General features: G+C 71.3%; 45 protein-coding genes and 1 pseudogene (1 of these 46 running past the window's edge). 24 read left to right on the top strand and 22 right to left on the bottom strand.

Going from position 1 to position 57,671, the window contains the following annotated elements; all coding sequences use genetic code 11:
- The 3 genes from ABZ714_RS12890 to ABZ714_RS12880 form a co-directional block, all read left to right on the top strand.
- On the top strand, window positions 1–78 hold the end of the coding sequence (locus ABZ714_RS12890; RefSeq protein WP_358825229.1) for a Scr1 family TA system antitoxin-like transcriptional regulator. Its footprint begins 810 nt before the window's first position; the window shows 78 of its 888 coding nt (coding positions 811–888); its start codon lies beyond the left edge, outside the window; the stop codon is at window positions 76–78.
- On the top strand, window positions 75–281 hold the full coding sequence (locus ABZ714_RS12885; protein WP_358825228.1) for a DUF397 domain-containing protein: 207 nt from the start codon (window positions 75–77) through the stop codon (window positions 279–281). Before ABZ714_RS12890 ends, ABZ714_RS12885 begins: the two co-directional genes overlap by 4 nt.
- Before the next feature lie 466 nt (window positions 282–747).
- Entirely contained in the window at window positions 748–2,031 is a 1,284-nt protein-coding gene (locus ABZ714_RS12880) for an SEFIR domain-containing protein (RefSeq protein ID WP_358825227.1), read from the top strand.
- Between the two features lie 9 nt (window positions 2,032–2,040).
- Here ABZ714_RS12880 and ABZ714_RS12875 read toward each other — a convergent pair whose 3' ends face one another.
- Genes ABZ714_RS12875 through ABZ714_RS12860 form a run of 4 tightly spaced genes read right to left on the bottom strand, consistent with a single transcriptional unit; the run spans window position 2,041 to window position 10,328 of the window.
- The gene (locus ABZ714_RS12875) at window positions 2,041–4,560 is read right to left on the bottom strand and encodes an RNaseH domain-containing protein (protein WP_358825226.1); all 2,520 of its coding nucleotides are present in this window, start codon (window positions 4,558–4,560) and stop codon (window positions 2,041–2,043) included.
- A complete protein-coding gene (locus ABZ714_RS12870) occupies window positions 4,554–7,802 on the bottom strand; it encodes a hypothetical protein (protein ID WP_358825225.1) in 3,249 nt (1,082 codons plus the stop codon). The genes ABZ714_RS12875 and ABZ714_RS12870 overlap by 7 nt, the downstream gene beginning before the upstream one ends.
- Window positions 7,795–8,976 (bottom strand): hypothetical protein, encoded by a 1,182-nt coding sequence (locus tag ABZ714_RS12865; RefSeq protein WP_358825224.1) that lies wholly within the window; start codon window positions 8,974–8,976, stop codon window positions 7,795–7,797. The genes ABZ714_RS12870 and ABZ714_RS12865 overlap by 8 nt, the downstream gene beginning before the upstream one ends.
- The gene (locus ABZ714_RS12860; RefSeq protein WP_358825223.1) at window positions 8,973–10,328 is read right to left on the bottom strand and encodes a PD-(D/E)XK nuclease family protein; all 1,356 of its coding nucleotides are present in this window, start codon (window positions 10,326–10,328) and stop codon (window positions 8,973–8,975) included. The genes ABZ714_RS12865 and ABZ714_RS12860 overlap by 4 nt, the downstream gene beginning before the upstream one ends.
- 453 nt (window positions 10,329–10,781) lie before the next feature.
- On the opposite strand from ABZ714_RS12860, the gene ABZ714_RS12855 reads away from it, so the two are divergent.
- Entirely contained in the window at window positions 10,782–13,889 is a 3,108-nt protein-coding gene (locus tag ABZ714_RS12855) for a DEAD/DEAH box helicase (RefSeq protein ID WP_358825222.1), read from the top strand.
- A gap of 24 nt (window positions 13,890–13,913) precedes the next feature.
- On the opposite strand, the gene ABZ714_RS12850 is transcribed toward ABZ714_RS12855, so the two are convergent.
- Both ABZ714_RS12850 and ABZ714_RS12845 read right to left on the bottom strand, forming a co-directional pair.
- The gene (locus ABZ714_RS12850; RefSeq protein ID WP_358825221.1) at window positions 13,914–14,876 is read right to left on the bottom strand and encodes a hypothetical protein; all 963 of its coding nucleotides are present in this window, start codon (window positions 14,874–14,876) and stop codon (window positions 13,914–13,916) included.
- Window positions 14,873–17,152: a tetratricopeptide repeat protein gene (locus tag ABZ714_RS12845; RefSeq protein ID WP_358825220.1), complete on the bottom strand. Its 2,280-nt coding sequence runs from the start codon at window positions 17,150–17,152 to the stop codon at window positions 14,873–14,875. The genes ABZ714_RS12850 and ABZ714_RS12845 overlap by 4 nt, the downstream gene beginning before the upstream one ends.
- Before the next feature lie 359 nt (window positions 17,153–17,511).
- On the opposite strand from ABZ714_RS12845, the gene ABZ714_RS12840 reads away from it, so the two are divergent.
- A complete protein-coding gene (locus tag ABZ714_RS12840; protein WP_358825219.1) occupies window positions 17,512–18,429 on the top strand; it encodes a pseudouridine synthase in 918 nt (305 codons plus the stop codon).
- On the opposite strand, the gene ABZ714_RS12835 is transcribed toward ABZ714_RS12840, so the two are convergent.
- From ABZ714_RS12835 to ABZ714_RS12820, 4 genes are all read right to left on the bottom strand, one after another.
- Window positions 18,414–19,061, bottom strand: coding sequence for an MBL fold metallo-hydrolase (locus ABZ714_RS12835; RefSeq protein WP_358825218.1), 648 nt, complete (start codon window positions 19,059–19,061; stop codon window positions 18,414–18,416). The genes ABZ714_RS12840 and ABZ714_RS12835 overlap by 16 nt on opposite strands.
- A complete protein-coding gene (locus ABZ714_RS12830; RefSeq protein WP_358825217.1) occupies window positions 19,058–20,143 on the bottom strand; it encodes an S-(hydroxymethyl)mycothiol dehydrogenase in 1,086 nt (361 codons plus the stop codon). Before ABZ714_RS12830 ends, ABZ714_RS12835 begins: the two co-directional genes overlap by 4 nt.
- A gap of 142 nt (window positions 20,144–20,285) precedes the next feature.
- Entirely contained in the window at window positions 20,286–21,761 is a 1,476-nt protein-coding gene (locus ABZ714_RS12825; protein WP_358825216.1) for an amino acid permease, read from the bottom strand.
- A 213-nt stretch (window positions 21,762–21,974) separates the two neighbouring features.
- Window positions 21,975–22,730, bottom strand: a complete 756-nt coding sequence (locus ABZ714_RS12820) for an FCD domain-containing protein (RefSeq protein WP_358825215.1) — start codon at window positions 22,728–22,730, stop codon at window positions 21,975–21,977.
- 144 nt (window positions 22,731–22,874) lie between these two features.
- Between ABZ714_RS12820 and ABZ714_RS12815 the strand changes: the two genes are divergently transcribed.
- Both ABZ714_RS12815 and ABZ714_RS12810 read left to right on the top strand, forming a co-directional pair.
- Window positions 22,875–23,426: a gluconokinase gene (locus tag ABZ714_RS12815; RefSeq protein WP_358825214.1), complete on the top strand. Its 552-nt coding sequence runs from the start codon at window positions 22,875–22,877 to the stop codon at window positions 23,424–23,426.
- 121 nt (window positions 23,427–23,547) lie between these two features.
- The gene (locus ABZ714_RS12810; protein ID WP_358825213.1) at window positions 23,548–24,942 is read left to right on the top strand and encodes a gluconate:H+ symporter; all 1,395 of its coding nucleotides are present in this window, start codon (window positions 23,548–23,550) and stop codon (window positions 24,940–24,942) included.
- A 193-nt stretch (window positions 24,943–25,135) separates the two neighbouring features.
- On the opposite strand, the gene ABZ714_RS12805 is transcribed toward ABZ714_RS12810, so the two are convergent.
- Window positions 25,136–26,797, bottom strand: a complete 1,662-nt coding sequence (locus ABZ714_RS12805; RefSeq protein WP_358825212.1) for an FAD-binding dehydrogenase — start codon at window positions 26,795–26,797, stop codon at window positions 25,136–25,138.
- A gap of 137 nt (window positions 26,798–26,934) precedes the next feature.
- On the opposite strand from ABZ714_RS12805, the gene ABZ714_RS12800 reads away from it, so the two are divergent.
- From ABZ714_RS12800 to ABZ714_RS12780, 5 genes are all read left to right on the top strand, one after another.
- Window positions 26,935–27,492: an NUDIX domain-containing protein gene (locus tag ABZ714_RS12800; protein WP_358825211.1), complete on the top strand. Its 558-nt coding sequence runs from the start codon at window positions 26,935–26,937 to the stop codon at window positions 27,490–27,492.
- 66 nt (window positions 27,493–27,558) lie between these two features.
- Entirely contained in the window at window positions 27,559–27,957 is a 399-nt protein-coding gene (locus tag ABZ714_RS12795; RefSeq protein WP_358825210.1) for a DUF202 domain-containing protein, read from the top strand.
- Entirely contained in the window at window positions 27,954–28,325 is a 372-nt protein-coding gene (locus ABZ714_RS12790; protein WP_358825209.1) for a DUF202 domain-containing protein, read from the top strand. Before ABZ714_RS12795 ends, ABZ714_RS12790 begins: the two co-directional genes overlap by 4 nt.
- Window positions 28,326–28,633: 308 nt before the next feature.
- Window positions 28,634–29,668: a phosphotransferase family protein gene (locus tag ABZ714_RS12785; protein WP_358825208.1), complete on the top strand. Its 1,035-nt coding sequence runs from the start codon at window positions 28,634–28,636 to the stop codon at window positions 29,666–29,668.
- 5 nt (window positions 29,669–29,673) lie between these two features.
- Entirely contained in the window at window positions 29,674–30,888 is a 1,215-nt protein-coding gene (locus tag ABZ714_RS12780; RefSeq protein WP_358825207.1) for an acyl-CoA dehydrogenase family protein, read from the top strand.
- A 34-nt stretch (window positions 30,889–30,922) separates the two neighbouring features.
- Here ABZ714_RS12780 and ABZ714_RS12775 read toward each other — a convergent pair whose 3' ends face one another.
- Together ABZ714_RS12775 and ABZ714_RS12770 are read right to left on the bottom strand one after the other, a co-directional pair.
- Window positions 30,923–31,516: a TetR/AcrR family transcriptional regulator gene (locus tag ABZ714_RS12775; RefSeq protein ID WP_358825206.1), complete on the bottom strand. Its 594-nt coding sequence runs from the start codon at window positions 31,514–31,516 to the stop codon at window positions 30,923–30,925.
- A 155-nt stretch (window positions 31,517–31,671) separates the two neighbouring features.
- Window positions 31,672–32,436 (bottom strand): SDR family oxidoreductase, encoded by a 765-nt coding sequence (locus tag ABZ714_RS12770; RefSeq protein ID WP_358825205.1) that lies wholly within the window; start codon window positions 32,434–32,436, stop codon window positions 31,672–31,674.
- A 212-nt stretch (window positions 32,437–32,648) separates the two neighbouring features.
- Here ABZ714_RS12770 and ABZ714_RS12765 point away from each other — a divergent pair, with 212 nt between their 5' ends.
- The 4 genes from ABZ714_RS12765 (at window position 32,649) to ABZ714_RS12750 (ending at window position 37,834) form a co-directional block, all read left to right on the top strand.
- On the top strand, window positions 32,649–33,932 hold the full coding sequence (locus ABZ714_RS12765) for a DUF1343 domain-containing protein (RefSeq protein ID WP_358825204.1): 1,284 nt from the start codon (window positions 32,649–32,651) through the stop codon (window positions 33,930–33,932).
- Window positions 33,933–34,036: 104 nt separating this feature from the next.
- Complete coding sequence (locus ABZ714_RS12760; protein ID WP_358825203.1) at window positions 34,037–35,413, top strand: erythromycin esterase family protein; 1,377 nt, start codon at window positions 34,037–34,039, stop codon at window positions 35,411–35,413.
- Between the two features lie 99 nt (window positions 35,414–35,512).
- Window positions 35,513–36,910 (top strand): serine-threonine protein kinase, encoded by a 1,398-nt coding sequence (locus ABZ714_RS12755; protein WP_358825202.1) that lies wholly within the window; start codon window positions 35,513–35,515, stop codon window positions 36,908–36,910.
- A 309-nt stretch (window positions 36,911–37,219) separates the two neighbouring features.
- A complete protein-coding gene (locus tag ABZ714_RS12750; RefSeq protein ID WP_358825333.1) occupies window positions 37,220–37,834 on the top strand; it encodes a hypothetical protein in 615 nt (204 codons plus the stop codon).
- 355 nt (window positions 37,835–38,189) lie between these two features.
- On the opposite strand, the gene soxR is transcribed toward ABZ714_RS12750, so the two are convergent.
- Window positions 38,190–38,798, bottom strand: coding sequence for a redox-sensitive transcriptional activator SoxR (gene soxR, locus ABZ714_RS12745; RefSeq protein WP_358825201.1), 609 nt, complete (start codon window positions 38,796–38,798; stop codon window positions 38,190–38,192).
- A gap of 125 nt (window positions 38,799–38,923) precedes the next feature.
- Here soxR and ABZ714_RS12740 point away from each other — a divergent pair, with 125 nt between their 5' ends.
- Window positions 38,924–39,385: a MaoC family dehydratase gene (locus ABZ714_RS12740; protein WP_358825200.1), complete on the top strand. Its 462-nt coding sequence runs from the start codon at window positions 38,924–38,926 to the stop codon at window positions 39,383–39,385.
- 63 nt (window positions 39,386–39,448) lie between these two features.
- On the opposite strand, the gene ABZ714_RS12735 is transcribed toward ABZ714_RS12740, so the two are convergent.
- Window positions 39,449–40,159: a TetR/AcrR family transcriptional regulator gene (locus tag ABZ714_RS12735; RefSeq protein ID WP_358825199.1), complete on the bottom strand. Its 711-nt coding sequence runs from the start codon at window positions 40,157–40,159 to the stop codon at window positions 39,449–39,451.
- Window positions 40,160–40,446: 287 nt separating this feature from the next.
- Window positions 40,447–40,599: pseudogene (locus tag ABZ714_RS12730) on the bottom strand (acyl-CoA dehydrogenase family protein); the annotation flags it as partial.
- A 70-nt stretch (window positions 40,600–40,669) separates the two neighbouring features.
- Between ABZ714_RS12730 and ABZ714_RS12725 the strand changes: the two are divergent.
- A complete protein-coding gene (locus ABZ714_RS12725) occupies window positions 40,670–41,314 on the top strand; it encodes a TetR/AcrR family transcriptional regulator (protein ID WP_358825198.1) in 645 nt (214 codons plus the stop codon).
- 114 nt (window positions 41,315–41,428) lie between these two features.
- Here ABZ714_RS12725 and ABZ714_RS12720 read toward each other — a convergent pair whose 3' ends face one another.
- The 4 genes from ABZ714_RS12720 to ABZ714_RS12705 form a co-directional block, all read right to left on the bottom strand.
- Window positions 41,429–42,820 (bottom strand): ABC transporter ATP-binding protein, encoded by a 1,392-nt coding sequence (locus tag ABZ714_RS12720; protein ID WP_358825197.1) that lies wholly within the window; start codon window positions 42,818–42,820, stop codon window positions 41,429–41,431.
- Window positions 42,821–43,188: 368 nt separating this feature from the next.
- Window positions 43,189–44,709 (bottom strand): citrate:proton symporter, encoded by a 1,521-nt coding sequence (locus tag ABZ714_RS12715; RefSeq protein WP_358825196.1) that lies wholly within the window; start codon window positions 44,707–44,709, stop codon window positions 43,189–43,191.
- 178 nt (window positions 44,710–44,887) lie between these two features.
- Complete coding sequence (locus tag ABZ714_RS12710) at window positions 44,888–47,089, bottom strand: molybdopterin oxidoreductase family protein (RefSeq protein ID WP_358825195.1); 2,202 nt, start codon at window positions 47,087–47,089, stop codon at window positions 44,888–44,890.
- Window positions 47,090–47,869: 780 nt separating this feature from the next.
- Window positions 47,870–48,487, bottom strand: a complete 618-nt coding sequence (locus ABZ714_RS12705) for a TetR/AcrR family transcriptional regulator (protein ID WP_358825194.1) — start codon at window positions 48,485–48,487, stop codon at window positions 47,870–47,872.
- A gap of 169 nt (window positions 48,488–48,656) precedes the next feature.
- On the opposite strand from ABZ714_RS12705, the gene hmgA reads away from it, so the two are divergent.
- From hmgA to ABZ714_RS12690, 3 genes are all read left to right on the top strand, one after another.
- Window positions 48,657–50,015: a homogentisate 1,2-dioxygenase gene (gene hmgA / locus ABZ714_RS12700; protein WP_358825193.1), complete on the top strand. Its 1,359-nt coding sequence runs from the start codon at window positions 48,657–48,659 to the stop codon at window positions 50,013–50,015.
- 49 nt (window positions 50,016–50,064) lie between these two features.
- Complete coding sequence (locus ABZ714_RS12695) at window positions 50,065–50,817, top strand: GntR family transcriptional regulator (protein WP_358825192.1); 753 nt, start codon at window positions 50,065–50,067, stop codon at window positions 50,815–50,817.
- Between the two features lie 76 nt (window positions 50,818–50,893).
- On the top strand, window positions 50,894–52,093 hold the full coding sequence (locus ABZ714_RS12690) for a type ISP restriction/modification enzyme (protein ID WP_358825191.1): 1,200 nt from the start codon (window positions 50,894–50,896) through the stop codon (window positions 52,091–52,093).
- A gap of 315 nt (window positions 52,094–52,408) precedes the next feature.
- On the opposite strand, the gene ABZ714_RS12685 is transcribed toward ABZ714_RS12690, so the two are convergent.
- The gene (locus ABZ714_RS12685) at window positions 52,409–52,675 is read right to left on the bottom strand and encodes a hypothetical protein (protein WP_358825190.1); all 267 of its coding nucleotides are present in this window, start codon (window positions 52,673–52,675) and stop codon (window positions 52,409–52,411) included.
- Window positions 52,676–53,118: 443 nt separating this feature from the next.
- Between ABZ714_RS12685 and ABZ714_RS12680 the strand changes: the two genes are divergently transcribed.
- Window positions 53,119–54,789 carry a serine/threonine-protein kinase gene (locus ABZ714_RS12680; protein ID WP_358825189.1) on the top strand — a complete coding sequence of 557 codons (1,671 nt, stop codon included), beginning with the start codon at window positions 53,119–53,121 and terminating at the stop codon, window positions 54,787–54,789.
- 92 nt (window positions 54,790–54,881) lie between these two features.
- Here the strand turns inward: ABZ714_RS12680 and ABZ714_RS12675 are convergent, their stop codons facing one another.
- On the bottom strand, window positions 54,882–55,691 hold the full coding sequence (locus ABZ714_RS12675; protein ID WP_358825188.1) for an SGNH/GDSL hydrolase family protein: 810 nt from the start codon (window positions 55,689–55,691) through the stop codon (window positions 54,882–54,884).
- A 164-nt stretch (window positions 55,692–55,855) separates the two neighbouring features.
- Between ABZ714_RS12675 and ABZ714_RS12670 the strand changes: the two genes are divergently transcribed.
- Both ABZ714_RS12670 and ABZ714_RS12665 read left to right on the top strand, forming a co-directional pair.
- A complete protein-coding gene (locus ABZ714_RS12670) occupies window positions 55,856–56,254 on the top strand; it encodes a hypothetical protein (RefSeq protein ID WP_358825187.1) in 399 nt (132 codons plus the stop codon).
- 416 nt (window positions 56,255–56,670) lie between these two features.
- Window positions 56,671–57,570, top strand: a complete 900-nt coding sequence (locus ABZ714_RS12665; protein WP_358825186.1) for a glycosyltransferase family 2 protein — start codon at window positions 56,671–56,673, stop codon at window positions 57,568–57,570.
- The last annotated feature ends 101 nt before the right edge of the window (window positions 57,571–57,671 follow it).

Here is a 57,671-nt window from a genome sequence, read left to right as displayed (position 1 = left end):
TCGCTGACCCTGATTCACAAGGTCATGGAGGAGATAGAGCAGACCATGAAGCAAGAAGAGGGAGAAGGAAGCAGATGAGCACCCCCCGACCCACCTCCACCCAGGGGCCCTGGCGGAAGAGTTCCTACAGCGGTGCCAACGGTGACTGCGTCGAGGTCGCCCTCGCCCGTGGCGGGATGGCCGTCCGGGACAGCAAAGACCCCGACGCCGGCCAGCAGGCCCACAGCACCGCGCCGTGGACCACCTTCATCCACGCAGTGAGGAGCGGCACGCTCGGCTAGTCAAGGAAGCTTTCGACCTGAATAGACGCTCGCTCCCCCCGGTCTTGGCGGGAGCAGACTTGTATCAGCCGATTGCTGAGCCCGTCGTGGGTCACATGACCCGCGCGTGACCCGCAGCGGCCGGAAACGGGCAGAAACGCTGGCAACGCATAACCCATGGAGCCTGTCAAACTTCTGGGCGTGTTGCCAGCGTTTCCGCAGGTGAGGGGCTTAGACTGCTGGTGCCGAAGGGAAGAGTTCAAGTCCCCCCTCGGACACCAGCAAAAACCCCAGTTGATCTGGGGTTTTTTGGTTTTTCGGAGTGTGCCCGCTCTCACTGTGGCTCGCGATCCCGCGCGGAGACCAAGGCGCAGACGAGTCACCGGGAAATATGACAGCTCTCTGACGATCGTCAGGACCGGCTCCAGGTCGTGCGGACTCCCACCTAAGGTGGCGTCTCCGGAACCAGGAAACCGAAGGAAACGTGATGGAATCGCGCACCGGGGCCAGTGTCGAGCTGACCCTCTTGGATCTTGGCAGCAAGTGGATCGATACAGCACCCAGGTCCGTCCGGGTGGGCCATGTCCGCCTCCATGGCTGGCAGGTCGACCGTGTCGTGACACCGCCGAGCTTCCACGCCGATGTGGACTCCTATCTGATCAAGGTCAACTTCGAACTCGACCTCTCCGGGGACATGCTCCCGATGAACTGGTTCGAGGTGGGGTTCACTTTCCGTGACACCGATCAGGAGAAGGACGGCGGAACCGGGGAAGTGACCGTCGTCGATGCCATTCCCCATCCCGGGCCTCGTCCAGGTATCGCCACGGCGTACACCCTGAACCAGTACCTTCATCTCCTGCCAGCCGCGGACAGTACGGACACTAACGCCTATCTGCCCGCCGCCCGGGACAACGTCGACGTCTTTGGCATCGGCAGCAACCAGGTCCGTTGGCGCCATACCTCCCCCGAGGACGGCGCCATTCGCCCGGGTTCGTATCCCGCGTGGGTCGTGCTCGTGGTGCCAGCAGGCCAGCCTGAGCAGGACGTCACACTGGCAGTGCGCTTCGACCTCGATCCACAGGGCTCCGTGGATTACGGACTGACCAGCACCCCGGACTCCTTCCGGCTGGCCCTCACCGCCCCGGATGCGACCTCCGTCGTCCACACCGCGCAGGTGGTCGACGTCAACACGGAGCGGACCGGCCTCTACACGGGCTCGTATCCCACACTGTTCATCTCGTACGCCCATGACAACGACCGGCACAAGGCATCCGTCCGCGATTTCGCCAACCTGCTGCAGGAGAACGGCATCTACACCCATCTCGACCAGTGGTCGGACGATTCCCGCAAGGACTGGGGCACATGGGCGAGTCAGCAGATCGGATCGGCCGACTTCATCGCCGTCATCGCCTCCCCCATGTGCCGAAAGGTCGGTGACGGAGCCATGGAACCCCGTCAGCACCGGGGCCTGCAGAACGAGCTCGGCATCGTTCGCAACCATTTGGCGGCCGAGCCCGACGAGTGGGGGCGCAAGGTCCTGCCCGTCGTACTGCCGGGCGGCTCCGTGGAGGACATCCCTCTGACCCTGCGGCCCCACAACATGGACCACTACATCGTGAAGGAACTCAACGAGGCGGGAATCGACGACCTGCTCAGGGCGATGGCGGGCACACCGTCCTTCCCCAGGCCGCCGCTGGGCCCTCCGGCGGCCCGGTTGAAGGAGGCAACGGCGCGAAAGCCGCCGTCCCCTCCCGGGGCTGCCCGCCACTGAGCCCAGGACTCACCCCGTCTCGTCGTCCGCGCCCCCGGACGCCCGGAAGTCGGGGTGGTCCCGGTCGGCGCTCATCGCCAAATGCAGCGGTACCGGTGCGGCCGTGCGGTCGTCCCATGAGATCGACTGCTCGCAGAGCCGAGCGGTGAGCGCTGCCAGCCGACGGGGTTCCCAGGAGCCCGGCCGCACCACAAGGATCTCCTTGCCGGTATAGGCGTGCCAGGGAACCCCCCGTTGTTCGGACTCGTGGGCGTGGGGCAGGGTCCACCGGGTGAACCGTGCCCCACGGTCCCCTCCTTTGGACTTCAAGGTGACCGAGCGTCCCGCGAGGTACCAGGAGTCGAGACTGCTCTCCGAAAGCCGGTACACCTTGCGCTCCGGCGCGGCGGGCTGTAGGGGATCGGCAGGCATGTTGGCCTTCTCCACCCGGCTGACGGGCCGACCGATCTCACCGTTGTCGCTGTTCAGACGAACGACCGCTACATCGACCCCGGCGGCACGCAGCGTGTCCCCCGGCAACGGTTCAGTACCGAGTGACCTGTCCGAGAGCCCCTTCCACAGCGTTCTGGTCGCGGTGGACTCCACGAACAACACCACGGGTGTCCTGCTGCCCGTATGTGCCACCAGGTCGCGGAGTCTGCGTTCGATCTCGTCACTCGCCTGATCGCCCTTCGCCCCGGACCGACCTCCACGCGTCGCGCCGATAGGGCCCGCATGGAAGTCCGTGAGCCCCTCGGACGCCCGGAGCCACATATGCGTCCGCTCGCTGTACATGAGCGCGCGCCAGGCACCGATACCAGCGGGGTCCGTGTGGAGCGCGTACAACGTCGTGACGAGCAGGGACCCGTCATCAGCCGTCTGCTGCCTCCGAACATGGATGCCGATCAGGAGCACCGGCCGGTCCAGGGGTAGGGGCATTCCTTCCTGGGCCAACGCGTTCGGCAGCCGGTCGTCCAACACACCGGCCGAACGCAGGAGGTCGCGGAGGGCGGCGCGAGCCGCGTGTCGCTTCTCACCGGCGCTGCGGGGCCGGGCGCCCTCGGGAAGGGTCAGGGGGTCGGTGGCCAGAAACTGAGTGGGCACCCTCAGATGTCCGAACAGCCGCCTGAGATGCAGCTTGGCATCGAACTCCGCGGTATCGGCCAGGGGGTGGTACTCCGTCTCCAGCCAGGCGGCGACGAGCCGGTCCGGCTCGCGAGCGAGATCCAAGGCGTCGGCCAACAGGGCCGCCCTGTTCGGCGTATCGTGGGAGAGCAGCCGCGGGCAGTGGCGGGCGACCACGTCCAATGACGCGGTGAGGGATTCCGTACCCCGCTCGGGGTCCAGCCGGACCGGTCGGCCCGTCAGCTCCTCCAACTCACCGCGCATCCGCTGTCTCGCTTCCGGACTCGCGTAGAGACAGGCGAGGGTCATCTTGCGGTATCCCGTTGGCGCTACGGCTGCCGTCGGCAACCCGCCCTCTTGGTATCTCTTGACCCTTTTCGGCAGCCGGATCCCCTTGTCCACGGGGTACGTCAGCGGGACTAGTGAGGGCAGCGTCAGCAGGATGTGCTCATGCAGGCGAAGCAGGAACCGCGGACCGAGCCCGCTGCCGATGGTGTGAAACCGGGCCCGGGCCATCTGCGGCCTGAAGCGGTCCGGGTGTTCGGGGAATTCGGCGGGGAGTTCCAGGGGCTCCAGTTGACAGGCTCCGAGAATGCTCGCGATCGCGGGGTTGAGGTGGCTCCGCCACTGCCCGGTCTCGTTGTTCTTCGAGCGCAGCACCGGCAGCCGCAGGACGGGGGTGTCCGCCTCTTCTCCCGGTAGGCCCTGCCGCTCGATCCATACGTGCTTCGCGTTGTGCCCCCGCGGCGCGATCCGGGACAGGTGTGCGTCAAAACAGACCACAAGGTCCTCCACACCTGCCCGGGTGATCAGTCTGGCGGTGATCCTGGCCATACTGAACGCCCTGCCGGACTTGCTGACGACGAGATCAGCCTTGTTCCAGGCGACCAGCGATCCATCCGTGTCCAATCGAAAAGCGAGAGGTGGGCGGCCGTCGACGGCAATCGCGCCAGCGGCCACCTGGCGCAGGATCTGCCAAGTGGCGGTTCGGAAAACCCAACCAGGCATGGTGGGCACCTGGCTGGCGCGGAAGGCGATGGATTCCGAGAACGGGCGCGGCGCCCCAGGCGACGGCAGCACAGGGACCAGGGTGGACGAATCAGCGCTCCCTCTGATGTGCCGTTCCCATGCCCGTACCGCCGTCCGCACCCGATGGTCGAACGGATCACTCGTCAGTAGCAGCATCCGGTCACCCTGGGCGCGTTCGGTCTCGTCCAGGTGGTTCTCGCCGAACAGCCGCACAGGTCGACCGGTGGCTGCCGTGATGCCCGTGGCCAGACTGGCGTAGGGCTGTCGTCGGCCACGGGGGGCCGGCAGACTCTCCCACGCCTTGCTGAAGTCCTCGGTCAAGGGGTAGACGACGATGGAACCCAAAACTTCGTCCACCCGGTCCCGGGGCACCCGGTAGGCAAGTGTGATCAACACGTCGGCGCTCCCTTGGTGTGACGGTCGGCGTAGTCGAAGAATGCCTGCAGCGTGCTGCCGTAGTAGTCGCACAGCCGGTCGAGAACGCCGTCCCGGCGCCAGCCCTCTCGCAACTTGACGATCGATGTCGCCAGATCGCTGCCGCCTGTCGGGTCCAGCATGGCGCCGTCGACCAGGTGCAGTACGGCGGAAGTCCCGCCGCGGCGGGCCCGTCCGATCAGCTGGACGGCGCCAATGATCATCTCGGCCGTGACGGCGAGTTTCACCTCCAGCGGCTGGGCCTGGAAGTACGGAGGGCGGCGAATGATCTTCTCCAAGTAGTTGCCGGCGACGGCTCTGCGATCGGCGAGCAGTCCCTTGGGATCGCTGGAGGGTCCTGGGTGGACGGCCAGGGCCCGGGCCTGGATATGGGCGACCAGTTCCGAGGGTTCGTCCATCAACGGGATCGGCCGGACCACGAGCCACACGGAGCCGAGCGCGGACTTGTCTCCCCTGCCGATGATGTTCACTCCGCGTTGAACCCTCGCCAGCGGCGCGATGAGGATGTCGGCATCGGACATCGCCGGGAAGCCCTCCAGCCGGTCGGCCGGCAGCTCGCGCCATCTCCCCACCCCTTCGGAGGGCGGCTCGTAGGCCTCGTCCGCCCGAGGCCGGACGGCCAGACAGATCCGTGTCGCCGCCACCCCCGCACCAGACAACCCTTCGGCCACTAGGCGCGCGGCCTCGTACGACGTGGTGGCCAGCAGCACCCTCGCCCGGTCCTCGTCCTCGTCCTTGAGGCGGTCCAACTCGGCCCTCAGGTACCTGCGCCACAACTCCTCGGCGACCCGTACGGTCGCCCGTGCGCGCTCGGGTCCTTCGAGCCCGGAAATCCTCTCGAACGGGCCCGACTTCCGGATGGGTACGCCCGCAGCTTCGACACGGACCCCGTTCGGCGCGTTGTCCGCCACCCACCAGCGGGGACGCATATGCACATGGTGATGGGGAGCGCCCGGGAAGTAGGATGTCGCCGACAGACCCAGCACGATACGCCGGGTCCCGGCGAGCGCCATCGCCGTGGTCTCCCCCAGGGTGACGGTGTAGGTGTGCGGATCGCCCCCGAACGCCGCCGTGGTCAATCGGGCCGCTTCCGGTCGGGTGTCGTCGAAGTGTTCAGTGAAGGCGAAGACCAGTCGGCCGAGGGGTCCGGTGGGTGTGAGCCGCCATCGCCCGTAGGTCCCGAGACGGTCCGCGATCTCCTGCGCCGACTCGACTCCGTTGTCCACCAGCTGAGCGTTGTTGGCCATCAGTACATGCAGATATGCCCGGATGCGCTCCAGGATGGCCCGCCGGAGCACCCGGTTGGCAAAGCGCCCCCGGTCGTGCTCGTCCAGCTCGGGCAAGAGTTCCGCGAGCGCCGTACGGGCGGCGGCGAGAGCTTGGCCGCCCGTTCCGACGGTGACCACCTGCGCGAGGTGTCGGCGGATATCCGCGAATCCCTCCGGCTCCCCCGCCTGCGGGGGCTGTTCCCCTATGAAGAGGGAGCGGAACATTGCGACCTGGTCCGGAGAGACCTCTGTCGGTTCGACCCCGAAGATCTTGCCGGTCAACCAGTTGTCCCATCTTCTGGGCACCATCCAGGTGCGGGCGGGTCCCCGGGGCCGCCGACCCCGGGAGGGGGGCGCCGCGCCCAGACGGTCGTAGGCCAGGTGGCTGACGTAGTTTTCCGAGAGGTATCTCAGACCGAAGTAGGCATCGCGAACGCTCGCGTCCACCTCGTCGTGGAGTCGGCCGAACGCCGCCCCGAAGTCTTGATCGAGGCGTCGTAGTGGCGTGTTGGTGCTACCACCGTGATCCAGTACGAGTCCCCGGCCAGCGCTCTCGATGGCAACCCGTTGGAAGACGTCGACCTCGTCGATGACGACGATTTGGCACCGTCGCAGAACCAGCTCCTCAACCGTCAGCCGGTCGTTCGCCCCGAAGCCGTCGTCGACCGGGGTCTGCAGAACCCCCGAAAGCAGATTCTGATGCGAGGTGACGATCACATCGGCGGTGCATGCCTGCCGCGCCGCACGGAATCGGCCACAGGTGGTACGCCAGGGGCACGCGACGGTTCGGGCTCCGCCCCGGCGGTCAGGTCGGCACAGCGCGGAGCAGGGCTCCTGCCCCGGCTGCCAGGCATCGATGCCCCTCTCGGCCGAGGCGATAGCCGAGAGAGCGCAGCCGTAACCGAACCGCCGCCAGATCCAGTTCGCGTCCGGACCGCCTTCCGACACCCTGGCCGACGCCGTCGAGGCGACTTTGATCAGAGAGCGCGGTGAGACCAGGGGAACCACCTGGGCGCCACTGCCGAAGAGGGTCAGAGCGCGTTCGACCTGGTACGTGACCCGGACGACGTCGGCGTTCGTGGGAAGTACGAAGGCCACGGTGACACCCGTCCGGGCCGCCCAGCAGGCGAGGGTCTCGACGAGCACCACGGATTTGCCGAATCCGGTGTAGGCGAGAAGCTGGTTGACAGGGCCGGCTGTCAGGTCCAGGCACTGGACCTGGTTGCCCGCCTCATCACGGACCTGCTTGATGAAACGTTCGACCGCGGTGAGCCGGTAGGCGTTGCCACCGTCGTTCAGTGCCGCCTGGTCGATCTGCTCGGCGATATCGCGCAGATCCTCGAAGGGGATGGATCTCCGGAGCTCGGGCGGGGCATCCCGCACTGTGGCGAGCGATTGCCGTGGTGGCCGGTGGTGCTCTCGGATCTCATAGCGGTGGTCGACATAGGTACGGTCCGCGCCGTCGGGAGTGCGTACCCGCGTAGTGGTGGTGTGGGGGCCGGGTTGGGCAGCGGGTCGGATACGGTCCATGGCGCGATGAAGGGCATCCAGTTCCTTCAGGGCGTCGTCGACGAACGCCGACAGAGGCATACCCGGATCCACCAGGATGGCTCCGCTGGATCCGTAGTCGTCGGTGGCTGCGCATCCAGGGACACTGCCGACGCGGAGAAGGCGGTCCAGGGTACGACCCGCCGATTCGGCGTTGGCGAGTACGTTGGGACGCCTGCGGAACAAGCGGGTGAACTGACTGGCGTCCTGGAGCGGCAGATGTCGCCACTCGGTCCAGTCCGCGATATGCCCGTCGAGCACGAAGAGGACATCCGTCCGGGAGACAGTGCGGCGTCCGTCTTCCTGTTCGGTCAGGGGAAAGTGCCGGGCCGTCAGGCCGATGGCGGCCCGCATGGCCCTGGGTAGGATCTTCACGTCGTCAGGCATGGTCAGCCTTCCCCCGCGTGGACAGGATCCGTCGCACCCGCAACTTGAAGCGGCTCTCGGTGATGACGTCCAGAGCCGGGAGAGCCGATCGGACGGCGTCGTACTGATACTCGTGCGAGTGGGGCAGGAGAATGGTGGCCCGGGTCCGGGACGCACGCAGATCCGCGCAGAGCCGGTGGGACGACCGGTACTCCTTGACGTCCAGCCGGAACTCGGGCCCGCCCGGCCCGACGGAGACATGCAGATCGTAGGAGTCGCCGTCCGGCCAGAGACAGACGCGGCAGCCGAGCTTCTCCAGTAGCCCGGCGATCCGTAGCTCATTGGCACCTGGCACGACGACGAAGCGCCACACTCCCGGGTCGACTCGGACGGCGCCTTCCGTGGAGGCTGCACGCGGCTTCGCCACCCTCGGCCCCTCGTCGGTACGACTGAGATCGGGCTGGGATCCACGAGTGCGGCCCGTCACGATCCGGTAGCGGGCCACATGGGGCATATAGCGGCAGCGCGCGGTCCCCTGTCGCACTGCCATCGGCCACCGGCATTCGGGGCAGGGCCACCACCATCCCACTGTCTCACTGACGTAGTGCACCTGGTCCGGAGAGAGTTCCTGATATCCCCTCCAGGGGAGGCAGATCCTCCTATCGGCGATTATGTCGCCGAGAAGGGCACGGTGGCCCGCCGGGTGCTCGATCAGAAACCTCCGGGAGGTGACATAGGTGTCCTGGTCCTGGGAGGCGGTGAGCGCCGCGAATGTCTCCTGTCTGATCCGTGCCGCGTTCATATGTGTCCATGAGGGCAGCCATCCGGCCGGATCCGTACCGGACTCCAGGGGCACCGCGTACTCACTGGCGAGGTCGAGTGCCGTCGACGTCAGCTGATCACTACCGTCCAGCAGGACGGATTCCACGATTGCCCCGTCCGCTTCCGCGCCCCGGAAGGGCAGAAGCCCACCCAGTTCCGAGCGCAGCGACGAGACGAGTTCGAGTGGCGTCGTGGGTCCGCGACCAGGGCCATGTGTCTCCATCACCACCCCCGTCATCCGGGCCACTTCCAGGTAGGCGGCGGGCTGCCGGGCCCGTACCGACCAGGCGTACGCGGCACGCAGCGCTGCCGTGACCACCCTGCGTACCTGTGTGTCGGGGTCGTCAGCGGGCGCCTCGATCCAGTCGGTCACGCCCCCTCCCCGGCAGAGCTCGGACACCACCGGTTGAAAGAACATCGTGCGCAGTGTCCGCCCGGCCGTGCTGGGAACACCTCATCGGCGTACCACTCCCGTGCCAACTCCGCGAGTACCCCACGGGCCTGCGTCAGCACATGGGCATCGTGGTGGTCGAAGGTCGTGAGTACGGGACCTGTACGGGTCAGTCGTTCGAACTCGACCGACGCCCCTGCGGCACCGCCCGGTAGTACGCCTTCGACGGCGAGTACGACGGCGAGCGCCAGTTGAGGGTAACGCCCGAACACATCACCCGCTCCCACATCGCGGGTCGTCTTGGTCTCCCGAAGGACCCACCCTCGGGCGGCGCGGTAGAGCAGGTCCGCCTTAGCGATCACGACCGTGTCGGCCTCCGGGTCGTACACGACAAGGGTCGGCTCGGCCAGAACGTCGGCCGGCTCCGGCGACGGTATGTCCTTCAGTGGGCAGACCAACGCGTGGTCGCCGATCATCTGCCGACCGAGCCGCGCCTCGGAGCCCGTCGTCTCCCACCGCCCGAACGTCCACTCATGAGCGTCGGCGGGCAGATACCCGGGGTCGCACGGGCCCTCGGCAGGTCGGCGATGCCGCCCTTCGATCCACTCGTGCACGGCTCGGCCACGGCGAACCGCGGCGGAGTCCTCCACTCCTCTGTCCCGTGGCAGCCACAGCTCTTGGAGATGCGCCTGGGCGGGGCACGTAGCGTAAGCACGGGCTGTCGTCACTGACCATGACCGACGTCGGCGACCCGCGCCGCCACCCGCTTCGACACCGAGCAGACCGGGGCGGACCTGGACCGCGGGGCACACGTCGACGAGTGGGCAGTCACCGCATTCCGGTCCGGGGCGAGGGGAGTCCCCGGCCACCCGCAGCCACGGCTCCTCGCCGAACTCCTTCTCGTAGAGCCGGTGGGCGACCTCGACAGTATCGTCGAAGATGACCTGATACGAGCCGTCCGCGCAGCCGATCTCCACTACCCGTATACGATCGGGCATGGTGTCCCGCCCCGTGGTGAGCGGGTGCCAGGCCCAGGGACTGCTGAGCACCGGCAGACCGCCCGCGACCACGGCAGCGGCTATCGCCCGCTCCGCCTGGTCGACGGTGCGTCCCGTGATCGAACCGATCCGCAGCAGTCGTAGTTCCCTGAACCCTCGGGCGGCATAGCGGCGGCCGTACACGATCTCCTCGTACCTCTGGGCACCGTTGCTTCCCGGCACTTCGCGCCATCTCGCCCAGGTTCGGGACACCGGCGTCATGGGTTGCGGTACATCGAGTATGTCGGCCAAGGGGAGTGCCGTGATCTCCTCGGCGGCTTTCAGGTAGTTCTCCACCGCCCGCGGTACCCACGCGGCCAGCGCCGGATGAATCGGCCGCTTCGGTCGGGACCGCCAACTGATCAAAGCCTCGTCCCGGGCGCTCGGTCCGAACTCCATCAGATCAAGCACCGCGTTGACGGGCCCCAGGGCGCTGCGCTCCAGGCTCCCGGGGGCGAACTTCCTCGCCCCATCGGTACGGCGCACCGAGGGCCGGGATTCCACCGCCGTTCGGAGCGGACAGCCACGGCCCGGGGCTCTGACACGACTGGGCTGCACACGGATCAGATTGCCGTCTCCGGAGCATCCATCCGGTACGCGCCAACTCTGCATGGACTATTCTCCCCCCGAAAATTCCGCATTCCGCGGCATGTGATAGGCAAGCCCCGGGACCGATCCGCCGACGCCGGGCCGGAACACATCAATATATTCGCACGAGCGTGCGAACGCCGGGGAAGGGAAGCACTCCTGATGGACGAGAGGAAGCTCCATGGCCTCTTCATCGGCATCGACAACTATGCCTCTCCAGATATCAGAACACTTCACTTCGCACAACGCGATGCCACTGTTCTGCATGCCTTGTTCCTCGATAATTTCAAAGGAAATCTGAGCCTACTGCTGGGCGCGAAGGCGACCAAGGCCGGATTGCTGACAGAAATGAGACAGCTGGCGAGGGAGAGTACCGATGACGACATCGTCGTCGTCAGCTTCTCGGGCCATGGCACCAAGCGTCATGAATTGGCCATGTACGACTCCGTCGACGAGGCGGGCACCGGCGTTCGTCTCGAAGACTTCGTCGAACTGCTCGGCGGCACCCGAGCAGCCATCATGCTGGTCGTCCTCGATTGCTGTTTCGCCGGAGGCGCCGTCGCGAAGGTGCTGCAGCACCCCGCTTCCGATGGTGTGGCACGCGGACTGACCGAGCCGGTGGCGGACTTGGTGAGGCAGATTTCCGGACGAGGAAGGGTCGTCCTCACGGCAGCCACCAAGGACCAGGAGGCGTACGAACGACCGGACCTGCGTCATGGCCTGCTGACCCACTATGTACTCAATGGCCTGCTCGGGGATCCGGAAGTGGTGGTGGACGGCGACCGCGTACCGCTGCTCCGGCTCGCGGATTTCGTCTCACGCAGGGTGAAAGCGGACGAGTCACGACCATATCGCCAGCAGAACCCCGTGGTGGCCGGTCAAGTGGACAACGGCGAACTGCCCGTCCTCACCCCCGGAGGCAACTATGCGGCCGCCGGTGGCGGCCCTGCCCCGGACCCAGCGACCCATGCCTTCGCCAGCCTGGCCCCCTTCGGAGTCCCCGAAGGGGCCATCGCGCTCTGGCAAAGCGACTTCGCCGCGTTGAACTCCCTCCAAGTCGCGGCCGTCAACGACGGCGGCCTGCTGGTCGACACCAATGTCCTCGTCAGCGCGCCGACATCGTCCGGCAAGAGCCTCATCGGGGAACTCGCGGCACTGCGCGCGTACGGCCGCGCTCAGCGGGCGGTGATCCTCCTGCCGACCAGAGCCCTGGTCAACGAACAATACGATCGGCTCCGCCGACGCTACGAGGGCGGAGGGGTTCGGGTCATCCGCGCCACCGGGGAGCTGCGCGATCACCTTCCGGCGCTCTTCTCGGGCGATTACGATCTGGCCGTACTCACCTACGAGAAGTACATCGGACTACTGTTCGTCCGCCCGCAGCTTCTCCAGCATGCGGGTGTGCTGGTCGTAGACGAGATCCAGTCCCTCTTCTTGAACGAGCGGGGCCCGCTCCTCGAGATTCTCTTCACCTGGCTCAAGATGCGCCGGGGCCACGACGGCACTCCGCAGATCGTCGGGTTGTCCGCGGTCCTCGGGAATGTCCGGGCGCTCGCGGACTGGCTCGGCGCCCGGCCGGTCACCTCCGCCGAGCGCGCCGTTCCCCTGTACGAGGGCGTGATCGATCCGACGGGCCGCTTCCGGTACATCGATCAACGAGGTGTAGAGAGTTCGGAGCAGTTGTTCTCGCGGACGGATCCGGTATCCGATGACGAGACGGACGACGTGGCGATCGTCCGGGTGGTACAGGCGCTCATCGAGCGGGGACATCGCGTCCTGGTGTTCCGCAAGACCCGACGGCTCGCTCGCTCCCTCGCGGTCAAGCTCACGGCCGTGCTGGGGCTGCCTTCGGTCGATGAAGCATATGCGGCTCTCGGTGAACGGGAGAGCATGCGGTCGGTCGACGCACTGCGTTCCTGCCTCGCCGGGGGCACGGCATTCCATACCTCCGACCTCGACGACGAGGAGCGAAAGCTGGTCGAACACGCGTTCCGAGAGCAGGACGGCGAGCTGCGTGTGGTGGTGGCCACCACCACACTGGCCCAGGGCGTCAATCTGCCGGCGGACTCCGTGGTCATCGCCGAGCTGCAACACCCGGGGGGACATCCCTACGAAGTCGCCGAATACCGGAACATGGCGGGCCGGGCGGGCCGTACCGGCCTCGCCGAACACGGGCGGGCCGTCATCCTCACCCGCGGCCCCATGGACAGCGACCGGCTCTGGCAGAAGTACGTCACGGCGAAACCGGAGGCACGCCCCTCGACTCTACTGTCAGCCGATGTCGACGCCCGATCGGTGGTACTCGCCGCTTTCGCGGGCCCGACCGGAGGCCGCGGACCGGCGACCGTCGCCGACGTCCAGCACTTTCTCTCCTTCACCCTCGCCTCCCACCAGCGGCGGATGGCCGGCCGGCCCGACCCGTTCCCCGCCGAATTCATCGCGAGCACCATCACCCGGCTGCTGGCCGCGGGGCTGCTGCGGGCTTCAGGCGCCGGACACGTCCTCACCGGCCTCGGTGAGATCGCGGTCAAGTCGGGACTGTCGGTAGACTCCGTCGGTCTACTCGCCGAGGTCTTGGCAGCCGTGCCTGCGGGAACCATGAACCAGATGACCCTCATCGGCGCCGCCCAACTGGTAAAGGAGCTCGACGACACGCGTTTCGCACAGCCGAGCAACAACCCGGTCCGGGCAGGGGCACACCTCACCCGTTGCCTGGTCGAACAGAAGATCGCCGACTGCGTGCTCAAGAACCTGATGGACGTGCAGGAAAGGTCGCGGGCGGGAGCGGCACGTGCCAGACGCGCAATCGCGAGCCAGCTGTGGACCTACGGGTGGCCGACCTCCAGAATCGAGCAGAGCATCACCCATCTCCTCCGGGAACGGGCCGCTATGCCCGTACGCCAAGCCGCGCGCCGTACCTCGGATGTGATCGAGACCGTGATCGACGTCCTGCGTGAGGTTGCCCCCGATAACGAGCCCGTTCATCTCACCGAGAGTCTCCCCGCCGCCCTGGAACTGGGTATCCGGGTGGGCTTGGTTCCTGTGGCCCGGCAGCTGCCGACCGCTCCCGACCGGAGCTGGTTCTTCCATCTGTTCGACCAGGGCATGAGATCCGCGGCCGACATCGCCCAGGCCGACGAGGCCGTTCTGGTGGGCTGTGCCGAGGGCGATTCGGAGATGGCCACGCATCTGCGTACAGCTGCGGTAGCGGCGCTGGCAGAGGAGGAGCGGATGTCCGGGGCTCCTGGGCTGCCTCCGCCCACCGATTGATCCCACTCCGTTTCCGGCTTCCGGCTACGCCCAGGCCAGACCGTACGAACGGTCCTGACGCAGATGAGTGAAAGCGACCCTGACAGAGCCGGAAGCATCCGGCCGGATACGGGGTCGCCGCAGGGTGGGGTCGGCCACTTCAAGGGGCAGTTCGTCGGCCAGAACCCGTACTTGGGCGGGAACCGCGTCCGGACCGAATTGGACCGTCAGTACGAACGCGTCACAAGGGTGCCGCGGCGTGCAGACGTAGAACGGCTCCATTTCGGGACTGGGAAAGAACCGTAGGGTCACTCGGTGGCCCTCGCCCTGCCGCAGCAGCCGGGGCAATCGCACGGGGGTGCTGACCCGGGTCGCCGACTCCCGCTGGTGCGAGCCTTCCATGGTGCCCCCTCCGATGACCTGGGGCATGACGTCCCGGGGCATGGTCGCCCCGCCCGGAAGGGCTTCGAGAACACCCTTGGGATACGAGTGGGACAGTGACACCTCGTCGAGTGCCGACACCCGGCTGACCACGCACCTTTCCTCGATCACCTCCGTAACCTCCCGGTCGAGGAGGAGCAGGGTACGCAAGGACGAAGTGGTCCATGGCGGATCTCCGCCGTCCATACGGTCCGGCCCCGTCGCCGTGAGGGCTGTCTCGGCAAGACGTTCAAGAGCCGCGTCCACATATCGGCGCGCGGTGCGCGGGTCACGGTCGAGTACGGCCGCGGCACGGCTGAGCCTGGTCCCGAAGCGCTCGTTCTCCACCCCCTCCAGCCCCAGGGCGATCCTGCTGAGCCGAGCCGAATCCATGGGTAGGGCACCGGTCAGCTCCGACAGTCGCCGGGTAACTTTGCCCCGCTGCATGAGCGGATCCTCGCCCTCGTCGATACCGGCGACATGCCGGAGGGCCGCTCCGATGCGCACCGGCGCCAGGGTGTCCTTTACCCCGAAGCCCTTGCGTAGCGACTTCAATTCCCGCAGGACGTCCGCCGCGCTGATGTTCATTCGTCCCCCTCAAGGGATCCGGAGAGCGGATTCGAGTTCCGGTAGCGCGCCTCTCCCACCATGCGGGGGTCGAGCGAGCGGTACAGCTCGTCCGCGCGCCCCCAGTGCCGGGCTGCCTCGGAGTGGCGCTCGCAGACGGCATGAACGTTGCCGATACCCGTCACCGCACGCGCGGCCTCGTACCGACTGCCACACCCCTCCGCGACCATGGCCGCCCGTTCGTACCAGGTGACGGCAGTCTCGTAGTCCCCTGAGCTGAAGTGTGCCCAGGCGGCGCAATTCAAGGACATGGCAACGTCGAGTGTCAGGTCCAGCTGAACGAAGTCCTCATAGGCCCGGTCCGCATGACGGATGGCGTCCGAGTGCCGGCCGAGTTCGGTCTCGGCAAGGGCCATGCCTCGCAGAGCGATGGCGGCATTGCGCACATTGCCGACTCCGCGATAGGCCCGGTGCACCAGCGTCAGGCCCCGCAGAGCCTCCTGGTGTTCCCCCAGATAGAGAGTGGCCCAGGCCAGGTTGGAGGTGGCATTCCTAACTCCGTGCGCATCGGCGAGCTCCCGGAACAGCTCGAGGGCCTGCCGGAAGTACTCCACAGCGCTGGGCAGCTCCCCGCGGTCCGCGTGTCCGATGCCGAGGTTGTTGAGTGTGAGCGCCAGCCCCATTCGGTCCCCGGCTGTCTCCGCCGCCTCCACCGCGCGCCGATGAGTGTCGATCCAGGGGTCCCAGAGCTTGGCCAGGAAGAAGAACTCCCTCAGGAGGAAGGCCAGCTGCCAGCACTGCCGGTGGAGTCCCCGGTCGGCGGCAAGATGGCACAGCTGCACCAGGGTGGGCCATTCCCGGTCGATCCAGGAGTGTGCGGATTGGTAGTCCGGAAACGGTTCCGGCGGCGGGAACGGCGGGGTCAAGGAGATCCGGTAGCGCTGTGGCGCCAAGAACTCATCGGTCGCGTCCGTGAGCAGCAGACTGTGATCGAGGAGACGTCGTACGGCGGCGTACTGATCGTCATCAGCCATCTCAACGAGTACATGGGCCCGGGCGAACTCCCGCACCAGGTCATGGACCCTTACGTGTCCCGTACTCTCCACGGCGACGAGATGGGCGTCCTCCAATCGGTCGACGACCACCCTCGCCCCCACCGGGTCGAGGTCTGCCAACGCCGCGATGCTCCGCAGTTCCATGGGGTAACTCGGATGCAGAGCCAGCAGGCCGAACACCCGGCGTTGGACCTGCGTGAGGCCACGGCAGGAAAGACTGAACGCCGCGGTCACACTTCGTTCGCCGTCGTCCAAGACCGCGAGCCGGGCGGTCTCGTCGGCCAATCTGGCGTCGAAGTCCGACAGGGTCCACACGCGGGCGCCGCCGAAGCGGGCCGCGGCGATTCGAATGGCGAGCGGCAACAGCTCACAGCGGGTAACGACACGGCGGACCTCGGAGTCGTCAGCCGCCTCTGCCGCAGGGCCGGCGACGGCCCGGAAGAGGCTGACGGCATCGTCGACGGAAAGCCGTCCGACAGGCAGATGGACCGCTTCGTCCAAGGCGTTCATCCGGTTCCGGCTGGTGATCATCACACGGCACCTCGGTTCGGGCGGGAACAGTACGGAAATTTGTCCGATGTTGTCCACGTTGTCCAGGACGAGAAGGATTCTCACGCCCTGGACTGTGGACCTGTAGAGGTTGAGACGGGCGTCGAGCGTCGGGGGGATCCGCTCCGCGGAGACCTTCAGCAGCCTCAGCAGGGTGGCGAGTGCCTCGTACACAACCGCCTCACCCGTCCCGTCGGCCGGATCAGCCGTGCCGACTCCCGGCAGGCGTCCGAGGTCGAGAAAGAAGCAGCCGTCCGTGAAGGTACTCACCGCGTCCCATGACGCTTGTACAGCCAGTGCCGTCTTCCCCGCTCCGGACAGCCCGGACAGCGCGCAGACCGTTCGAGGCCCTTCCCCATGCAGAAAGGCCGAGATCCGCTGCAGTTCCTGTTGGCGTCCGTTGAACAACGGTGTCATGGCGGGAAGTCCGACGATCGGCCCACCGCGCCCGTCTCGCCGGGTACCTGCCTTGCGGAGCCCTGCTCTCAGCAGAGACGCCAGATCCCCGCCCGCCTTCAACTCCCGGTCACAGGCGTGGGCGAAGGAGACACTGCCGGATGCCGCACCCGTCTCCACCTTGGAGAGGTACCCCTTGCTGTAGTGGATCCGGTGGGAGAACTGCGAGAGGCTCAGACCTGCGGCCATACGGAGTCGTCGCAGTTCGTCACCGAAGCGGGGGGCATCCTGTTCCATCCGGTCATAGTGCCCGTCGGCCCAGCGACCGGCCGGGGATTCAGCCGACCACGGAACCTCCGCCTTCCGGCGCTGACGGACAGGTTGGTCTTCGAGTAATGCGTATGCACGAATGACGCATCTCCTTGCGTTCATGGGCTGGCGGGCACATCGCCGTCCGCGCGTCACAACGTCGCGGATCGGCGTCAAGGAGGCGATGCCGCCCCTGGCAGCGGGAGGATCGGCCTCGGTATGAACAAGCCTCGCGCCGCTCGGACGGCAAGCGGAAGAGGCGATCCGTTTCCAACTCGAAGAGGAAACGGGCAACCCTCTAGGCCCGGGCTGACCGGAGCGGAAGTCCGCTCGGTAGTGTCACCGAGGTGAGACGGAGAAAGAGGGCGCCGGTCTCCCCGCTCGCCCAGCGGGCCGGGGTGGACCCGGTACGGCTGAGGCTGCCCGAGGATCCCGGGGGCCGGTGGGCGACCGTGCGGGATCATCTGGTGGAGCGGTACGGCGACGGGCGGGCCGAGGCACTGCTCGGGTCGGGCGGTCTGGTGTCGTACGAGGGGATCGCCTCGGGCGACGAGGCGTATACGGCGGGGCGGGTGTACTGGTTCCACCGGGAGCTCGCGCCGGAGGAGCCGGTGCCGTTCGGGATCGGGATCGTGTACCGGGACGAGCGGATCCTGGTCGCCGACAAGCCGCACTTCCTGGCCACCACGCCGCGCGGCGGGCATATCACCGAGACGTTGCAGGCCCGGCTCCGGCGGGAGCTGGATCTGCCCGGGTTGCAGCCCGCGCACCGGCTGGACCGGCTGACGGCGGGGCTGGTGCTCTGTGTGATCGGGGCCGGGGACCGGGGGGCTTATCAGACCCTCTTCCGGGACCGGGCGGTGTTCAAGGAGTACGAGGGGGTGGCGGCGCACGATCCGGGGGTGGAGCTGCCGCGGACCGTACGGAGCCGGATCGTGAAGGAGCGGGGGGTGCTCGCGGCCCGGGAGGTCGCGGGCGAGCCGAACAGCGAGAGCCGGGTGGAGCTGATGGAGCACCGGGCCGGGCTGGGCCGCTATCGGCTGCTGCCGGTCACCGGGCGGACGCATCAGCTACGGGTCCATATGAACTCGCTGGGGCTGCCGCTGCTGGGGGATCCGCTGTATCCGGTGGTCCGGGCGGCCGGGACCGAGGACTGGTCCCGGCCGTTGCGGCTGCTGGCCAGGGTGCTGGCGTTCACGGATCCGCTGACGGGTGAGGCGTACCGGTTCGAGAGCCGGTTGTCCCTGGGTCAGTGGCCGCGCTGAATCCACTCGTCGAGGCGGGGTGCCTCGGTGCCGATGGTGGTGGTGTCGCCGTGGCCGGTGCGGACCGTGGTTCCGGGGGGCAGGGTGAGCAGCTTCTCCCGGATCGAGCGGATGATCGTCGGGAAGTGGCTGAAGGACCGGCCGGTGGCGCCGGGGCCGCCCGCGAAGAGGGTGTCGCCGGTGAAGACCGTGTCGAGCGCCGGGGCGTGGAGACAGATCGCGCCGGGGGCGTGTCCGGGGGTGTGGAGCACGGTCAGCTCGATTCCGGCGACGGTGATCCGCTGCCCGTCGGTCAGCTCGCCGTCGGGGGCACGGTCGGGGTGGGTGCGCTTCCACAGCGGCAGGTCGTCGGGGTGGAGCAGGACGGGCGCTCCGGTGGCTGCGGAGAGGGCGGGCGCGGCGTCGATGTGGTCGTCGTGGGCGTGGGTGCAGATGATCGCCCGGAGCGTCCGTCCGCCGAGGGCGGCCTTGATCGCGGCGGCGTCGTGGGCGGCGTCGACGACGACCGCCTCGGTGTCGTCGCCGATGATCCAGACGTTGTTGTCGACGTCCCAGACTCCGCCGTCGAGGGAGAAGGTGCCGGTGGTGACGAGGTGGTCGATCCGGGGGGTGCCGGGGGCGGCGGAGGTCACAGGACCACCACCGAGCGGAGGACGTCGCCCTCGTGCATCCGGGCGAAGGCGTCCTCGACGCCGTCGATGCCGATGGTGCCGGTGACGAAGGCGCCGAGGTCGATCCGGCCCTGCTGGTGGAGGTCGATCAGCATCGGGAAGTCGCGGGACGGCAGACAGTCGCCGTACCAGGACGATTTCAGGGCGCCGCCGCGGCCGAAGACGTCGATCAGGGGCAGTTCGAGGGTCATCTCGGGGGTGGGGACGCCGACGAGGACGACCGTTCCGGCGAGGTCGCGGGCGTAGAACGCCTGGCGGTAGGTCTCGGGGCGGCCGACGGCCTCGATCACGACATCGGCGCCGAAGCCGCCGGTCAGCTCGCGGACGGCGGTGACGGGGTCGGTGGTGGTGGAGTTGACCGTGTGGGTGGCGCCCATGGCGCGGGCGGTGGCCAGCTTGCGGTCGTCCACGTCGACGCCGATGATCGTGGCCGCTCCGGCGAGCCGGGCGCCGACGATCGCCGCGTCGCCGACGCCGCCGCAGCCGATGACGGCGACGGTGTCGCCCCGGCCGACGGCTCCGGTGTTGACGGCGGCGCCGATGCCCGCCATGACGCCGCAGCCCAGGAGTCCGGCGACGGAGGGGGCCACGGCGGGGTCGACCTTGGTGCACTGTCCGGCGGCGACCAGGGTCTTCTCGGCGAAGGCGCCGATGCCGAGGGCGGGGGTGAGCTCGGTGCCGTCGGTGAGCGTCATCCGCTGCCGGGCGTTGTGGGTGTCGAAGCAGTACCACGGGCGGCCGCGGCGGCAGGCGCGGCAGCGTCCGCAGACCGCGCGCCAGTTGAGGATCACGAAGTCGCCGGGGGCGACCTCCTCGACCCCGGGGCCGACGGACTCCACGATCCCGGCGGCCTCGTGGCCGAGCAGGAAGGGGAAGTCGTCGCTGATGCCGCCCTGCTTGTAGTGGAGGTCGGTATGGCAGACCCCGCATGCCTGGACGGCCACCACCGCCTCTCCCGGGCCGGGGTCGGGGACGATGATCGTCTCCACCCGGACCGGTTGGTCCTTGCCCGGTGCGATCACTCCGCGGACCTGCTGGGACATCGGGATTCCGCCCTTCGTAGCGCCTCGTGCGAGATCACCACTATGGACTGTCGGGCGGCTCGCCGCGACAACCTGTGGATAACTTCGGCGCCGCAGGTCACGGACGTGCTCCCGGGCGGGTCGCCCCGCCCGGGAGGGGTGGTCAGAGCGTCTCGCGCTCCGCCGCGATCGCGTTGACCCGGCCGCGGACGGCGAACCATCCGGCGACCAGGGCCGCGGCGATCAGCGGCAGCAGATTGACGGTGGTCCGGCCGACCCCGCCGCCCCACCACATCAGGACGACCACGCCGACGAGGAAGACCAGGGTGACGATCTGGGTGTACGGGGCCCAGGGCAGCCGGTACTCGGGGCGGGTGACCCGGCCGTCCTTGGCGCGGTGCCAGAAGAGCAGGGAGCAGAGCATGATCATGCCCCAGGTGCCGAGGATGCCGATGGAGGCCAGATTGAGCACGATCTCGAACGCCTGGCCGGGGACGACGTAGTTCAGGCCGACGCCCGCGACACCGAAGGAGGCGGTGAGCAGCACCCCGCCGTACGGCACCTGGCCCTTGTTCATCCGGGCGGTGAAGCGGGGCGCGGAGCCCGCCATCGCCATGGAGCGCAGGATCCGGGCGGTGGAGTAGAGACCGGCGTTGAGGCTGGAGAGCGCGGCGGTGAGGACGACGAGGTTCATCACCCCGGCGGCGCCGGGGATGCCGAGCTTGTCCATGACGGTGACGAAGGGGCTCTCGTCCGCCGAGTAGGCGGTGTACGGGAGCAGCAGCGCCAGCAGCACCACGGAGCCGACGTAGAAGAGGCCGACCCGCCACATGATCGAGTTGATCGCGCGGGGCATGACCTTCTCGGGGTTCTTGGTCTCGCCGGCCGCGACGCCGCAGAGTTCGACGGAGGCGTAGGCGAAGACGACGCCCTGGATGACCACGAGCATCGGGAGCAGGCCGACCGGGAAGACCCCGTCGTTCTCGGTGATGGTGGCCAGGCCCGGGTTGTGGCCGCCGACGTCCTGCTGGGTGACCAGCAGGAAGATGCCGATCAGCATGAAGGAGACCAGGGCGGCGACCTTGATGATCGCGAACCAGAACTCCATCTCGCCGAAGTACTTCACCGAGATCAGGTTGATGGCCAGCACACCGGCGAGGGCGATCAGCGCCAGGATCCACTGGGGGATGTCGCTGAAGAGGGACCAGTAGTGGGCGAAGACGGCGGCGGCCGTGATGTCCGCCACGGTGGTGGTGGACCAGTTCAGGAAGTAGAGCCAGCCGGCCGTGAAGGCGCCCTTCTCGCCCATGAACTCACGGGCGTAGGAGACGAAGGCGCCGGAGGAGGGGCGGTAGAGCACCAGCTCGCCGAGGGCCCGGACCACGAAGAAGGCGAAGACGCCGCAGACGGCGTAGGCGAGGGCGAGGGAGGGGCCCGCGTCGGCCAGCCGTCCGCCGGCGCCGAGGAAGAGTCCGGTACCGATCGCCCCGCCGATGGCGATCATGTTGATATGGCGGGACTTCAGGTCCTTGCTGTAACCGGCGTCACCGGCGTCCACATGGGGGGTGGCGGTCGGGGCGGTCCCGGCGGGGGCGGCCCCGGCGACCGGGTGCTCGGACGCGGTGATGCGGTCACTCATGGAGGAATGGTCGCCTTCGTGAGGGTGCGTGGGGGGTGATGGCGCACGTCGGCCCCGACGGCCGACGGCGGGGTCACCACATCAAGGCAGCCGGAACGCGACCGACGGCACTGCATCGGGCGGTCCTGCGATGTTGGCAGTACTACCGGTCACCGAGAAAGAGATCTGAGGTGATTCTGAGGTTGCCGACACGCAAACCAAGGTGGCAGTAAATCACGAACCGGAGGAAGGTCTCGCACTTCCGCTCGGGGCCGCCACCCGGAGCGGGTCCGGCGCCAGGACGTCCAGCTCCGCCAGGGCCCCGACGGCGATCTCGCGGGTGATCCGCTCGGCCCGCTCGGCGTCGCCTTCCCGGACGGCCTCCGCGACCTGGACGTGCAGGGTGACCGCCGCCGGGTCGGGGTCGTCGAACATGACCTGGTGGTGGGTGCGTCCGGTCAGGATGGCGGCCACCACGTCCCCGAGCCGGGCGAACATCTCGTTGCCCGAAGCGGTGAGCACGATCCGGTGGAAGGCGACGTCGTGCCGGAGGTACGCGTCCAGCTGCTGGCCGCGCGAGGTCTCCACCATGCCGAGGGCGCAGGCGGTCAGCTCGGCGCACTGCTCGGGGGTGGCGTAACGGGCCGCGAGGCCGGCGGCGACCGGCTCGACGGCGGAGCGCAGCACGGTGAGGGAGCGGAGCTGGCGCGGCCGGTCGGAGCCCGCGAGGCGCCAGCGGATGACCCGGGGGTCGTAGACGTTCCACTCCTCGATGGGGCGGACGGTGACCCCGACCCGGCGGCGGGACTCGACCAGCCGCATCGACTCCAGGACCCGGACCACTTCGCGGACCACGGTCCGGGAGACGTCGAAGCTCTGGGCGATCTCGTCGGTCCGCAGCACACTCCCCCCGGGGTACTCACCCGCGGTGATGGCAAGGCCGAGGGTGTCCAGCACATGTGTATGGAGGCCATGGCCCGCTGTGGTCATGAGCCAAGCCTAAGGGGCAAGGATCACACCGAAAAAGTATGACGTTTGCATCTCGACATCTTGAATAAGTCGTACCTAATAGGTTTCAGTAGCGCGACGGACCGATGTCGACACCGGAGTCGACGTCAGAAGTGAGGCAGGTACATGAGCACCCCGCGCACTCCGCGCACCTCGAACACCCCGGGCACCCCGCAGGTCGTCGTGGTGATGGGCGTGGCAGGGACCGGCAAGACCACGATCGGTCCCCTGCTCGCCGAGGCTCTGGGCGTTCCGTACGCCGAGGGCGACGATTTCCACCCCCCGGCGAATGTCGCCAAGATGTCCGCGGGGACCCCGCTGGACGACGGCGACCGGCTGCCCTGGCTCGACTCCATCGGCGAGTGGGCACAAGGCCGGGCCGAACTGGGCGGGGTGGTCTCCAGCTCCGCCCTGAAGCGGGCCTACCGGGACCGGCTCCGGGCCGCCGCCCCGGACGCGGTCTTCCTCCACCTCAGCGGTGACCGGGTGCTCATCGAGGAGCGGATGACGGCCCGCCGGGGGCACTTCATGCCCACGGCGCTGCTGGACTCCCAGTTCGCCACCCTGGAGCCGCTGGAGCCGGACGAGGCGGGCGTCGCCGTCGACGTCACCGGCAGCCCGGCGGAGATCACCGCCCGCGCGGTGGCGGCCCTGGCGGCCCGCTCCGCCGCCGGCTGATCCCCGGCGGGCCCGGCACCGTCCGGCCCGCCGCCCCTCCCCCTCGGACCCGGCCGCACCGGATCGGGACCGAGTCCCCCACACCCCGTCCCCGACCCCCTCGTTCTCGTAAGGAACCACCGTGACCAGTCTCAGCGTCGAGACGCTGGCAGCGGATCTGGAGCCGATCACCTCGGCCGGCAACGCCCAGCTCGGTATCGCCGTACTGGCGGGCATCGCCGTCATCGTGCTGCTCATCACCAAGTACAAAATGCACGCCTTCCTGGCGCTGACCATCGGGTCGCTCGCGCTGGGCGCCTTCGCCGGGGCTCCGCTCGGCAAGGCCATCGAGTCGTTCTCCAAGGGCCTCGGCTCCACCGTCGCGGGTGTCGGTGTGCTGATCGCGCTCGGCGCGATCCTCGGCAAGCTGCTCGCCGACTCCGGCGGCGGTGACCAGATCGTCGACACCATCCTGGCGAAGGCCAAGGGGTCGACCATGCCGTGGGCGATGGTGCTGATCGCCTCGGTGATCGGTCTGCCGCTCTTCTTCGAGGTCGGCATCGTGCTGCTGATCCCGGTAGTGCTGATGGTGGCCAAGCGGGGCAACTACTCGCTGATGCGGATCGGTATACCGGCCCTCGCCGGTCTCTCCGTGATGCACGGACTGATCCCGCCGCACCCCGGTCCGCTGGTCGCGATCGACGCCCTGAACGCCAATCTGGGCGTCACCCTCGCCCTCGGTGTGCTGGTCTCCATACCGACCGTGATCATCGCCGGGCCGCTGTTCGCCAAATACGCGGCCCGCTGGGTGGACGTCCCGGCGCCGGAGAACATGATCCCGGCCCGTCCTTCCGAGGACCTGGACAAGCGCCCCGGCTTCGGCGCGACCGTCTTCACGGTGCTGCTGCCCGTGGTGCTGATGCTGTCGAACGCCCTGGTAGAGATCGTGATCGACGACCCGGAGAACCCGGTCCAGAAGGTCACCGACGTCATCGGTTCGCCGCTGATCGCCCTGCTGGCCGCGGTTCTCGTGGGCCTCTTCACCCTGGGCCGCGCGGCGGGCTTCACCAAGGACCGGATCTCCTCCACCGTCGAGAAGTCGCTCGCCCCGATCGCGGGCGTACTGATGATCGTCGGCGCGGGCGGCGGCTTCAAGCAGACCCTGATCGACGTCGGCGTGGGCCAGATGATCCTGGACTTCTCCGAGAACTGGTCGATCCCGACCCTGCTGCTGGCCTGGCTGATCGCGGTGGCGATCCGGCTGGCGACGGGTTCGGCGACCGTGGCGACGATCTCCGCCGCCGGTCTGGTCGCCCCGCTGGCGGTCGGGATGTCGACCACCGATTCGGCGCTCCTGGTGCTGGCGATCGGTGCGGGCTCGCTCTTCTTCAGCCATGTCAACGACGCCGGTTTCTGGCTGGTGAAGGAGTACTTCGGGATGGACGTCGGCCAGACGATCAAGACCTGGTCGGTGATGGAGACGATCATCTCGGTCGTCGGTATCGTCTGCGTCCTGCTGCTGTCGCTGGTGTTGTAGTCCGGTACCCCCGGAAGCGGTCCCGCGTCCTGCGACGCCGATGAACGTCCCGCGGCGGGCCCGGCCCGCCGCGGGACGTTTCCGTTCCGGGGCCGTACGGGACCGGAGCCGTACGAGCCCGGAGGCGTACGGGTACCGGGCCCACGGCTCCGGGGGCGTACGGGCGCTCCGGCGGCGGGCAGGGCAGGGCCGGTCAGCTCACGACCGCCTCCGCCGCCGCGCGGCCGGCCGCCCGCCCCGAGAAGAGACAGCCGCCGAGGAAGGTGCCCTCCAGGGACCGGTAGCCGTGCACCCCGCCGCCGCCGAACCCGGCCGCCTCCCCCGCCGCGTACAGCCCGGCCAGCGGCTCGCCGTCCGCCCCCAGCACCCGCGACGACAGATCCGTCTCCAGACCGCCCAGCGACTTGCGGGTCAGCACCCGCAGCCGGACCGCGATCAGCGGACCGGCCGACGGGTCCAGGATCCGGTGCGGCGCGGCGGTCCTGATCAGCCGGTCACCGAGGTACTTCCGGGCCCCGCGGATCGCCGTCACCTGGAGGTCCTTGGTGAACGGATGGCGGATCTCCCGGTCCCGGGCGACGATCTCCCGGCGCAGCGCCGCCTCCTCGATCAGGGTGTCCCCGGTGAGCGCGTTCATCCCGCGCACCAGCGCCCCCAGATCCCGCTCGACCACGAAGTCCGCGCCGTGCTCCATGAACGCCCGGACCGGCCCCGGGACGTCCGCCCTGGCCCGGCCGATCACCCCGCGGACCGACCGGCCCGTCAGGTCCGGGTTCTGTTCGGAGCCGGAGAGCGCGAACTCCTTACCGATGATCTTCTGGTCGAGGACGAACCAGGTGTGGTCGTACCCCGAGGTCACGATGTGTTCCAGGGTGCCGAGGGTGTCGAAGCCGGGGAAGAGGGGGACGGGGAGCCGCCGCCCGCGCGCGTCGAGCCAGAGCGACGAGGGGCCGGGCAGGATCCGGATGCCGTGCCGCGCCCAGACCGGGTTCCAGTTCTCGATGCCCTCCGTGTAGTGCCACATCCGGTCGCGGTTGACATGGCTGGCCCCGGCGCGTTCGGCGATGCCCAGCATCAGCCCGTCGACATGGGCCGGGACCCCGGAGAGCAGGGTCTTCGGCGGGGTGCCGAGCCGTCCGGGCCACTGGGCGCGGACCAGGTCGTGGTTGCCGCCGATACCGCCGGAGGCCACGATCACGGCCTGGGCCCGGAGTTCGAACGCCCCGGCGATCTCCCGGCTGCTGGCGGTGCCCCGTTCGGCGGCCGAGGGCTCCAGGACCTCGCCGCTGACGGTGTCGAGGACCCCGTCGGTGGTGCCGAGCCCGGTGACCCGGTGCCGGAAGCAGAGCCGTACGAGCCCCTGCTCGACGCCCTCCCTGACCCGGCGCTCGAAGGGGGCGACCAGGCCGGGGCCGGTACCCCAGACGATATGGAAGCGGGGCACCGAGTTGCCGTGGCCGGTGGCTCCGTAGCCACCGCGCTCGGCCCAGCCGACGACGGGGAAGAAGCCGACGCCGCGCTCCCGCAGCCAGGACCGCTTCTCACCGGCCGCGAAGTCGACATAGGCGGCGGCCCAACGGCGCGGCCAGCGGTCCTCGTCCTCCCGGTCGAAACCGGCCGTGCCGAGCCAGTCCTGGTAGGCCAGCTCCTGGCTGTCGTGGATCCGCAGCCTGCGCTGTTCGGGCGAGTCGACGAGGAAGAGCCCGCCGAAGGACCAGTGCGCCTGGCCGCCGATCGACTGCTCGGGCTCCTGGTCGAGGACGATCACCGTCCGTCCGGCGGCGACGAGTTCGGCGGTGGCCACCAGACCGGCGAGCCCGGCCCCGATCACGATCACGTCCGCGTCGTACGCCATGGCTCCCCGTCTCCGTGCCCGCCCGGTGCGGTCGCGGATCCCGATCTTCGGCACCTGCCGACGGCAAGTCAACAGGCCCGGCGGGCCGGGCCGGGGGCACGGGCGGCCGGTGCGGGGTGTTGGTGTGGAATGGGGGGATGGGCAGTGATCTGGAGCTGATCGACATCGTGGACGAGTCCGACCGGGTGACCGGGCGGGCGACCCGGGGGGAGGCGTACGCCCGCGGGCTGCGGCACCGGGTCGCGTTCGTTCTGGTCCGGGACGGGGACGACCGGATCTTCGTCCACCGCAGAACGGCCGAGAAACGAGTCTTCCCCTCGCTGTACGACATGTTCGTCGGCGGTGTCGTCGGTGCGGGCGAGTCCTACGACGAGGCGGCGCTCCGGGAGGCGGAGGAGGAGCTGGGAGTCCGGGGCCTTCCCGCGCCCGAGCGCCTGTTCACCTTCCGCTACGACACCGGAGACGGCCGGGCCTCCTGGTGGTCGGCGGTGTATCAGGTCCGCTGCACGCTTCCGGTCCGGCCCCAGGCCGAGGAGGTCGCCTGGTGGGATTTCCTCCCGGAGGAGGAGCTGGAGCGCAGGCTGGGAAGCCGGGAGTGGACACCGGACGGGCTGGCGGCATGGCAGCGGCTGCGGGACGGGCGGGGCACATGGGACGGCGGGGGCGGCCGGGACGGCTCGGGAATGGCCGGATGACAACCCTCCGGGGGCGTGGTTTTCGCCACGGAGCCGGGTGATCTTGTCGCGGGTATCGTCCGAAGGATGACGGACAGGGTACGGAGCCTGCGGCTGTGGTTCAGGCCGGAGCGGGTGCGGGACGAGGGACAGACGCCCGACTACCGCTTCTCGCTCGCCAATGAGCGGACGTTCCTGGCGTGGCTGCGGACGGCGCTCGCGTTGATAGCGGGCGGGTTCGCGGTCGACCAGTTCCTGCCGGATCTGCCGTGGGCGGTCCGGGCCGCGATGGCGCTGGGGCTGCTCGGAGCCGGGGTGCTCTGCGCGCTGCGGGCGGTCAACCACTGGGTGCGGTGCGAACGGGCCATGCGGCGGGGCGAGGATCTGCCGGTCTCCCGGCTGCCCGCGTTGCTGAGTCTGGTGGTGGCGGTGGTGGCTGTGGTGATGGTGGTCGTGGTGTTGCTGGGGTGGGAGGGCGGCCGGTGACGGGCGGCGCGGCCGGGGCCGGGGCCGGGGCGCCGGTGCCCTCCGGAGCCGGGGTGCGGGACCCCGGGCTCCAGCCCGAACGGACCCGGCTCGCGTGGCGGCGTACGGCACTGGCCTTCACGGTGGTGGCGGTACTGGCGGCGCGTCAGGTGGCCATGGGGCCGGCGGAGGAGGGCCCGGATGTGGTGGCGATCGTGGGCTGGGGCGCGGGCGCGCTGGTCTGGCTGGCCTTCCTCGGCGTCGCTCACCGGCGCACCCGGGCGCTGCGGACCTCCCCCCGCCCGGCGGTACTGCCCGGCCGGACGGCCTGGGCGGCGACGGGGTGCGCGGTGGTGCTGGCGCTCTCGACGGTGACGCTGCTTTTTTGACGCGGCTCGGGGGCGGGGCGTTCGGGAGTGGTGGTTGTTCGCGGGCGGGCGCGGGCCGTCCGCGGTTGATCGCGCAGTTCCCCGCGCCCCTATGCCTTTCTTCGGCAATGGGGGGGGGACCACAACGCCCCCGGGCACCCCGGCTGCGGCACTTGTACTGCGAAGCGGCCCAGGCGCAGTTCCGCCCCCTGGGCACTCCGGCTCTCCGGCGGCTCGGACCGCGGGCGGCGGACCGGGGGTGGACTGCATACCGACCGGTCGGTCATTATCGGAAGGTCCGTTCCGCCGTAGCCGGAGGTGGCCGCGTCATGAGCGTCGATCCTGTACCGGGGCTCGATCCCGGGAACCTCCGCGAGCTGCTGGAACGGGAGCGCCCCGGGCTGGTGAACGGGCCGTTGGAGGTGCGGCTGATCGAGGGCGGGCGGTCCAATCTGACGTACGACATCACCGACGGCACCGGCCGTTGGGTCGTCCGGCGGCCTCCGCTCGGGCATGTGCTCGCCACCGCGCACGACATGCGCCGCGAGTACCGGGTGATCAGCGCCCTGCATCCGACGCCGGTTCCCGTGCCCCGGCCGCTGCTGCTCTGTGCGGACGAGGACGCGGCGGGCTCGGTGACCGGGGCGCCGTTCTACGTCATGGAGTACGTGGCGGGGACCCCGTACCGTACCGCCGCCCAGCTCTCCGGCCTGGGCCCCGAGCGGACCCGGGCCGTTCTGCTCGGACTCGTGGACGCCCTGGTCGATCTGCACGCCGTGACCCCCGAGGCCGTGGGGCTCGGCGACTTCGGCCGCCCCGAGGGCTTTCTCGACCGGCAGGTGCGGCGCTGGGGGAAGCAGCTCGCCGCCTCCCGCAGCCGTCCGCTCGACGGGATCGACGAACTCCAGGCCGTACTGGGCCGGGCGCTCCCCCGCTCCCCCGCGCCCGCGATCGTCCACGGCGACTTCCGGCTCGACAACGTCCTGGTCGGCCCGGACGACCGGATCACCGCCGTACTGGACTGGGAGATGTCCACCCTCGGCGATCCGCTGACCGATCTGGGCCTGCTGGCGGTCTACAGCCGGCCGCTCGGGGTGCCCGGCGCCCCGGTCGGCGATCTGGCGACGGCGCCCGGCCACCCCTCGGTCGACGAACTGGTCGAGCGGTACGCCACCCGTTCGGGCCGCGACACCTCCGCCATCTCCTGGTACACGGCCTTCGCCTGGTTCAAGCTGGCCGTGATCCTGGAGGGCGTCCACTACCGCTACACCCTCGGCCGGACCGTCGGACCGGGATTCGAGCGGATCGGCGGGCTCGTCCCCGTCCTCGTCGAACGGGGCCTGAACACCCTGCGGAAGGGCTGAACCGCGTGGACTTCGCCTTCGACGCCCGGACCGAGGAGCTGCGGGCCCGGCTGGGCGCCTTCATGACGGAGCGCGTCCTGCCCGCCGAACCGGTCGCGGAGGAGCAGCGCGCCCGGCTCGCGTCGCCGTGGGAGACCCCGCCGGTGGTCGAGGAGTTGAAGGCCGAGGCCCGCAGCCGGGGGCTGTGGAATCTCTTCCTGCCCGACACCGAGTACGGCGCCGGGCTCACCAACCTCCAGTACGCGCCGCTCGCCGAGCTGACCGGCCGCAGCCCCTGGCTGGGTCCGACGGCCGTGAACTGCGCCGCGCCCGATACCGGGAACATGGAGCTGCTGGCCCGGTTCGGCACCGCCGGGCAGCGGGAGCGCTGGCTGCGGCCCCTGCTCGCGGGCGAGATCAGATCGGCGTTCGCGATGACGGAGCCCGAGGTCGCCTCCTCCGACGCGACCAATATCCGGACCCGGATCGAGCGGGACGGCGACAGCTATGTCGTCAATGGCCGCAAGTGGTACATCTCCGGTGCGATGCATCCGGCGTGCGCCGTCTTCGTGGTCATGGGGGCGACCGACCCGGACGGGGCCGACGTCCGGCGCCGCCAGTCCATGGTGCTGGTGGCCCGGGACACCCCCGGGGTGCGGATCGTCCGGGCGATGAAGGTGTACGGCTACGAGGACCACGCCCACGGCGGCCATGCCGAGGTGGTCTTCGAGAACGTCCGGGTGCCGGTATCGCAGCTGATCGGCGAGGAGGGCGGCGGATTCGCCATCGCCCAGGCCCGGCTGGGACCGGGCCGGATCCATCACTGCATGCGGCTGATCGGGATGGCCGAGCGGGCGATCGAGCTGATGTGCGAGCGCGCGGTGTCCCGTACCGCGTTCGGCGGGCCGCTGGCCGAGCGGGGGGTGGTACGGAACTGGATCGCCGACGCCCGGGTGACGGTCGAGCAGCTCCGGCTGCTGGTACTGAAGACCGCCTGGCTGATGGATACCGTCGGCAACCGGGGCGCCCATACCGAGATCCAGGCCATCAAGATCGCCACTCCGCGCGCGGTGGTGGAGATCATCGACCGGGCGGTCCAGCTGTACGGGGCCGCCGGGGTCGGGCAGGACACCCCGCTGGCGGAGTTGTGGGCGGCGGCGCGGACGCTCCGGCTGGCGGACGGGCCCGACGAGGTGCATCAGCGGTCACTGGCCCGGCGCGAGCTCTCGCGGTACCGCTGACGGGTCGGCCCGCGGAAGCCGCCGGGCCGTCGGCTCAGGGCCGCAGCGCCCTCAGCAGCAGATCCGCCAGATGGTCGGCGACCTGCTGTTTCGTCAGCCTGCCGTCCGGGCGGTACCAGGTCGACAGCTGGTGGACCGAGCCGAAGTGGTAGTCCACCACCAGATCCGCGGGGGTCGCGGTGGAGAACACCCCGCTCGCCTGCCCCTCCTCCACCAGGGCCCGGAACCGCTCGTGGTAGCGCCGGCGTTCGGCCCGTACCCGTCTGTTCTTCTCGGGCGAGAGATGGTGCATGGAGCGGAAGAAGATATGCGCGTCCTGAAGGTTCTCGATCGTGGTGACGACCACGTCGGCGGCGGCGGCCCTGAGCCGGACCTCCACCGGTTCGTCGGCGTCGGCGAAGGTGTCGAGGCGTTCCTGCTGGAGGCGGAGCATCCGCCCGTACACCTCCTGGAGCAGATCCTCTTTGGAGCCGAAGTAGTGGTACAGGGCGCCCTTGGTGACGCCCGCCGCCTCGACGATCTCCTGGACGGACGTGCCGTCGTAGCCGCGCTCCGCGAACAGCCGGGTGGCGGCGGAGAGCAGCTTCCGCGGTACGGGGGCGTCGCTCCCGTCCGTCGTCCTCGCCATGCCGCCTACCGCCTTCCGTGCTCGTCGTGGTCCGGGCCGCCCGGCGCCGGGACCGGTGTCCGTACGGAGTACGGGCCCGGCCACCCCGGGATCCTCCCATCCGCCGTCGCGGCCGTCCCCGGCAGGACCGGGCCGGGGCGTCCGGGCGCCCGGCATCACTCCGGCGCCCCCTCCCAGCGCCGCTGTACCCGGTTCATCCCGGCCAGCCAGCGGTCCGGGTCGGCGGCCCGCCCCTGGCGGAATCGGGCCACATCAGGGTGGGGCAGGATCAGGAAGCGGTCGGCGGCGATCCCCTCGAAGAGGGCGTCGGCGACGGCCTCCGGCTCGATGGCGCCGGGCTCCAGGACCAGTTCGCCCGCGGTGCCGGCGGCGGTGAGCATCTCCGTACGGACGCCCGACGGGCAGATCGCGTGCACCTTGAGGCCGCGGTGGCGGTAGGTCAGCGACAGCCATTCGGCATGGGCGTACGCGGCGTGCTTGGTGGCGCTGTAGGGCGCGGCGCCGATCATGGAGAGCAGTCCGGCGGCGGAGACCGTGGCGACGAAGCGGCCCTCGCCCCGGGCCAGCCAGCCGGGCAGCAGCTCCCGTACGGCCCGGACATGGGCCATCACGTTGACCTCCCAAGCCGTGGCCCAGACGTCCTCGTCCGCGTACGCGTCGCCGGGCCCGGCGGACCCGGCGTTGGCACAGTAGACGTCGACCGTGCCGCCGAGGGCCGCACGGGCGGCCGGGGCGATCGTGGTGGCGTCCCCGGGCACGGCGATCCCGTCGATCTCCCGGGCCACCGCGCGGGCCCTGGCCGGGTCAGCGTCGTTGACCGCGACCCGGGCGCCCTCGGCGGCGAACCGCCGGGCGAGCGCCGCGCCGATCCCGGCGCCCGCTCCGGTGACCACGACCGCCGAGCCCCTCATCGACTCCATGGAAGCCTCCACCGTCTTGTGCCGCGCCGGCCGGGGGCCGTCCCCAGCGGATCGGGCCCACAGACTAAGCGGTCGGTATCGCGGGTGGAAGAGGTTCCGCGGACGAGGTCGTTCCATGGCCGGGCCGGTCGTATTAGCGTGCGGGGCGCACGATCCGATCATCGGGGTGCCGCGGGGACGGTGCGGTACGCCGAGCGAGACCGAGGAGTCGTATGAGCCTGTCACGACGGGGACTTCTGGGCGCGGGCGGCGCGGCGGGCGCGCTCGCGGCGGCCGGGTCCGCGGCCCGCGCCGACGACCGGGAGGACGGTACGGGCGCCCGGGGGCGCGGCGGGCCGGGCCGCCGGGTCCGGACCGGCTTCGACCGGCTCGCGGCCGACGGCTACGCCCTGCTCGCCGGCGAGCGGGTCGGTGTGGTCACCAATCCGACCGGGGTGACCCCGGACGTCCGGCATATCGTCGATGTGATGCACGCCGACGACCGGGTGGATCTGATCGCCGTCTTCGGCCCGGAGCACGGGTTCCGCGGTACGGCGCAGGCGGGCGGCTCGGAGGGCCGGTACGACGATCCGGCGACCGGGCTGCCGGTGTACGACACGTACCGCAAGTCGGGGCAGCCGCTCGCCGACGTCTTCACCGCGTCGGGCGTGGACACCGTGGTCTTCGACATCCAGGACGCGGGTGCCCGGTTCTATACGTATATCTGGACGCTCTTCGACTGCATGGAGTCGGCGGCGCTCGCGGGGAAACGATTCGTCGTACTGGACCGGCCCAATCCGGTGACGGGCCGGGCGGCGCTCGGCCCGGTGCTGGAGATGCGGTACTCCTCCTTCGTGGGCCGCCGTCCGATCCCGCAGACCCACGGGATGACCGTCGCCGAACTGGCGCTCCTGTTCAACGGGGAGTTTCTGCGGGACCGCCCGGCCGAGCTGGCGACGGTACGGATGTCGGGCTGGCGGCGCGCCGACTTCTTCGACGCCACCGGGCTGCCGTGGGTGCCGCCGAGCCCCAATATGCCCACCCCCGACACGGCCCTGGTCTACGGCGGGACCTGTCTCTTCGAGGGGACGGAGCTGTCCGAGGGCCGGGGCACCACCCGCCCGTTCGAGCTGCTGGGCGCCCCGGGGATCGACGGCCGGTGGGCGGAGGCGGCCAACGCGCTGGGACTGCCCGGGGTCCGGTTCCGGGAGGCGTACTTCGCCCCGACGTTCGGCAAGCACCAGGGGAAGACGGTCGGCGGGGTCCAGCTCCACGTCCACGACCGGGCCGCCTTCGATCCGGTCCGGACCGGGGTGGGGCTGCTGGTCACCGCCCGGCGCAGCTGGCGCGACTTCGCCTGGCTGCGGTCCAATCCGACCTGGCTCGACACGCTGACGGGTTCGCCGCTGGTCCGCACGATGGTGGACGCGGGCGCCGGGACGGACGAGATCACCGGCGCGTGGCAGGAGGGGCTGACCGCGTTCCGTTCCGTACGGCGGCGTTATCTGCGGTACTGAGCCGCCCTCGCGGCTACCCGGACCCGGTGGCGGTGGACAGCCCCACCACCGGGCCGGGGGGCCACCGGCTGGCCCGTCATGATCGCGGACCGCAGGGTTGCGGTATGACGATCATTCCGAACAGGCCCCCGTCCGGTCTTCCCCGGCGCGCCGTACTGGGCGCGGCCTCCGCCACGGCGCTCGGCGCGCTTCTCGCGGGTACGGCCCCGGCCGCCGCGGCCCCGTTACGCCGACGGCTCCCGGCCGCCCGCCGGGCCCCCGCCGACCCGCTGCCCGCCCTGCGCGCCGCCGCCCGCCCGCTGACCGATCTCGGTCCGCTGGAGCGGATGACCGGCCGGGCCTCGATCGTCGGGATCGGCGAGGCCACCCACAACTCCCGTGAGTTCTTCCGGACCAGGAACCGGATCTTCCGGCATCTGGTGGAGCGGCGGGGGTTCACCGCCTTCGCCCTGGAGGCGCCCTGGAGTACGGGACTGCGGCTCGACTCCTGGGTCCTGCGGGGCGAGGGGGATATCGAACGGATCATGCGCGAGGAGTTCCAGGGCACCTACTTCCTCTGGCGCACCCGGGAGTTCCTGGATCTCTTCCGCTGGATGCGGGAGCACAACGTCCGGCATCCGGACCGGCCGGTGCGGTTCCTCGGCAACGACTGCGCCTACGCGGGCCCCGAACTCTTCGACCGGGTCACGGAGTGGGTCGCGGTCCGGCATCCGGCCCTGTCGCCCCGGATCCGGGCGCTCTACGCGGCCTCCCGGCCGACCGGCTCGGTGGAGGAGACCATCAACGGCTCCATGTCCCGGCCGATCGAGGAGCGCGAGGCGCTGGCGAAGGACGTACGGACGGCGCTGGAGCTGCTGCGGGACGCCCCGGCCGACCCTCGCGAAGCGCCCGGGGAACGCGCCTGGATGCTCCAGCACGCGCACGCCATCGCCCAGGTGGGGAAGATGCATTCATACGATTATTTCAACGTGGCGCAGTCCCAGCGGATGATGCGCTACCGGGACCGGATCATGGCCCGGAACACCGTGTGGTGGCATCGGACGACCGGACACAAGGTGCTCCTGTCGGCTCATAACGAGCATGTGGGTTACGAGCCGCTGCGGCCGGATCTCTACCCCCGCGTCCAGGGCGGCTTCATCCGGGACATGGTCGGGGACGGATACGCCAGCGCCGGATTCACCTTCGGCGAGGGATCGTTCAACGCGCTCGACCTGACGACCCCGGGTGAGCCGGTACGCCGCTTCTCGGTGGGGCCGCCCGGGCCCGGCTCCCACGAGGAGGTCCTGGGCCGGGTCTCGGAGACCGACTACTACCTCGATATGCGTACCGCGGCTCCGGCCGCCCGGCGCCGGCTGGATCTCGCGTGTCCCGTCCGCAGCATCGGCAACGCCTGGCCCGAACCGCCGGTCACGGCCCGGCTGCTGCCCACCTATGACGTACTGATCCACCTTCCCCGGATCACCGCGGCCGACCGGATCTGATCCGGTCCCTTCCGAGGTGTGGCCGGACTCCCCCTTGCGCAGGATCCTGCTGAGGGGTCCCGCGTACGGGGCGGGGTCACCGCGGGGAGGGGAACGGTCATGGCGCGGATCGGCGGCCCGGGGCCGTATCAGGACATCGGTTTCGACCGGGACGGGGACGTCGACCCGGAGCAGCGGCATCGGCTGCTCGGTCTCGAAGTCACCGATCTGGTGATGTTCGCCCATGGCCGGAACCAGTCACCGGCCGCGGCCTACGAGCTGTACGCGGAGTTCTTCTCCGCCTTTCCGTCGCTCGCGGGGCGGGGCGTGCGGCTGGGGTACGCGGGAGTGGGCTGGCCGTCGATGACCTTCCCCGACGAGATCCCGGCGTCCGGCCCCGTGTCCGGCCCGGCGCAGGACGGTCCCCGGCCCCCGGCATCCGGCCCTCCCGGGGGCGGGGGGCTGGACGGCGGGACGTACCAGGCTCTGCTCACGCTCTTCCCCGGGCACGGGGAGACCGTGGCCCGGCTGGCGGCCCTGCTCGTGGAGCGGCCCGACTCGGCGGCGGCCGTCGGCGACTTCGGGCGGCTCGCGCGGCGGCTGGCCCGGGTCCCGGCGGGCGGTCTGGAGTCGCACCGGTTCACCGACGACCTGCCCGGCGACGAGCAGGGGCCGCCCGCCGTGCTGTACGAGGACCCGCTGTCGCTCTGCCGGAGGTTCGCCGGGGCGCTGGAGGCGGTGGACGGCACCGGCCGGTACGAGGGGCCGGGGCCGTACGGCCGCCCCGGGCTGTACGGCCGCCCCGGGTCGTACGGGTCGTACCGGTCGGGCGGGTCCTACGACGGGCCGGGGCGGGTCTGGCGCGGGGCCCGCGAGTTGCTGCGGCAGACCACGTACTACGCGCTGAAGCGCCGCGCGGGTGCCGTCGGGGAACTGGGGCTCGGCCCGCTGCTGGGCCAGCTGGCCCGGAGCCGTCCGGCGCTCCGGGTCCATCTGGTGGGGCACGGCCAGGGCGCCCGGCTGGTCGCCTTCGCCCTGCGCGGACTCCCCGACGAGGTCCGGACGGTGAAGTCGGTGACACTGCTCCAGGGCGCGTTCTCGCACTACGCCTTCGCCTCCCGGCTGCCGCACGCGCCCGGCAGGTCGGGGGCGCTGGGGGCGATGGAGCAGCGGGTCGACGGTCCGGTGGTGGCCTGCCACTCCCGCCACGACGGCGCGCTCGGCACGCTGTACCCGGTCGCGTCGGCACCCGCCCACGACGACCGGGACCCCGGCCCGGACGCGGTCGGCGACCGGCGCTGGTGGGCCCTGGGCCACAGCGGGATCCACGGGGTGGGCTCGGCGGTACGGCTCTCCCTCGACGACGCGCTCCGGGGGTCGCTGCCCCGGAAGGGGTGTGTGAGCGTCGACGCCTCGTCGGTGGTACGGAGCGGGGCGCCGCCGTCCGGCGCGCACGGTGACATCTGCCACGAGGAACTGGCCCGGCTGATCGTGGCGGCGGGCGGCCTGGGCGACTGAGCGCCCGCTGGATCCGGTGGTTCCCGGGGCGTGGGCGCGGTCGTGGCCGGGCGGTCCGGTGGTGTCCCGGGCGGGTCCGCCAGGAACCAAGTGCGGAAGGCGATCGTTCGTTCGTCAGAGGGCCGTTCGGCGTGGGCCTTTCGGGGCAGGCGGAGTGTACGAGGAGGCGGTGACCGTGCCCGGAGCCGGTTCCCGGTATGTCCGGGAGATCCGCTGATGGCTTCGATCGGATTTCCGATGGAGCCGGATCGGGCGCCCGTACGTCCATTCCTCGACGCCGAAGCAGCAGTGACGGAGGTGGCGGTGACGATGGCCGGTTTCCGGAGTCTTGCGAGACAGGTGCGCGATCCGCGGTGCGACTTGGCACTGCGGCGCTATTCCCTGCGCAAGTGCCTTGAGCGGTTCGCCCCGTACGGGCACCGCGCGACCTGGGACCATCTGTGCGCCCGGCACGGCTTCGGGCCCGAGGACAGGTCGCCCGACCCGGCGCGGCTGGTGGCCGCGCTGGACGAGTTGGAACGCGCGCGGGCCGTATGGCTCGCCTACGAGGAGGACTTCGCCGACCGCCGCAAGCGCGAGAAGCACGACGGGCTGCGCCGGCTGGCCTCCTCCGACGAATGGCACCGGCATGTCTGGGGCGGCAACGGGGTGGCCCGCTGCGACAGCCCCCGGGCCCACCCCTCGGTGCCGCTGGACGAGGTACTGCGGCGGCTGGTCGAGGCGCTGGCGGGCGAGCCGGGCAACGACTGCCCGGTCTGCGGTACGACGGCGATCGTCTGGCGGCACGATCTGACGAACGATCCGTGGACCGGACCCGTCTGCACGGACTGCGGGATAGTCGTACCCCGCCCGGTGCTCACGGACGATGTGGTCGCGGCGGCCCAGCGGGCGGCCCGGCGCGAGGTACTGGCCTCCGTGGCCTGAACCCCGGTGCGCGTGCGCCCCGGTGCGCACGCGCGGCGGCCGGGCGTCCCGGACCGCGGCCCCGACCCGACCCGACCCGACCCACGGTGCCGATCCGCCCCGGAGCGGTGCCGTCCCCGGCCAGTCCCCTCGGAGCGGTCCGTCCCTGCCCGGCCGGGTGACGGAGACCCCGGCGCGTACCGGGACGTAGCAGAGGGAAAACCGTTGGCCCCACCCGTTTGTCAGGCGGAGAGTCGGCCTCACGCGCCGTGCCGCCGATGGACGGCCCGGACGCGGGGGCGGGCCTGACACGGGGGTGCGGGCCCGCCTCGGAGTGCGCGGGACCGGCCGCCGTCCGTCCTCCTGCCGCGACCGGTCAGCCGCCGCCGGGGGCGTCGCAGCCGGACCGGCGTACAGGCTTCCCCGATTCCGCCGATTCCGCCGATTCCCCCGACTCCGCCGGGTTCCCGGATGCCGTGGGCCGCGTACCGTCCGCCCGGTCCGCCCCGGGACCCGGTCCGGCCTCCCACAGCGGACCCGGCATCAGCCGGGAGCCGGGCCTGCGGCGGCCGAAGGCGTCCTCGGGGTTGGAGAGCGCACACGTCTCCATGGAGAGACAGCCGCAGCCGATGCACTCGGTGAGGGTGTCCCGCAGCCGTCCGAGCTGCTTGATCCGTTCGTCCAGCTCCCGGCGCCAGGTGTGGGAGAGCCGCGCCCAGTCGTCCCGGTCCGGCGTCCGCCCCTCGGGCAGCTCCGCCAGCGCGTCACGGATGGTCGCGAGCGGGATCCCGACCCGCTGCGCCGCCCGGACGAACGCCACCCGGCGCAGCGTGTCCCTGGTGTACCGGCGCTGATTGCCGCTGGTACGGCGGCTGCGGATCAGCCCCTTGGACTCGTAGAAGTGCAGGGCCGACACGGCGGCTCCGCTGCGCTGCGAGAGCTGGCCGACCGTGAGTTCCTGGCTGGTGTCGGTTGTTGGGGCCACCCGCGAACCCTACTGGGTGGTCCGTTGACACGGGACTCCGGCCCGAGCATGCTGAGCAAGCGCTCAGACATCAGCGGCGCGGGCCGTACCGCGCCGTACCGCCGCCCGAGAGTCAGGACCGCCGCATGGCCGTACCCAGGATCTTCACCTCAGCCGGCGAACTGCGCGCCGCCGTCGGCGAGCCGCTGGGGCACAGCGGCTGGCTGGAGGTCGACCAGCGGCGGATCGATCTCTTCGCCGAGGCCACCGGCGACCACCAGTGGATCCATGTCGATCCGGAGCGGGCCGCCCTGGGGCCGTTCGAAGGCACCATCGCCCACGGCTATCTGACCCTCTCACTGCTGCCGCTGCTGGTACCGCAGGTGCTGAAGGTTGAGGGGGTGCGGATGGGCCTCAACTACGGGACGAACAAGGTCCGATTCCCCGCCCCGGTCCCGGTCGGTTCCCGGGTCCGGGCCGCCGTCACCCTGCGGGAGGTCACGGATGCGGGCGACGGGGTCCAGGTGGTCGCCGCGGTGACGGTGGAGCGCGAGGGCGGGGAGAAGCCGGTCTGTGTGGCCGAGTCGGTCTCCCGCTACTACTTCTGAGACGTCCGCGCGGGTCCGGGTCCGTACGACGAGTCCGGGTCCGGGTCCGGACGCGGCGGCGGGTCAGCGCTTCGCGGAGACCATCCGCAGCACCAGATCCGCGTAGAGCGCGCCGACCTCGTCGGGGGTGCGGCGGCCGTTGACATTGAACCAGCGGGCGACGTCGATACAGAGGGAGAGCACGGCCAGGGTCGTCCCGGGCACGTCCGGCACGTCGAACTCGCCCGACTCCACCCCGTCGTGGATGATCCCGCGCACCACGGCGTCGCTGCGGCGGCGCAGCGCCACGATCTCGGTCCGGTGTTCGGGGGCGAGCGCGTCCAGTTCGTACTGGACGACCCGGGCGGTGTCGTGCCGTCCCGCGTGCCAGCGGACGAACGACGCGACGGCGTCGGCGAGCCGCTCCCCCGGGGTGCCGTCCCGTTCGGCGGCGGCGGAGAGCACCTGGAGGGCCCGGGTGTGCCCGAGGCTGCTGATCCGGTGCAGCAGTTCCTCTTTGGTCTTGTAGTGGATATAGAGCGCGGCCGGGCTCATCCCGGCCCGGCCCGCGATATCGCGGGTGGTGGTGGCGTGGTAGCCCCGCTCGGCGAATGCCTCGACCGCGGCGACGAGCAGTCTGCGGGCCGCCTCGGGGGCCACCTCGCCCCAGGGGGCGTCCTGGGGCTCTTCGGCGTCCCCGGCCGCGCGGCCGGGCGGCGGCGCGGCCTCGGCACCGCGGCCGGGGACGGTCTCCCCGGTCCCGCGGTCGGGCGTCGTATCGTCGGCCGCGCTCATCGGCTCTCTCCTTCGGCTCTGTGGGGGGGGAATCACCATACCCCGAGGGTGAGCAAGCGCTTAGCCCGTCTCCGCCGGACGCACGGGCCCAGGCCGGACTCGGGTCGGAGCAGGGCCGGGACCGGAACCGGGACCGGGCCGCTTCCGGAGGCGGTCAGAAGGCCGAGACCCCGGTCAGCGCCCGGCCGATGATCAGCTTCCGGATCTGGCTGGTGCCTTCGCAGGGCGAAGTCGGCGCCCCGGTCGACGAGATCCGCCACCCGCCAGGCCAGCAGCCGGGCCGCGACGACGGTGAGCCCGAGGAAGCCCAGTTCGCCCAGGAGGCGGACGATCCCCCGGTCGGCGTTCTCCGCCCGGTCCCACTCGGCGGGGTACGGGGCGACCTCGCGCCGTGGGAACTGCTCGGCGAGCCGCCGTACCGCCGACTGCTCGGCGCTCAGGCCGGATCCATCGCCCCCTCCCCTTTAACTAACACTGCTAGTTTTATATGGCGGCTCTACTATGTGCCCCATGGCCAGACCCCGCAAGCCCCTGCTCAGCCGGGACCGGATCGTCGCCGCGGCGGGCGCGCTCGTGGACGCCGAGGGGCTCGACGCGGTCTCCACCCGAAGGCTCGCCGCCGAACTCGGCGTCAGCGGACCGTCGCTCTACAACCACTTCCGGACCAAGGACGAGATACTCGAGGCCGTCGCGGACGCCGTGAGCGCGCAGATCGATCTGTCGATGTTCGAACCCGGGGACGGCCGGGAGTGGCCTGCGGCGCTCTACGACTGGGCGCACTCGTATCGCGCGGCGCTGCGGGCGCATCCGAACATCGTCCCGGTGCTCGCCAGGGGCCCCGGCCGCCGCCCGGCCGGGCTGCGCGTCGCCGACGCGGTCTTCGGCGCGATGGTGCGCGCGGGCTGGCCCCCGGCCCAGGCCACCCGGATCGGCGCGCTGATGCGGTACTTCATCACCGGCTCGGCGCTGGGCTCCTTCGCCCGCGGCTTCGTGGACGACGCGGCGGCGTACGACGCGGCCGACTACCCCCACCTGGGCCGGGCCCATCTGCTGGCCGAACATCAGGAGCGGGTGGACGAGGGCGCGTTCGAGACCGGGCTGCGGGCGATCGTGGACGGGCTCTCGACGCAGTACGCGGCCCGGGCGCGGAGCTGAGGCACCGGCCCCGGGGGTGGATCGCCCGGCCCACCAGGCCCACGCGGACCGCACGGCCCACGCGAACCGCCCGGACCGCCCGCCCGGGGTCGGCGCGCCGGACGCGCCGTACGGTCAGCCGAACCGGCTGCCCGGCACCCCCGGCGGGCCGGGCGGCGCCGGACAGAGCCGGTCGCCCCGGTGGTCGAAGACATAGATCTGGGCGGCGTCGACCAGCAGCGGCACCTGCGCCCCCGGCCGCAGCCAGGTGTCGGGCCCGGTCCTGACCACCAGATCGCAGTCGGGCAGCGGCGGGCTCTCGGGGTCGTAGGGACCGTACGTCCCGTACGGGAACGGCCCGGCGGCCCCCGCCGGGACCGCACCGAAGGCCGCCCGCTCCCGCAGCCGGGCCAGCACCCGGGGCCGGACTCCGGCGCCGCCTCCCGGGCCCGGACGGCGGCGGCCGGCGGCCCGGGTGCCGGGCTGGGCGGGGGCGCGGGCCGATTCGAGTTCGGGCACCACGGCGGGCCGCGAGCCGGTGTCCAGATGGACCAGCGCCTCGTGCCCCTGGTACTCCACATAGCTGACGGTCCCGGAGAGCAGCGCCTCCCCCGGGCGAGCCGGGCCCGGCGCCGCGATCCGCACGGCACCGGCCCGCAGCCCGAGGATCACCCGGCGGCCCTGGTACGCCCGGAGGGCGCGGTGGTCGGGGCCGAGCGGCTCGGGCAGCTCCAGCCGCTGGGTGCCCAGCTCGAACGCCATCCGGTCGGCGAGCGGGGCGTGGACGACGGCCTGGAGCAGATTGATCCGGGGCGTGCCGAGGAAGGCCGCGACGAAGAGGTTCCGGGGCCGGGCGTAGATCTCGCGCGGGGTCCCGGTCTGCTGGAGGACCCCGTCGCGGAGTACGGCGATCCGGTCGCCCAGGGACATCGCCTCGGCCTGGTCGTGGGTGACGTAGACGGTGGTGGCGCCGGTGGCGCGGGTCAGCCGGGACAGCTCCGCCCGCAGATAGTCGCGGAGCTTGACGTCGAGATGGGCGAGGGGTTCGTCCATCAGGAAGGCGGACGGGTGCCGGGAGATCGCCCGGCCCATGGCGACCCGCTGGCGCTCCCCGCCGGAGAGCTGACCGGGATAGCGGTCGAGTACGTCCTCGATACCGAGCGCCCTGGCGGTGGCCTCGACCCGGGACCGCCGCTCCCGGCGGGTACCGGCCGGCCGGAGCGGGAAGCCGATGTTGTCCCGGTTGGTCATGGTCGGATAGAGGGCGAAGTTCTGGAAGACCATCGCCATGTCCCTTTCCCGGGGCGGGAGATGGGCGGCCGGTTCGCCGTCGAGCAGCAGTCGGCCGTCGGTGATGTCCTCCAGTCCGGCGATCATCCGGAGCACCGTCGATTTACCGCAGCCGGACGGCCCGAGGAGGACCAGGAATTCCGCCGGGCGGATGTCGAGGCTGATTCGGTCGACGGCATACGGTCCGCGTCGGCCGTAGCGCTTGGAGACGTGCTGGAGCGAGATGGCGCGCGTCATGGGGTACCGCCGTGAGGTGGGGGTGGGCGATGGACCGGAAAACTAGCCCACGACCCCCTTTTGGGGGAATGCGTAGGACGGCCGTTCCGCCGTTGCTTTTCCGATCCTTGACGCCCGCCCGTCGTATGCACGTGCAGATGCTCGGGCGCGCCGGTGAATTCGCCCGTTCCGGCCGGGAATTCACCGCCACGGGCACGAACCGCCGCGGCAGGAACCACCGCCGGCACGAACCGCCGCGGACACGACCGCACCCCGGCGGCCGGGGAGGGCGACCGGGGCGCGGGGGGCGCGGCGGAGGAAGGCCGCCGCACCGCTCCGGGGGTTCCGTACGGCTCCGGCGAGGGTGACCGGGCTCCGTACGGCGGGGTTCAGATGATGCCGAAGAGGACTCCGGCGGCGAGCACCACGAGCGAGGTGAGCGCGGCCCATTTGACGGTGAACCGGGTGTGGTCGCCGAACTCGACCTTCGCCATGCCGACCAGGACGTAGACGGCGGGGACCAGCGGGCTGGACATGTGCAGCGCCTGGCCGACGAGGGAGGCGCGGGCGATCTCCAGCGGCGACACCCCGTGGGCCGCGCCCGCCTCGGCGAGGACGGGCAGGACGCCGAAGTAGAAGCCGTCGTTGGACATGAAGTAGGTGAGGGGCAGGCTCAGCAGGCCGGTGACGATGGCCATGTGCGGACCCATGCCCTCGGGGACCGTGTCGACCAGCCAGTCGGCCATGCTCTGGACCATGCCGGTACCGGTGAGGACGCCGGTGAAGACGGCGGCGGCGAAGACCATGCCGGAGACGTTGAGCACGTTCTCGGCGTGGGCGCCGATCCGGGCCTTCTGCTCGGCCATGTTGGGGTAGTTGACGGTGAGCGCGAGGGCGGCACCGAGCAGGAACAGCACCGGGATCGGCAGCAGCTCCATGATCATCGCGGCGAGCAGGGTGATGGTCAGACCGGCGTTGAACCAGTAGAGCTTGGGGCGCAGGGTGGGCCGGTTGGGGTCGAGGCCCTGGAAGCCGCCCTCGGGCTCGTCGTCCGCGCCGGAGGCGGAGGCGTCGCTGCCGGGGCCGCTGGTCTCGTCGGAGGAACCGGAGGCGGAGCCCGAGCCGGAGCCCGTGGCGGTGCCGGATCCGGAGCCGGAGGTCTTGCCCTTGTTCCGGCCGCCCTCGGACCCGGCCTCGCCGCCCGGGCCGGACTTCACCAGCACGGTCCCGGTCCGCTCGGACTCCTCGGTCACGTCCTCGGCGGTGCCCCGGCCCAGGGCGTCGTCCAGCGACAGGTAGCCGAGCCGCTTGCGCTCCCGCAGACCGAGGACGTAGGCGAGGACGAAGACGAAGAGCAGGCCGACCAGGAGCGCCGGGATCATCGGGACGAAGATGTCGGCGGCGTCGAGCTTGAGGGCGGTGGCGGCCCGGGCGGTGGGACCGCCCCAGGGCAGGGTGTTCATCACACCGTTGGCGGTGGCGGCGATACCGGTCATCACGACCAGGCTCATCTTCAGCCGCTTGTACAGCGGGTACATCGCCGAGACGGTGATCATGAAGGTGGTGGAGCCGTCGCCGTCGAGGGAGACGATCGCGGCGAGCAGCGCCGTACCGACCACGACCCGCATCGGGTCGGCCTTGCAGAACCGCAGGATGCCCCGGACGATCGGGTCGAAGAGACCGACGTCGATCATGACGCCGAAATAGACGATGGCGAACATCAGCATCGCCGCGGTGGGGGCGAGATTGCCCACGCCCTCGATGACGTAGTCGCCGAGCTTCGCGCCGTCTCCGACGATGACGCAGAAGAGTGCGGGGATCAGGACCAGCGCCGCGATGGGCGACATCTTCTTCATCATGATCAGGACCAGGAAGGTCGCAATCATGGCGAAGCCGAGGATTGTCAGCATGGGGCTACCTAACGTTCATCCTTGAACTCCCACCGGAGCGGCGGTCCGCAAGACGTTAGGTCGCGTCAAATAGCGTTAACAAGATGTTGACGTGCGAGCAATACGAGCAAAACCCCAGGTGAACCGGGAACGGGCCCGGGAGGCCCGGGAAATCGGGCTTCGCGCCCTTCCCGGAGTGTTACGAAACCTTGGGCCGGACGGGTTCCAGCCGGACCGGGAAGCCGTTGAGTACGGCCGTTCCGGAGAGCGGGTCGACCCGGCTGCCGTCCAGGAGCTGGTTCACATTGACCCCGGGGCGGGCGGCGGCCACCGTCAGCCGGGTACCGGGCCGGTCGTGGCCCCAGCCGTGCGGCAGACTGACCACTCCGGTCCGGACCGTGTCGGTGATCTCCACCGGCGCCTCGACGCTGCCGCCGTCGGCGCTGATCCGGACCGGGTCGCCGTCGGCGAGCCCGTGCCGGGCCGCGTCGTCGGGGTGGATCTGGAGGGTGCAGCGGTTGCTGCCGCCGCCGAGTCCGGGCACATTGTGCATCCAGCTGTTGTTGGAGCGCAGATGGCGGCGGCCGACCAGGACGAGGGAGCGGGGGCGGCCGGCCAGCGCCGCCCGCAGCCTCGGCAGATCGGCGGCGATCGGCGCGGGCAGGGCCTCGATCCGGCCGTGGGCGGTCCCAAGTACGCCGGGGAGCCGGGGCGTGAGCGGCCCCAGGTCGATCCCGTGCGGCCGGTCCAGCAGCTCGGCGAGCGTCAGCGCGTACGGCCCGGATCTGAGCATCAGGTCGAGGCGGCGTTCGGCGCCGGTACGGCCGGTCAGCCCGGCGGCGACCTCGGCCGGGTCGCGCCCGTACAGCGGTGAGCCGGGCAGGTTCACGGCCCGCTCCAGGCTCCGGTCGAGGGCCGCCAGGTCCACGGTCTCCGGCGGCTCCCCGTGCCGTCCGCCGGCCGCGAGCACCAGCCGGGCCAGGATCTCGCCCTCGTCCATCCGGCCGTCCTCCGGCGGGACGGCCGCCGGGCTGTAGCGGACCTGGTTGCGGACGGCGAAGCCGTTGAAGAAGAAGTCGAAGTGGGCGCTCTGCGACGGCGGGGGCGGCGGCAGCACCACATGGGCGTGCCGGGAGGTCTCGTTGAGGTACGGATCGACGCTGACCATGAAGTCGAGGCCGCCCAGGGCGCGGTCCAGCCGGTCGCCGTCGGGCGCCGAGAGCACCGGATTGGCGGCGATCACCAGCAGGGCCCTGACCCGGCCGGGCCCGGGGGTCTCGATCTCCTCGGCGAGACAGACCGCGGGCAGTTCGCCCATCACCTCGGGGCGGCCGGAGACCCGGCTGGTCCACCGGCCCGTGGTGAAGCCGCCGGGCGGGGCGGGCGGCGGCGGGGTGGCCGCCAGCGGGAACATCGCCCCGCCGGGCCGGTCGAGATTGCCGGTGAGCAGGTTGAGCACGTCGACGAGCCAGTTGGTGAGGGTGCCGTACTCGACCGTACTGCCGCCGACCCGGCCGTAGACGGCGGCGGCCGGGGCCGCGGCCAGCTCCCGGGCGATCGCGGTGATCTCGTCCGGATGGAGATCGCAGGCGGCGGCCACGGCGTCCGGGGTGAAGTCCTTCAGCGCCGTCTCCAGCCCGGCCAGTCCGTCGGTCAGGGCGGCGAGCGGCCCCGGCGCGGCCAGACCCTCGGCGAAGAGCACCCCGGCGACGGCGGCGAGCAGCAGGGCGTCCGTACCGGGCCGGATCGCCAGATGGCGGTCGGCGCTCCGGGCGGTCCTGGTACGCCGGGGGTCGACCACGGTGAGGGTGCCGCCGCGCCGCCGCAGGGCCCGCAGCCGGCCGGGGAAGTCGGCGGCGGTGCAGAGGCTGCCGTTGGAGTCCAGCGGGTTGGCGCCGATCATCAGCAGATGGTCCGTACGGTCCAGATCGGGGACGGGGATGGCGAACGGGTCGCCGAACATCAGCCCGCAGGAGACGTGCTTCGGCATCTGGTCGAGGGTGCTGGCGGTGAATTTGCTGCGGGTCCCCAGGGCGGCGAAGAGGAACGGCGGATAGAGCCGCCCCGCCATCGTGTGGACGCTGGGGTTGCCGAGCATCACCCCGACGGCGTCGGCGCCGTGCTCGCGGACCAGCCCGGGGACGGCGGCCGCGATCCGGTCGAACGCCTCGGCCCAGGTGGCGTCCCGTAACCGGCCGCCGTCGCGGACCAGGGGGCCGCGCAGCCGGTCGGGGTCGCCGTCGAGTTCGCCGAAGGTGACGCCCTTGGGGCAGATGTAGCCGCCGCTGAAGACGTCGTCCCGGTCGCCCCTGGCCGAGGTGACCCGGGTCCCGTCGATCGTGAGCAGCAGTCCGCAGGTGGCCTCGCACAGCGGGCAGACACGGAGCGCGTCGTGGGACATCGGGGCTCCCCCCTCGCGTACGGCCCGGGCCGCTCACCGGGCCCGCCGGGCGTACGTCGCCGGGGGCGTCCGGTCGCGTACGGGCCTGGACAGGCGACCGCCCGGCAGCATACCGACCGGTTGGCATCCCGGGGAGCTGTCCGGCGGCCTTTGGCCCGTTCCCGTGCCCGCCCGGGTACGGCTCGGGGCCGCCGCCGTACCCGGGGCATCCATGACCACGTCCCGGGTCCGGCGGTCCCGGACGCCCTCCCGCCCGGGGGCTCGGGATCCCGGCCGGATGCCATCGGCGGCGCCGTCGCCGCCGGGCACCGCCGACGCTTCGCCGGGCCCGGCCCCGCACAGCCCGAGCCGGGGACCACCACGCCCCGCGCCCCGCGGCCCCGGACATCGAAGACCCGCCGAAGGCGCCGGCGACGCGGCGGAAGCCCGGTTCGCCGGGCCGTGTCCACCGGATGGCGCCGTCCGCCCGGAGGCCGGGGCTCGCGGCGTGCGGCGATACGCGACGGCGGTGGGGCCCCCGGCCAAGCCGGGGGGCGGTCACCCCGTACCGGACGTACCCGGGAACCCCGACAACGCGGGGGGGGGCCGCCTCCCGGGCCCGGAAGGGCTGCGGAGGAGAGGCGGGTGCGGGCCGGACGTCGCGGGCCGGGCACCGGCCGGCGGCACGGCAGGGGAAGGTACCCGGCGGGCGCCCGGGGAAGGCTCCGGTCACCGCCGGGACCGGCGTAGGGCCCGTCACGACGGATCCGGCGGCGGACCGCCCCGGGGCGGTCCCGCGCGTCAGCCGCCGAGCGTGCGGGAGAGATGGCCGCGCAGCAGTTCCCGGGTCTCGGCGACGACCGCCGGATCGCCCGACCCGTCCACCCGGAAGGCCAGCCGGAGGACCGTGTCCGCGGCCTCCACGGCGACCAGGACGGTCCGCCGGAGCGCGGCGTCGGCGGGGCGGCCGAGCCGCGCGGCGACGACGGGCAGCAGCCGGCCGGCGAGCGCGTGGCCGGTTCCGGCCGGCCGGCCGCCGACGGGCATCCGGTGGCCGAAGTCCACCAGGGAGAAGCCCGGCACCGTCCGGCGCATCGCCGGATACTCGTCGAGTACGGCGTCGAGCAGTCCGCGCCACTCCCCCGGCGGCAGGGTCGCGGTGCGGTCGGCGACCCGCCGGGCGAACCGGTCGAGGTTGCGGGCGGCCAGTGCGTCGGCGAGGGCCCGCTCGTCGCCGGAGAAGCGGTAGACGGAGCCGATCGGCACCCCGGCCCTGGCGGCGACCGCCCGGGTGGAGAGCGCTTCGTACCCGGTCTCGTCCAGGAGTCCGGCACAGGCGTCGAGGATCCGCGCCAGCCGCTCCGCGCTCCGCCGCTGGACGGGTTCCCGCCGTAGACGGGGGTGGGCCACGCCGTCCATGATGCCCGGCCGGTGCCGTCGGCGGGACCGGCCGTGCCCGTGCCGTTGACGGGACCGCCCGGCAATCCTACGGTTGACCATAGGAATGGATTCCCGGGCGCCCCGGGGTCCGGACCGAACAGTCACGAGGATCGTCACGAGGGGCATTCCTCCGGCACCGGGAGCGGCCATGAGCGGACACGGGCAGACGACGGACACGGGCGGGACGGCGGCCGGGCGGGCGCGGCGGGCCGCGGCCCTGGAGTACTCCGCGGGGTTCGGCAACGAGCACGCGTCGGAGGCGCTGCCCGGGGCGCTCCCCGTCGGCCGCAACTCCCCCCAGCGCGCCCCGCACGGGCTCTACGCCGAGCAGCTCAGCGGCTCCGCCTTCACCGAGCCCCGGTCCGAGAACCGCCGCTCCTGGCTCTACCGGATCCGCCCGTCGGCCGCCCATCCGCCGCTCCGCAGGACCGACGGCGGCACCCTGCGCGGCGCGTCCTTCGCCGAGGCGGTCCCCGACCCCAACCGGCTGCGGTGGGATCCGCTGCCCGAGCCCGCCCCCGGCACCGACTGGGCGGCCGGCCTGTGGACCCTCGGCGGCAACGGCGACCCGGCCCGGCGTACCGGTATGGCCATCCACCTCTACCACGCGAACACCTCCATGACCGACCGGGTCTTCGGCGACGCCGACGGCGAACTGCTGATCGTCCCGGAGCTGGGCGGGCTGCTGCTGGTGACCGAGCTGGGCGTGCTGGCGGCCGACCCCGGCGAGATCGCCCTGATCCCGCGCGGTGTCCGGTTCCGGGTCGAGCTGCTGGACGAGCGGGCCAGGGGGTACGTCTGCGAGAACTACGGCCGCCCGTTCCGCCTCCCGGACCTGGGGCCGATCGGCGCCAACGGGCTGGCCAACCCCCGGGACTTCCGCGCCCCCACGGCCGCCTACGAGGACGTCGAACGCCCGGTCGAGGTAGTCACCAAGTACTGCGGGAACCTCTGGTCCGCGACCTACGACCACTCGCCGCTCGACGTCGTCGCCTGGCACGGCACCCACACCCCGTACGTCTACGATCTGCGCCGGTTCAATGTCATCGGCACCATCTCGTACGACCACCCGGACCCGTCGATCTTCACCGTGCTCACCGCCCCCACCGACACCCCGGGCCTGGCCGCCGTGGACTTCGTGGTCTTCGCGCCGCGCTGGCTGGTCGGCGAGGACACCTTCCGGCCGCCGTACTTCCACCGCAATGTGATGAGCGAGTACATGGGTCTGATCGAGGGCGCCTACGACGCCAAGACCGCGGGCGAGGGCGGTTTCGTCCCCGGCGGCGGCTCCCTCCACCCGATGATGTCGGCGCACGGCCCGGACCGGGAGACCTTCGAGCGGGCCAGCGCCGCCGAGCTGCGCCCGCAGAAGCTCGACGACGGGCTCGCGTTCATGTTCGAAACCCGCTGGCCCGTGCTCACCACCCCGCAGGCCGCCGAGGCCGGACACCGCCAGAAGGGGTACGACGGCGTATGGCAGGGTCTGGAACGTCATTTCCCCTCCTGACACCCCTTCCGGACCCGGCACTCCCCCGACCCGGAGATACGGAGCCGCCGTGACCCCCTCCTTCGCCCCCGACTCGCTCGTCCTGAACCGCAAGCTGCCCCTGTGGTACCAGGTCTCGCAGTCGTTGCGCGCCTCCATACTGGGCCGGGCGCCCGAGGCGTCCCTGCGGCTGCCGACCGAGGAACAGCTCGCCGCGCACTACGGCGTCAGTGTGCTCACCATGCGCCAGGCGCTGAAGGAGCTGGAGGAGGAGGGCCTGATCAGCAGGCACCGGCGGCGCGGCACGTTCATCGAGCCGGGGGCCCGCCGGGGCGCCCCCCGGCGGCTGCTGGGCTCGATCGACGCGATCGTGGCGCAGCAGTCGGGCGAGCGGACGACGGTCCTCGGCCACGGCCCCGAGCCGGTCCCCGGGGAGCTGGCCGAGCACTTCCCGGACCTGGCCGAGGTGGTGACGTACCGCAGGCTGCGCCGGGACGGGGAGACCGATGAGCCGACCAACTGGGCGGAGAACGCGGTCAGACCCGAACTCGCGGCCCGGATCGACGTCGCCGATCTGGAGCGGTGGCCGATGACGAAGGTACTGCGGGACGCGGTGGGCGTCCGGATCGGCCGGATCACGGACACGGTCGAGGCCCGGCTGGCGGACCCGCCCACGGCGGAACTCCTCCAGGTGCCGCTGCTCAGCCCGATCCTGCACTACACCGGCGTCACCCATGACACGGCGGGCCGGGTGGTCGACGTGGCCCGGATCCGCTACCGGGGCGACCGCTTCTCCTTCTCCGTCACGGTCGACGCCCCGTAGAACGGCCGGGCGGGCCGGGGGCGCGGGCGTCCCGGGCGGCGGCGTGGACCCGGGCGGGATCGGAAAGAATGGGCCCATGCCGATGCTCGACGCGCTGCTGCCCTGGGGCGTCCGCCCGTTGCGGACGGGGCGCTCCTGGGTCCTGGCCCCGGACCCGGGAACACTGACGGAGCGATGGAACGCGGTGGTACGGGCCCCGGAGGCCGAGCGGGCCGCGCTCTTCGTGCCCAGCCGCGCCAGAACGCCCCGGTCCGCCGTGGCGCAACTGCCCGGACAGCGCGGCGGTACGGGCCGGTTCGCCCGGGAGACCGGCCGCTGCCCCGACCCCGTACCGCTCCTCCACGGCCCTTTCGACCGGCAGTGGCTGCTGCCCGACCACCGGCTGATCGACGAGGCCAGGCCCGAGCTGTGGCGGGTCGCCGACCCGGCCCAGATCTTCCTGGTGGAGCCGGGTACGGCCGCGGGACCTCCGGCCGGGATCGCCGGGCCGCCGGTACTCGCCTCGCCCTGGCTGCCCGACGGCCGTTCACCGGCGGGGCGGCCGGGGCTGATCCGGCCGCTGTTCCGCAGGCCCGGCGGGCGGGAGCCCAATCTCGCCCCGGGGCTGACCGGGGCGCTGGCCGCGGCGTACGGGCACCAGGTCACCGCCCGGGACGTCCTGTGCTGGATCCTGGCGGCGGCCCGCCCCACCCCGGCGGGTTGCGAGGTGCCGCTGCCCGCCGGGGCCGGCGTCTGGGCCGAGGGCGTGGCGCTGGGCGGGGAGTTGCTGGAGATCCAGCTACGGGGGGCGCACGGCGGTGAGCGGCCCCGGCTGCCCGGCGGGCGCCGCCCGTACGTCCGCACGGCACCGCCGCCCCGGCCCGGCACGATCGGCTACGACCCGGCGGCGGAGACGCTGCTGCTGGGCACGGGCCGGATCGCCCCGGTCCCGGCGGCGGCCTGGGAGCTGCACAGCGGCGGAGTACGGGTCCTGGAGCACTGGTTCACGACCCGGACGGGACCGGCGGGACCGGAGCCGCTGGCGGGGATCGGGCCCGCCGGATGGCCCCGGGAGTGGACCTCGGATCTGCTGGAGCTGATCACCGTACTGGCGCTGCTCGGCGAACGGCTCGCCCGGCGGACGGCGCTGACCGCCCCGGACGCCTTCGCGGAGCTTTCGGGGGCTTCGGGGCTTCCGGGGGTGCTGCCCGCGCCGGAATGGTCCCGGCGCCCGGCCTCGGTCCTGGACCACCACGAGGAGGGACCGGAGGGGCAGTTCGCCCTGCCGCTGGGCTGACGGGCCGGCCCGGGACATGGCCCGGGGACGCCCGACGAGCCCGGACGGCCGGATCGCGTGGAGCGGCGGGTACCGCCGGGCCTCGCCGTCGGGGCGAACCCGCAGTGGGCGCGGTGGGCACAGTGGCGCGGAACGCGCGAACGGTCATGGGCGCCACGGGCGAGGGCGCGAACCACCCGGTCCGCCGCGGGGAGGGCGGCGACCGGAGCGGAAAGGAAGGAGAGCCGACGCCTGAGCGCGGGGCCGCTCAGGCGGTGACACGTGACGCGGGGTGAGCGTGGACGATCCGGACGACGGCCGCCCGGCAGCCGGAGGTCAGTGGCGGCTGCCGAGGAGCGTACGGCGCAGTCGACGCAGCGGCGCGAAGAGGGAGACCCGTCCACGACGGCCCCGGTCCCGCTCGTGCCTGAGGTCGCGCGAGGTCAGCTCCAGCATCAGGGACGTCGCCTCGACCGTCTCCCGCTGCGGGACGGCGGGACCGCCCAGCACCGAGAGATGCCGGTCCAGACGCGAGCTGGTCGCGCTGCTCCCGCAGGTGATGGCAGGCACTCGCGGCCTGCTCCGCACTGTTATCTGTTCCATGACACTCCCCACCCGTAATGACGCACCCGGCCCGGGCAGGTTAACCCTATCGTCCCCAGGTGACACTCGTGTATCCCGCCTGCGCGATTCACCGCGCCCCGTACGCGAGTTGACGCATCCCTTTCGCCATCATTCAATTCGCCCTAATTCAGGGCTGGTTGGACATTCCGCCGAGGCGCCTCGCTCTGACCACGGCTTTCTCCGGAGCCTCTCACATCCCAGCCGTCCCAGCCGCCCCCGGCCGCTCCGTCGCCCCACCGGACCGGATCCGCACCGAGGAGTGATCGCTCTCACAGCGTCCGGAGGGTTTGCCGGGCCCGGACCGGCGAAGTGCCGTCGCGAGGGGCGGCAGAAGGCCGGATTCCGGCTAACTTGAAAGGGTTTCCTCCGGGATTCCGGGACACTCTGCGCCGCCGACCACCGCTGTCATGGATGGGGGCACCATGCACGGAGACCGACTCGTCGCCGACCGGTACCGGTTGGACGGCGCCCTGGGCGAAGGCGGTATGGGTGTGGTCTGGCGCGCCCGGGACGAGGTGCTCGGCCGCGAGGTGGCCGTCAAGGAGGTCCGCGCCCCGGCCGGGCTCTCCGACGACCAGGTACGGCGGCTCTACGCCCGGCTGGAGCGCGAGGCCCGGGCCGCCGGGCGGATCACGCACCGCAATGTGGTGACGGTGTACGACGTGGTGTTCGACCACGGCGGGGCCGGCGGCGGGCCCGACGGGTCCGGTGCCGGGCAGCGGCGGCCGTGGATCGTGATGGAGCTGATCCGGGGGCTCTCACTGGCCGACGTGCTGGCCGCCGAGGGCCCGCTGGCCCCGGAGCGCGCGGCGCGTATCGGCGCCGAGGTGCTGGCCGCGCTGACGGCGGCCCATGACGCGGGGGTGCTGCACCGCGATGTGAAGCCGGGCAACGTCCTGGTCGGCAATGACGGCCGGATCGTGCTCTCGGACTTCGGTATCGCGTCCCTGGAGGGCACCGATCAGCTCACCATGACGGGCGAGCTGATCGGCTCGCCGGAGTTCCTCGCCCCCGAGCGGGCCCTGGGGCGCACGCCGGGGCCCGCGTCGGACCTGTGGTCGCTGGGGGTGCTGCTGTACGCGGCGGTGGAGGGCGTCCCCCCGTTCCGGCAGCACACCCCGCTGAACACTTTGCGGGCCGTGGTGGAGGACGAACTCCCGCCGCCCCGGCGGGCCGGGGAGCTGACTCCGGTGATCGCCGGGCTGCTCCGCAAGGATCCGGCGGAGCGGCCGTCGGCGGCCGACACCGCCCGGCGGCTGCGGCTGGCGGCCTCAGGGGGCACGCCGCCACCGGGGCCGTACAGCCCGACGGTCACCTCGGCGGGCCCGGTCCCGGGCTCCGGCTCCGGCTCGGGTTCCGGTCCGGGGTACGGCTCCGGGGCCGGTCCGGCTCCCGGGTCCGAGGGGGCGACGACGCCGTCGCCGGTGCCGCCGCCCGATCCCCGTACGGGGCCGAAGCGGCCCGCGGTGACCCTGGCGGCGGGCGCCGCGGTTCTGGTGATCGCCGCCGCGGGGCTGGCCTGGACGCTGGTCGACGGCGCGCGGGACGGCGGCGGCCCGTCCGGCACCCCGGCCCCCGGGGTGTCCCGGTCGGCACAGGCGGGCACCGCGCCCGGGACCGCCGGTACCGCGGACCGCCCGGCGGACGACCGCGCGAGCGGTGCGCCGAAGGACCGCGGCTCGCCGCCGCCCCGGGCCCGGCAGACCGTGACGGTCCGGATCGAGGCGGTACGGGACCGCTATACCGGCGACTGCCCGCCGGGCGCGGAGGCCCCCCTCTTCCGGGCCCGGATCGAGGTGGGGCGGACCCCGGCGGAGGTGACGTACCGCTGGACGACGGAGCGCGGCGCCGCGGGTTCGGACCGGCGGACGCTCTCGTTCGGCGCGGGCTACGGGCGGGCGCGGACGGTGGAGTACACCGTGGCGGCGTTCCGCGACGGCGAGGTGCTCCGCGACCGGATCGGGCTGGAGATCGCGGGCCCGGTCGAAACGCGTTCGGAGCGGCTGGCGTTCTCGGTGGAGTGCGATCCGGCGCCGTCGGCTTCGTCCGGCTCTCCTCCGGCCGCGGCCGAGGGCACCACCGGCACCCCGTGATCCGCGTACCGGCCCGCAGCCGCACGCACAGCACGACGCGCGACCGCCGGTGCCGGGGCTTCCCCCGGCACCGGCGGCGCCGTTCCCCGCGGTTACGCGGCGGCCCGGAAGACCGGCAGATAGCCGCCGGACTGCCCGGCGGCGGTCGGGTGGTAGGAGTCGCCGATGTTGAGCCAGTTGACGCTGTGCAGCCAGGGGGCCGGGGAGCAGATCTCGTGTCCGGTGAAGGCGGACACCACTCCGGCGTAGGCGTAGCCGTGGTCGGCGGCGCGCTTGGCGATCGCGGTGTTCAGATGGTCGGCCGCGCCGTTGATGGCGGCCCGTTCGGTCTCGGTCAGTCCGGCGAGACAGCCGCCGCCGAGCTGGTAGAAGCGGGGATAGCCGATGACGACGACGCGGGCGGACGGGGCCTTGGCGCGGATCGCCCGGTACACGCTGTCGAGCCGTCCGGGCAGGGTGCTGTCGACATATGCCTTCGCCTGGTTGACCCGGTTGACGCAGGCGGACTCGGACTGGAGGACGCAGGTCGTCATCACATCGGCGAATCCGGCGTCGTTGCCGCCCACGGTGAGGGAGACCAGGTCCGTTCCGCTGTTGACGGGACCGAGCTGGCCGGCCGTGACATCGCTCGTCACAGCCCCGGAGCAGGCGGTGAAGGCGAACGAGGAGGGCGCGTTGGCATTCGCCCAGAGCCGGGGGTACGCACGGGTGCTGCGCTTGCAGGAGCCGCTGGAGCTCTCATAGCTCCCGGCCCCCACCCCGGAGGAGTAGGAGTCGCCGAGCGCGACGTAGTCGACGGCGGCGGTCGTGGGCGCCGCCTGGGCCGGGCCGCCCCCGGTGAGGGCGAGTACGGCACCGAGCAGGAACGCGGACGAGTACGCCAGAAGGCGGGACAGTTTCATGGAACCTCCCCTGAGCAGGATCGCTGCGTCAACCGTGGTACCAGCCAGTAGGGTTGATTGAGAATGGACATGACAAGTGATCCAGCTCACTCTTCTTGACGCGAAGTCAAGGGCGGATGAGCATGGAGGGCTCCAGATCAGGCTGCCCGGGAGCACACCCCGACATGCGGGACCAGACAGACACATCGTCACGGATCGGTAGAGATCTTCCGCCGATCGTCGCCGGAGCGGCGACCGCCGTGGCCGGAATCGGTGCCGTACTCGCCCTTTCGGGCAGCGATTCACCCCTTCGCGCGCCCTTCGCCCTCTTCTTCCTACTGCTCGGTCCGGCCGCCGGACTGTACGCGGTACTCCGGGGGTTGGAGCCCGGCGCCCGGGTCGCGGCCGCCGCGGCGGGCGCCGCCGCGGTGGATCTCGCGCTCGCCGCCGGGCTCTCCTGGCTGGAGGCGCTGACGGCGGGCCCGGCGACGGCGGCTATCGTTGCTGTCACCGCACTGCTGTTCCTGTGGACGGCGGCGGACCGGAGGAACGAACGGTCCGGGGCGGATCCGGCGCGCCGCTGAACGCCCGGCCGGACGCCGGGAGACCGGCGGAGGAGAAACCTGCGAAAACAGTGAAACAAGAGGCCCGCGTTCCCGGGCTTGTCATACAGTCATCAATATCAATACCGTCATACATCCACACGCTTTTGCGACACCACGAAGCGGCTCAAGGGGAGGGCTCGCGTGCCGCGGTGTCCCGTGAGCGGGTGGGCGCGGTAGGGGGGTGCCGCGTGCCCGGTCCGGTCGCATGTGTTCGTCGTCGCCGCTCGGCGTCGAGCGCGTACCGGAGCCGTCCGCGCGGCCGTTTCTGCAGTTCGCCCGTTGTGCCGGAGCGTTGCTCAGACATGGCCGGGTGAGGCAAGACCCCCCTTTCAAACCGGACAAGCGTCCGGACCGTCCGGCCGCGGACGGTCCACCGGTGGAGAGGGAAACAATCCATGAGTTCTGTGCTGCGCCCGGCCGACCCGGGGCACGATTCGCTGACGGCCGTTTCCGGCCACGACGGCCCCGAGGCCGCCGACCCGCGCGCGGAGCGGGAGCCGGACACCGGTTCCGACCCCGCGAGACGCTACCGCCCGGTCTCCTCGCATCTCGCGATAGCCCCGCCGGTGAGCGTCGTGATCCCCGCCATGAACGAGGCGCAGAACCTTCCGCATGTCTTCCGGACCCTGCCGGAGTGGATCCACGAGGTCGTCCTGGTCGACGGCAACTCCACCGACGACACCGTCGAGGTCGCCCGGAGCCTGCGGCCCGACGTCAAGGTCGTCACCCAGGCGGGCAAGGGCAAGGGCGACGCGCTGATCAGCGGATTCGCCGCCTGCACCGGCGACATCATCGTGATGGTCGACGCCGACGGCTCGGCGGACGGCAAGGAGATCGTCTCCTATGTCTCCGCCCTGGTCTCGGGCGCCGACTTCGCCAAGGGGTCGCGGTTCGCCAACGGCGGCGGCACCGACGACATGACCTTCATCCGCAAGCTGGGCAACCGGGTCCTCTGCGCCACCGTCAACGCCAAGTTCGGCGCCCGCTACACCGACCTCTGCTACGGCTACAACGCCTTCTGGAAGCACTGCCTGGACGAGATCACCCTCGACTGCACCGGCTTCGAGATCGAGACGCTGATGAACATCCGCGTGGTCAAGGCCGGTCTGCGGGTCCAGGAGGTACCCAGCCACGAGTACGTCCGGATCCACGGCGTCAGCAATCTCAGCGCCGTCCGCGACGGACTGCGGGTCCTGCGGGTGATCCTGAAGGAGAAGGGTGTCGCCCGCGCGGCCCGCCGCCGCGCCCCGGGCGGTTTCGGGGCTCCCGCGACCGCCCCCGGGGAACCGTCGTGACCACGGCCGACCCGGGCTCCGGCCCGGCCGGGGGGGGGGGGGGGTCGGGCGCGCCCCCCCGCGCACCGCCGGGTCGGGGGGCAGAACGAGACACCGGAGAG

The sequence above is a fragment of the Streptomyces sp. NPDC006798 genome (assembly GCF_040635975.1).
Lineage (GTDB): Bacteria > Actinomycetota > Actinomycetes > Streptomycetales > Streptomycetaceae > Streptomyces.
Note: the sequence above shows the minus strand (reverse complement) of the source record. Positions and strands in the feature narration are given on the sequence as shown.

Excerpts from the sequence above, each read along its gene's own strand:
- ABZ714_RS12770 (WP_358825205.1), bottom strand. The coding sequence starts at position 32,436 with ATGGAGTCGATGAGGGGCTCGGCGGTCGTGGTCACCGGAGCGGGCGCC.
- ABZ714_RS12740 (WP_358825200.1), top strand. The coding sequence starts at position 38,924 with ATGGCCGTACCCAGGATCTTCACCTCAGCCGGCGAACTGCGCGCCGCC.
- ABZ714_RS12765 (WP_358825204.1), top strand. The coding sequence starts at position 32,649 with ATGAGCCTGTCACGACGGGGACTTCTGGGCGCGGGCGGCGCGGCGGGC.
- ABZ714_RS12720 (WP_358825197.1), bottom strand. The coding sequence starts at position 42,820 with ATGACGCGCGCCATCTCGCTCCAGCACGTCTCCAAGCGCTACGGCCGA.
- ABZ714_RS12715 (WP_358825196.1), bottom strand. The coding sequence starts at position 44,709 with ATGCTGACAATCCTCGGCTTCGCCATGATTGCGACCTTCCTGGTCCTG.
- ABZ714_RS12680 (WP_358825189.1), top strand. The coding sequence starts at position 53,119 with ATGCACGGAGACCGACTCGTCGCCGACCGGTACCGGTTGGACGGCGCC.
- ABZ714_RS12800 (WP_358825211.1), top strand. The coding sequence starts at position 26,935 with ATGGGCAGTGATCTGGAGCTGATCGACATCGTGGACGAGTCCGACCGG.
- ABZ714_RS12755 (WP_358825202.1), top strand. The coding sequence starts at position 35,513 with ATGGCGCGGATCGGCGGCCCGGGGCCGTATCAGGACATCGGTTTCGAC.
- ABZ714_RS12795 (WP_358825210.1), top strand. The coding sequence starts at position 27,559 with ATGACGGACAGGGTACGGAGCCTGCGGCTGTGGTTCAGGCCGGAGCGG.
- ABZ714_RS12775 (WP_358825206.1), bottom strand. The coding sequence starts at position 31,516 with ATGGCGAGGACGACGGACGGGAGCGACGCCCCCGTACCGCGGAAGCTG.
- ABZ714_RS12725 (WP_358825198.1), top strand. The coding sequence starts at position 40,670 with ATGGCCAGACCCCGCAAGCCCCTGCTCAGCCGGGACCGGATCGTCGCC.
- ABZ714_RS12885 (WP_358825228.1), top strand. The coding sequence starts at position 75 with ATGAGCACCCCCCGACCCACCTCCACCCAGGGGCCCTGGCGGAAGAGT.
- ABZ714_RS12815 (WP_358825214.1), top strand. The coding sequence starts at position 22,875 with ATGAGCACCCCGCGCACTCCGCGCACCTCGAACACCCCGGGCACCCCG.
- ABZ714_RS12845 (WP_358825220.1), bottom strand. The coding sequence starts at position 17,152 with ATGGAACAGGATGCCCCCCGCTTCGGTGACGAACTGCGACGACTCCGT.
- ABZ714_RS12735 (WP_358825199.1), bottom strand. The coding sequence starts at position 40,159 with ATGAGCGCGGCCGACGATACGACGCCCGACCGCGGGACCGGGGAGACC.
- ABZ714_RS12785 (WP_358825208.1), top strand. The coding sequence starts at position 28,634 with ATGAGCGTCGATCCTGTACCGGGGCTCGATCCCGGGAACCTCCGCGAG.
- ABZ714_RS12850 (WP_358825221.1), bottom strand. The coding sequence starts at position 14,876 with ATGAACATCAGCGCGGCGGACGTCCTGCGGGAATTGAAGTCGCTACGC.
- ABZ714_RS12665 (WP_358825186.1), top strand. The coding sequence starts at position 56,671 with ATGAGTTCTGTGCTGCGCCCGGCCGACCCGGGGCACGATTCGCTGACG.
- ABZ714_RS12830 (WP_358825217.1), bottom strand. The coding sequence starts at position 20,143 with ATGTCCCAGCAGGTCCGCGGAGTGATCGCACCGGGCAAGGACCAACCG.
- ABZ714_RS12690 (WP_358825191.1), top strand. The coding sequence starts at position 50,894 with ATGCCGATGCTCGACGCGCTGCTGCCCTGGGGCGTCCGCCCGTTGCGG.
- ABZ714_RS12705 (WP_358825194.1), bottom strand. The coding sequence starts at position 48,487 with ATGGACGGCGTGGCCCACCCCCGTCTACGGCGGGAACCCGTCCAGCGG.
- ABZ714_RS12820 (WP_358825215.1), bottom strand. The coding sequence starts at position 22,730 with ATGACCACAGCGGGCCATGGCCTCCATACACATGTGCTGGACACCCTC.
- ABZ714_RS12805 (WP_358825212.1), bottom strand. The coding sequence starts at position 26,797 with ATGGCGTACGACGCGGACGTGATCGTGATCGGGGCCGGGCTCGCCGGT.
- ABZ714_RS12685 (WP_358825190.1), bottom strand. The coding sequence starts at position 52,675 with ATGGAACAGATAACAGTGCGGAGCAGGCCGCGAGTGCCTGCCATCACC.
- ABZ714_RS12880 (WP_358825227.1), top strand. The coding sequence starts at position 748 with ATGGAATCGCGCACCGGGGCCAGTGTCGAGCTGACCCTCTTGGATCTT.
- ABZ714_RS12675 (WP_358825188.1), bottom strand. The coding sequence starts at position 55,691 with ATGAAACTGTCCCGCCTTCTGGCGTACTCGTCCGCGTTCCTGCTCGGT.
- ABZ714_RS12870 (WP_358825225.1), bottom strand. The coding sequence starts at position 7,802 with ATGCCTGACGACGTGAAGATCCTACCCAGGGCCATGCGGGCCGCCATC.
- ABZ714_RS12760 (WP_358825203.1), top strand. The coding sequence starts at position 34,037 with ATGACGATCATTCCGAACAGGCCCCCGTCCGGTCTTCCCCGGCGCGCC.
- ABZ714_RS12750 (WP_358825333.1), top strand. The coding sequence starts at position 37,220 with ATGGCCGGTTTCCGGAGTCTTGCGAGACAGGTGCGCGATCCGCGGTGC.
- ABZ714_RS12855 (WP_358825222.1), top strand. The coding sequence starts at position 10,782 with ATGGACGAGAGGAAGCTCCATGGCCTCTTCATCGGCATCGACAACTAT.
- hmgA (WP_358825193.1), top strand. The coding sequence starts at position 48,657 with ATGAGCGGACACGGGCAGACGACGGACACGGGCGGGACGGCGGCCGGG.
- ABZ714_RS12670 (WP_358825187.1), top strand. The coding sequence starts at position 55,856 with ATGCGGGACCAGACAGACACATCGTCACGGATCGGTAGAGATCTTCCG.
- ABZ714_RS12710 (WP_358825195.1), bottom strand. The coding sequence starts at position 47,089 with ATGTCCCACGACGCGCTCCGTGTCTGCCCGCTGTGCGAGGCCACCTGC.
- ABZ714_RS12825 (WP_358825216.1), bottom strand. The coding sequence starts at position 21,761 with ATGAGTGACCGCATCACCGCGTCCGAGCACCCGGTCGCCGGGGCCGCC.